The organism is Streptomyces coacervatus (genome assembly GCF_029223485.1).
Taxonomy (GTDB): domain Bacteria; phylum Actinomycetota; class Actinomycetes; order Streptomycetales; family Streptomycetaceae; genus Streptomyces; species Streptomyces coacervatus.
On record NZ_JARHTP010000009.1, the window covers coordinates 55674 to 111308 of the forward strand.

Annotated in this window: 52 protein-coding genes and 2 pseudogenes (1 of these 54 cut by a window edge); 28 read left to right on the forward strand and 26 right to left on the reverse strand. The window is 70.4% G+C overall.

Going from position 1 to position 55635, the window contains the following annotated elements; all coding sequences use genetic code 11:
• Positions 1-100: 100 nt before the first annotated feature.
• On the reverse strand, positions 101-976 hold the full coding sequence (locus P2Q00_RS22710) for a helix-turn-helix transcriptional regulator (protein ID WP_275774487.1): 876 nt from the start codon (positions 974-976) through the stop codon (positions 101-103).
• 66 nt (positions 977-1042) lie between these two features.
• Entirely contained in the window at positions 1043-1936 is an 894-nt protein-coding gene (locus tag P2Q00_RS22715) for a helix-turn-helix transcriptional regulator (protein ID WP_275774488.1), read from the reverse strand.
• 186 nt (positions 1937-2122) lie between these two features.
• Between P2Q00_RS22715 and P2Q00_RS22720 the strand changes: the two genes are divergently transcribed.
• The 4 genes from P2Q00_RS22720 to P2Q00_RS22735 all read left to right on the forward strand — a co-directional run bounded on the left by P2Q00_RS22720 (position 2123) and on the right by P2Q00_RS22735 (position 5444).
• A complete protein-coding gene (locus tag P2Q00_RS22720; RefSeq protein WP_275774489.1) occupies positions 2123-2962 on the forward strand; it encodes an SDR family oxidoreductase in 840 nt (279 codons plus the stop codon).
• 44 nt (positions 2963-3006) lie between these two features.
• Positions 3007-3786, forward strand: coding sequence for an SDR family oxidoreductase (locus P2Q00_RS22725; RefSeq protein ID WP_275774490.1), 780 nt, complete (start codon positions 3007-3009; stop codon positions 3784-3786).
• A 149-nt stretch (positions 3787-3935) separates the two neighbouring features.
• Positions 3936-4352: a (R)-mandelonitrile lyase gene (locus tag P2Q00_RS22730; protein WP_275774491.1), complete on the forward strand. Its 417-nt coding sequence runs from the start codon at positions 3936-3938 to the stop codon at positions 4350-4352.
• Between the two features lie 57 nt (positions 4353-4409).
• A complete protein-coding gene (locus tag P2Q00_RS22735) occupies positions 4410-5444 on the forward strand; it encodes a zinc-binding dehydrogenase (RefSeq protein WP_275774492.1) in 1035 nt (344 codons plus the stop codon).
• A gap of 14 nt (positions 5445-5458) precedes the next feature.
• On the opposite strand, the gene P2Q00_RS22740 is transcribed toward P2Q00_RS22735, so the two are convergent.
• Positions 5459-6367: a helix-turn-helix domain-containing protein gene (locus P2Q00_RS22740; protein WP_275774493.1), complete on the reverse strand. Its 909-nt coding sequence runs from the start codon at positions 6365-6367 to the stop codon at positions 5459-5461.
• Positions 6368-6527: 160 nt separating this feature from the next.
• Between P2Q00_RS22740 and P2Q00_RS22745 the strand changes: the two genes are divergently transcribed.
• Genes P2Q00_RS22745 through P2Q00_RS22755 form a run of 3 tightly spaced genes read left to right on the forward strand, consistent with a single transcriptional unit; the run spans position 6528 to position 8975 of the window.
• Complete coding sequence (locus P2Q00_RS22745; RefSeq protein WP_275774494.1) at positions 6528-7502, forward strand: aldo/keto reductase; 975 nt, start codon at positions 6528-6530, stop codon at positions 7500-7502.
• An 8-nt stretch (positions 7503-7510) separates the two neighbouring features.
• The gene (locus P2Q00_RS22750) at positions 7511-7891 is read left to right on the forward strand and encodes a nuclear transport factor 2 family protein (protein WP_275774495.1); all 381 of its coding nucleotides are present in this window, start codon (positions 7511-7513) and stop codon (positions 7889-7891) included.
• Between the two features lie 22 nt (positions 7892-7913).
• Positions 7914-8975 carry an NAD(+)/NADH kinase gene (locus tag P2Q00_RS22755; protein WP_275774496.1) on the forward strand — a complete coding sequence of 354 codons (1062 nt, stop codon included), beginning with the start codon at positions 7914-7916 and terminating at the stop codon, positions 8973-8975.
• Between the two features lie 65 nt (positions 8976-9040).
• Here the strand turns inward: P2Q00_RS22755 and P2Q00_RS22760 are convergent, their stop codons facing one another.
• The 7 genes from P2Q00_RS22760 to P2Q00_RS22790 all read right to left on the reverse strand — a co-directional run bounded on the left by P2Q00_RS22760 (position 9041) and on the right by P2Q00_RS22790 (position 17067).
• Positions 9041-9916 carry an MFS transporter gene (locus tag P2Q00_RS22760; RefSeq protein WP_369293687.1) on the reverse strand — a complete coding sequence of 292 codons (876 nt, stop codon included), beginning with the start codon at positions 9914-9916 and terminating at the stop codon, positions 9041-9043.
• Positions 9917-9929: 13 nt separating this feature from the next.
• Positions 9930-10241, reverse strand: a complete 312-nt coding sequence (locus P2Q00_RS22765; RefSeq protein WP_275774808.1) for an MFS transporter — start codon at positions 10239-10241, stop codon at positions 9930-9932.
• A gap of 456 nt (positions 10242-10697) precedes the next feature.
• The gene (locus P2Q00_RS22770) at positions 10698-11480 is read right to left on the reverse strand and encodes an NPP1 family protein (protein WP_275774498.1); all 783 of its coding nucleotides are present in this window, start codon (positions 11478-11480) and stop codon (positions 10698-10700) included.
• Positions 11481-11488: 8 nt separating this feature from the next.
• Positions 11489-13669 carry an RICIN domain-containing protein gene (locus tag P2Q00_RS22775; protein ID WP_275774499.1) on the reverse strand — a complete coding sequence of 727 codons (2181 nt, stop codon included), beginning with the start codon at positions 13667-13669 and terminating at the stop codon, positions 11489-11491.
• Positions 13670-13708: 39 nt separating this feature from the next.
• A complete protein-coding gene (locus tag P2Q00_RS22780; protein WP_275774500.1) occupies positions 13709-15079 on the reverse strand; it encodes a lectin in 1371 nt (456 codons plus the stop codon).
• Positions 15080-15257: 178 nt separating this feature from the next.
• The gene (locus P2Q00_RS22785; RefSeq protein ID WP_275774501.1) at positions 15258-16544 is read right to left on the reverse strand and encodes a low temperature requirement protein A; all 1287 of its coding nucleotides are present in this window, start codon (positions 16542-16544) and stop codon (positions 15258-15260) included.
• A 55-nt stretch (positions 16545-16599) separates the two neighbouring features.
• Positions 16600-17067, reverse strand: a complete 468-nt coding sequence (locus P2Q00_RS22790; RefSeq protein WP_275774502.1) for a nuclear transport factor 2 family protein — start codon at positions 17065-17067, stop codon at positions 16600-16602.
• An 86-nt stretch (positions 17068-17153) separates the two neighbouring features.
• On the opposite strand from P2Q00_RS22790, the gene P2Q00_RS22795 reads away from it, so the two are divergent.
• Complete coding sequence (locus P2Q00_RS22795; protein ID WP_275774503.1) at positions 17154-17750, forward strand: TetR/AcrR family transcriptional regulator; 597 nt, start codon at positions 17154-17156, stop codon at positions 17748-17750.
• A gap of 175 nt (positions 17751-17925) precedes the next feature.
• A pseudogene (locus P2Q00_RS22800) lies at positions 17926-18593 on the forward strand (alpha/beta fold hydrolase).
• Positions 18594-18597: 4 nt separating this feature from the next.
• Here P2Q00_RS22800 and P2Q00_RS22805 read toward each other — a convergent pair.
• Positions 18598-19197 (reverse strand): class I SAM-dependent methyltransferase, encoded by a 600-nt coding sequence (locus P2Q00_RS22805; protein WP_275774504.1) that lies wholly within the window; start codon positions 19195-19197, stop codon positions 18598-18600.
• Positions 19198-19349: 152 nt separating this feature from the next.
• Here P2Q00_RS22805 and P2Q00_RS22810 point away from each other — a divergent pair, with 152 nt between their 5' ends.
• From P2Q00_RS22810 to P2Q00_RS22830, 5 genes are all read left to right on the forward strand, one after another.
• Positions 19350-20126: an MHYT domain-containing protein gene (locus P2Q00_RS22810; RefSeq protein ID WP_275774505.1), complete on the forward strand. Its 777-nt coding sequence runs from the start codon at positions 19350-19352 to the stop codon at positions 20124-20126.
• Between the two features lie 44 nt (positions 20127-20170).
• A complete protein-coding gene (locus P2Q00_RS22815; RefSeq protein WP_275774506.1) occupies positions 20171-22693 on the forward strand; it encodes a sensor histidine kinase in 2523 nt (840 codons plus the stop codon).
• A complete protein-coding gene (locus tag P2Q00_RS22820) occupies positions 22690-23127 on the forward strand; it encodes a roadblock/LC7 domain-containing protein (RefSeq protein ID WP_275774507.1) in 438 nt (145 codons plus the stop codon). The genes P2Q00_RS22815 and P2Q00_RS22820 overlap by 4 nt, the downstream gene beginning before the upstream one ends.
• A gap of 22 nt (positions 23128-23149) precedes the next feature.
• On the forward strand, positions 23150-23563 hold the full coding sequence (locus tag P2Q00_RS22825; protein WP_275774508.1) for a DUF742 domain-containing protein: 414 nt from the start codon (positions 23150-23152) through the stop codon (positions 23561-23563).
• 96 nt (positions 23564-23659) lie between these two features.
• Entirely contained in the window at positions 23660-24265 is a 606-nt protein-coding gene (locus tag P2Q00_RS22830; RefSeq protein ID WP_275774509.1) for a GTP-binding protein, read from the forward strand.
• A gap of 25 nt (positions 24266-24290) precedes the next feature.
• Here the strand turns inward: P2Q00_RS22830 and P2Q00_RS22835 are convergent, their stop codons facing one another.
• Positions 24291-24719 carry a PPOX class F420-dependent oxidoreductase gene (locus P2Q00_RS22835; protein WP_275774510.1) on the reverse strand — a complete coding sequence of 143 codons (429 nt, stop codon included), beginning with the start codon at positions 24717-24719 and terminating at the stop codon, positions 24291-24293.
• A gap of 93 nt (positions 24720-24812) precedes the next feature.
• On the opposite strand from P2Q00_RS22835, the gene P2Q00_RS22840 reads away from it, so the two are divergent.
• Both P2Q00_RS22840 and P2Q00_RS22845 read left to right on the forward strand, forming a co-directional pair.
• The gene (locus P2Q00_RS22840) at positions 24813-25226 is read left to right on the forward strand and encodes a roadblock/LC7 domain-containing protein (protein WP_275774511.1); all 414 of its coding nucleotides are present in this window, start codon (positions 24813-24815) and stop codon (positions 25224-25226) included.
• Positions 25227-25352: 126 nt separating this feature from the next.
• Positions 25353-26309 carry a DUF6397 family protein gene (locus P2Q00_RS22845; RefSeq protein ID WP_275774512.1) on the forward strand — a complete coding sequence of 319 codons (957 nt, stop codon included), beginning with the start codon at positions 25353-25355 and terminating at the stop codon, positions 26307-26309.
• 1 nt (position 26310) lies between these two features.
• Here P2Q00_RS22845 and P2Q00_RS22850 read toward each other — a convergent pair whose 3' ends face one another.
• Complete coding sequence (locus tag P2Q00_RS22850; RefSeq protein ID WP_275774513.1) at positions 26311-27177, reverse strand: acyl-CoA thioesterase; 867 nt, start codon at positions 27175-27177, stop codon at positions 26311-26313.
• Between the two features lie 37 nt (positions 27178-27214).
• Positions 27215-29728 carry a DEAD/DEAH box helicase gene (locus P2Q00_RS22855; protein ID WP_275774514.1) on the reverse strand — a complete coding sequence of 838 codons (2514 nt, stop codon included), beginning with the start codon at positions 29726-29728 and terminating at the stop codon, positions 27215-27217.
• A gap of 145 nt (positions 29729-29873) precedes the next feature.
• On the opposite strand from P2Q00_RS22855, the gene P2Q00_RS22860 reads away from it, so the two are divergent.
• The 3 genes from P2Q00_RS22860 to P2Q00_RS22870 all read left to right on the forward strand — a co-directional run bounded on the left by P2Q00_RS22860 (position 29874) and on the right by P2Q00_RS22870 (position 33755).
• Complete coding sequence (locus P2Q00_RS22860; protein WP_275774515.1) at positions 29874-30668, forward strand: metal-dependent hydrolase; 795 nt, start codon at positions 29874-29876, stop codon at positions 30666-30668.
• Between the two features lie 658 nt (positions 30669-31326).
• Entirely contained in the window at positions 31327-31776 is a 450-nt protein-coding gene (locus P2Q00_RS22865) for a hypothetical protein (protein WP_275774516.1), read from the forward strand.
• 71 nt (positions 31777-31847) lie between these two features.
• A complete protein-coding gene (locus P2Q00_RS22870; protein WP_275774517.1) occupies positions 31848-33755 on the forward strand; it encodes a YncE family protein in 1908 nt (635 codons plus the stop codon).
• Positions 33756-33929: 174 nt separating this feature from the next.
• Here the strand turns inward: P2Q00_RS22870 and P2Q00_RS22875 are convergent, their stop codons facing one another.
• From P2Q00_RS22875 to P2Q00_RS22890, 4 genes are all read right to left on the reverse strand, one after another.
• Entirely contained in the window at positions 33930-34184 is a 255-nt protein-coding gene (locus P2Q00_RS22875) for a type B 50S ribosomal protein L31 (protein WP_275774518.1), read from the reverse strand.
• Positions 34185-34212: 28 nt separating this feature from the next.
• The gene (locus tag P2Q00_RS22880; protein ID WP_275774519.1) at positions 34213-34683 is read right to left on the reverse strand and encodes a DUF5709 domain-containing protein; all 471 of its coding nucleotides are present in this window, start codon (positions 34681-34683) and stop codon (positions 34213-34215) included.
• Positions 34684-34879: 196 nt separating this feature from the next.
• Positions 34880-35527 (reverse strand): anti-sigma factor, encoded by a 648-nt coding sequence (locus P2Q00_RS22885; protein WP_275774520.1) that lies wholly within the window; start codon positions 35525-35527, stop codon positions 34880-34882.
• Positions 35511-36119, reverse strand: a complete 609-nt coding sequence (locus P2Q00_RS22890; RefSeq protein ID WP_275774521.1) for an RNA polymerase sigma factor — start codon at positions 36117-36119, stop codon at positions 35511-35513. The genes P2Q00_RS22885 and P2Q00_RS22890 overlap by 17 nt, the downstream gene beginning before the upstream one ends.
• 115 nt (positions 36120-36234) lie before the next feature.
• Between P2Q00_RS22890 and P2Q00_RS22895 the strand changes: the two genes are divergently transcribed.
• Complete coding sequence (locus P2Q00_RS22895) at positions 36235-36738, forward strand: COG4315 family predicted lipoprotein (RefSeq protein ID WP_275774522.1); 504 nt, start codon at positions 36235-36237, stop codon at positions 36736-36738.
• Between the two features lie 48 nt (positions 36739-36786).
• Here P2Q00_RS22895 and P2Q00_RS22900 read toward each other — a convergent pair whose 3' ends face one another.
• Together P2Q00_RS22900 and P2Q00_RS22905 are read right to left on the reverse strand one after the other, a co-directional pair.
• Entirely contained in the window at positions 36787-38568 is a 1782-nt protein-coding gene (locus P2Q00_RS22900) for an ABC transporter ATP-binding protein (protein WP_275774523.1), read from the reverse strand.
• Complete coding sequence (locus P2Q00_RS22905; protein ID WP_275774524.1) at positions 38565-40496, reverse strand: ABC transporter transmembrane domain-containing protein; 1932 nt, start codon at positions 40494-40496, stop codon at positions 38565-38567. The genes P2Q00_RS22900 and P2Q00_RS22905 overlap by 4 nt, the downstream gene beginning before the upstream one ends.
• Before the next feature lie 135 nt (positions 40497-40631).
• Here P2Q00_RS22905 and P2Q00_RS22910 point away from each other — a divergent pair, with 135 nt between their 5' ends.
• The 3 genes from P2Q00_RS22910 to P2Q00_RS22920 all read left to right on the forward strand — a co-directional run bounded on the left by P2Q00_RS22910 (position 40632) and on the right by P2Q00_RS22920 (position 44528).
• Complete coding sequence (locus tag P2Q00_RS22910; protein ID WP_275774525.1) at positions 40632-41357, forward strand: L,D-transpeptidase family protein; 726 nt, start codon at positions 40632-40634, stop codon at positions 41355-41357.
• A 57-nt stretch (positions 41358-41414) separates the two neighbouring features.
• Positions 41415-43010, forward strand: coding sequence for a peptide-N4-asparagine amidase (locus P2Q00_RS22915; RefSeq protein ID WP_275774526.1), 1596 nt, complete (start codon positions 41415-41417; stop codon positions 43008-43010).
• 171 nt (positions 43011-43181) lie between these two features.
• The gene (locus P2Q00_RS22920; RefSeq protein ID WP_275774527.1) at positions 43182-44528 is read left to right on the forward strand and encodes a cation:dicarboxylate symporter family transporter; all 1347 of its coding nucleotides are present in this window, start codon (positions 43182-43184) and stop codon (positions 44526-44528) included.
• A 138-nt stretch (positions 44529-44666) separates the two neighbouring features.
• On the opposite strand, the gene P2Q00_RS22925 is transcribed toward P2Q00_RS22920, so the two are convergent.
• Positions 44667-45119, reverse strand: coding sequence for a MarR family winged helix-turn-helix transcriptional regulator (locus P2Q00_RS22925; RefSeq protein ID WP_275774528.1), 453 nt, complete (start codon positions 45117-45119; stop codon positions 44667-44669).
• Positions 45120-45212: 93 nt separating this feature from the next.
• Here P2Q00_RS22925 and P2Q00_RS22930 point away from each other — a divergent pair, with 93 nt between their 5' ends.
• Both P2Q00_RS22930 and mltG read left to right on the forward strand, forming a co-directional pair.
• A complete protein-coding gene (locus P2Q00_RS22930; RefSeq protein ID WP_275774529.1) occupies positions 45213-47015 on the forward strand; it encodes an ABC transporter ATP-binding protein in 1803 nt (600 codons plus the stop codon).
• 61 nt (positions 47016-47076) lie between these two features.
• Positions 47077-47925: pseudogene (gene mltG / locus P2Q00_RS22935) on the forward strand (endolytic transglycosylase MltG); the annotation flags it as partial.
• Between the two features lie 201 nt (positions 47926-48126).
• Here mltG and P2Q00_RS22940 read toward each other — a convergent pair.
• From P2Q00_RS22940 to P2Q00_RS50960, 5 genes are all read right to left on the reverse strand, one after another.
• On the reverse strand, positions 48127-49212 hold the full coding sequence (locus tag P2Q00_RS22940; protein WP_275774530.1) for an NAD(P)-binding domain-containing protein: 1086 nt from the start codon (positions 49210-49212) through the stop codon (positions 48127-48129).
• A gap of 57 nt (positions 49213-49269) precedes the next feature.
• Positions 49270-50292, reverse strand: a complete 1023-nt coding sequence (locus P2Q00_RS22945; RefSeq protein ID WP_275774531.1) for an ABC transporter substrate-binding protein — start codon at positions 50290-50292, stop codon at positions 49270-49272.
• 61 nt (positions 50293-50353) lie between these two features.
• On the reverse strand, positions 50354-51094 hold the full coding sequence (locus P2Q00_RS22950; protein ID WP_275774532.1) for an ABC transporter ATP-binding protein: 741 nt from the start codon (positions 51092-51094) through the stop codon (positions 50354-50356).
• A complete protein-coding gene (locus P2Q00_RS22955; protein ID WP_275774533.1) occupies positions 51067-51969 on the reverse strand; it encodes an ABC transporter permease in 903 nt (300 codons plus the stop codon). Before P2Q00_RS22955 ends, P2Q00_RS22950 begins: the two co-directional genes overlap by 28 nt.
• 125 nt (positions 51970-52094) lie before the next feature.
• Positions 52095-52241: a putative leader peptide gene (locus P2Q00_RS50960; RefSeq protein ID WP_369293688.1), complete on the reverse strand. Its 147-nt coding sequence runs from the start codon at positions 52239-52241 to the stop codon at positions 52095-52097.
• A 59-nt stretch (positions 52242-52300) separates the two neighbouring features.
• On the opposite strand from P2Q00_RS50960, the gene P2Q00_RS22960 reads away from it, so the two are divergent.
• The 3 genes from P2Q00_RS22960 to P2Q00_RS22970 form a co-directional block, all read left to right on the forward strand.
• The gene (locus P2Q00_RS22960; RefSeq protein WP_275774534.1) at positions 52301-52729 is read left to right on the forward strand and encodes a secondary thiamine-phosphate synthase enzyme YjbQ; all 429 of its coding nucleotides are present in this window, start codon (positions 52301-52303) and stop codon (positions 52727-52729) included.
• A 299-nt stretch (positions 52730-53028) separates the two neighbouring features.
• Positions 53029-53997, forward strand: a complete 969-nt coding sequence (locus P2Q00_RS22965; protein ID WP_275774535.1) for a cyclase family protein — start codon at positions 53029-53031, stop codon at positions 53995-53997.
• Positions 53998-54127: 130 nt separating this feature from the next.
• A protein-coding gene (locus P2Q00_RS22970; RefSeq protein ID WP_275774536.1) for a SpoIIE family protein phosphatase crosses the window boundary here: on the forward strand, positions 54128-55635 show its 5' portion. 1369 nt of this gene lie beyond the right edge of the window; 1508 of the gene's 2877 nt are visible here — the first part of the coding sequence; it begins with the start codon at positions 54128-54130; its stop codon lies beyond the right edge, outside the window.

The following is a 55635-nucleotide window of genomic DNA, read 5'->3' on the forward strand; positions in this document are numbered from 1 at the left end:
GCAGTAGTCAGTCTGGCAGCGGAAAATCAGGGAGGCTATGCGGCAGGGGGGCCGTGTCACTGCCAGGAACCCTGTTCCCGGGCTCGACGCGCCCCCCTCATCACGTCTTCCGTTCGGCCCCCGCCATGTCCAGGAGTACCAGCTTGTCGTGGTCGGGGGTGCCGGGCTCGGCGTAGTAGACGACAAGCCGTTGTGTGCGGGTGCCCTCGATCTGCATCTTCTGGTAGCCGGGGGTGAGGTCGCCGACGTCGGGGTGGTGGAAGGTCTTGCTGCCGTGGGTGTGCAACCGCACGTCGTAACGCTCCCACAGGTCGGTGAACTCCGGGCTGGCACCCAGCAGTTCGTCGATGAGCGGAGCCAGGCCGGGGGCGTCGGGCTCCAGGCTGTGCAGAGAGCGCAGACGGCCGACGGCGGCGCGGATCTGGTCGTGCCAGTCGTCGAACAGCTTGGGCGCGGCCGGGTGCAGGAAGACGTAGCGGACCACGTTGCGCTTTCCCACCGGCCAGTCCGCCAGCCCGTAGAACAGCCGCAGTCCGGACGGGGTGCATGCGAGGACGTCCAAGGTGCGGGTGAGGACGTAGGCCGGGAACGGCCTCAGCTTCTCCAGCAGCAGCTCGGTCCCTGGTAGAGCGGTCTCTACGCAGGAAGACGGTGAGCCCGGCGCGGAGGCGCCCGCGGCCCGCGCGACGAGGACTCGAAGGTGCTCGTGTTCGGCCGGGTCCAGCCGGAGCGCGCGGGCGAGCGCGTCGACGACGGAGGGGCTCGGGTTGGTCTCCTTGCCGCGCTCAAGGCGGACGTAATAGTCCACACTGACGCCGGCGAGCGTGGCCAGCTCCTCGCGGCGCAGCCCGGGAGTGCGCCGGACCCCCGGCCCGGTCGGCAGTCCGACCTCTGCCGGAGTCACCCTGGCGCGATGGGCCCGTAGAAACGTTCCCAGCTCCGTGCCGCCGTTGCCGTCGCGCCGCTCACGTGCCATACGCACAGTGTGACAGGTCGACCGGATCATGGGCATGACCTGCGGAAAGGCTGGTGAATGGCTCTGTCACGCGTGGGATCGGGCCGGGTGGGCCGGAGACGGCTGGGAGCCGAGCATGTCCAGCAGGACCAGGGCGTCGTACTCCGGCGTGTCCGGGTCGGCGAAGTAGGCGATGAGGCGATGACCGGGCGTGCCTTCGAGTTCCATGGACTGGTAGCCGAGGGTGAGGTCGCCGACCTCGGGGTGGTGGAAGATCTTGCGGCCGTGCGCATGGGCCTTGACGTCGTAGCGCTTCCACAAGCGGGCGAAGTCCGGGCTCCTGACGAGGAGTTCACCGGCCAGGCGAGTGAGGTCGGGGGCGTCGGGGTCGGTGCCGGCGAGGGTGCGGAGGCGGGCGACGCAGCTGCGGACCTGGTTGCTCCAGTCGTCGAACAGGTCGTGGGCGGCGGGGTGGAGGAAGACGTAGCGGGCGATGTTGCGGTCCTTGACCGGCCATTGCTCCAGGCCGGCCAGCAGGCGCAGTCCGCCCGGGTTGTGTGCGAGCACGTCGGTGGTGCGGCTGACGATGTGTGCGGGGTAGGGGCGCAAGCTCTGCAGCAGTAGCTTCACGCCCGGCCGCACCATCCGTGACGGAGCAGTCCTGGGCTCGGGCCCGCTGCGGGCCGCCCTGCTCGCGAGGTTGCGCAGGTGCTCGTGCTCGTCGTCGTCCAGTTGCAGGGCGCGGGCGAGGGAGTCGACGACGGACGGGCTGGGGCGGGTCCCCTTGCCGCGTTCGAGACGGGTGCAAAGGCCAATGCTGATTCCGGCGAGCGTGGCCAGCTCTTCGCGGCGCAGCCCGGGCGTGCGCCGGGGCCCGGAGCCTGCCGCGAGCCCGGCCTCGGCGGGCGTCAGCCGAGTGCGGCAGGCGCGCAGGAAGCGCCCCAGCTCGGTGCCGCCGTCGACGGAGTGCTCACGTGTCATGTCCTCCAGTGTCAGCGCGCCGTGACCCGCGCGGGAGGCAACTGGGGGGCCCTGTCGCTCCCCGGCACGGCACGGCCTGCCACTCCGCGTGCCCCTCCCGCAGGCTGGATCGCGACAGCGCAGAGCGAAGGGTCTGAACGGCTTGAACGGCTTGAACGGCTTGAACGGCTTGAAGGGGTTGGAGACATGAGCAAGGACGCGAAGGAAGTCGTCGTCGTCATCGGTTCCGGAAGCATCGGTCTCGCCATCGCACGCCGCGTCGGTGCCGGCCGCACCGTGCTGCTCGCCGACCACAGCGACAAGGCGGCCGAGGCCGCCGCCGAACGTCTGCGGGGCGAGGGACACGACGTGACCACCCGCGTCACCGACGTCTCCGACCGCGACGCGGTGGAGGCTCTGGCCACCGCGGCCGCCGCTCTGGGGCCGGTCACCCAGGTGGTGCACACCGCCGGCGTCTCCCCCACCCAGGCGAGCATCGAGCGGATCCTGCACGTCGACCTGGTCGGCACCGCGATGGTGCTGGACGCGTTCGCCCGCGTCGTCGCCCCCGACGGGGCCGGCATCGTGATCGCCAGCATGGCCGGGCACCGGGAGAGCCCCTACGCACCCGAGATCGAGCACGCGCTCGCCACCACCGACACCGCGAGCCTGCTTCGGCTGCCGTTCCTCCAGCCCGACCAGGTCGGATCCACCGTTCACGCCTACGCGCTCTCCAAGCGGGCCAACTCGCTGCGGGTGCAGACCGCCGCTGTCGCCTGGGGCAGGCGCGGCGCCCGTATCAACGCCGTCAGCCCCGGGGTCATCATCACGCCGCTGGCACTGGACGAGCTGTCCGGGCCCCGGCAGGAGTGGTTCGAGCAGGTGCGCAAGGTGTCGGCGGCCGGACGCTTCGGCACCCCCGACGAGGTCGCCGACGCGGCCGCGTTCCTCCTCGGCCGCCAGGCCGGCTTCATCACCGGCGCCGACCTCCTCATGGACGGCGGCGTGACCGCGGCCCTGCGCACCGGGGAACTGACGATCCCCTGACCGGCCGAGCACCCGCATCCCCACCCCTGGCACAAGGAAAGACCATGACAACTGCTCCCATGACCGTGCTGGTGGTCGGCGCGACAGGCAGCATCGGACGCCTCGTCGTCGCCGAGTCCGTCGCGCAGGGACACACCACCCGCGCCCTGGTACGCGACGCCGGCAAAGCCCGGCGCCTGCTCCCCGCCGAGACGCAGCTCGCCGTAGGCGACGTCACGCAGCCCGACACGCTGCCCGGGGCCGTGGCCGACGTCGACGCCATCGTGCTGACACACGGCTCCATGTCCTCGCCGGAGACGGTCGACTACGGCGGTGTGCGGAACGTCCTGGCGGCTGTGCACGAGCAGAAGCCTCGCATCGTGCTGATGACCGCCATCGGCGTCACCGCCCGCAGCAGCGCGTACAACCATCTGCTCGAGTGGAAGCGCCGCTCCGAGCGCCTGGTCCGCGTCAGCGGCCTGCCTTACACGATCGTGCGTCCGGGCTGGTTCGACATGAACTGCCCCGACGAGCAGCGCCCCGTTTTCCTGCAGGGCGATACCCGGCGCTCCGGCAGCCCCGCCGACGGTGCCGTCTCGCGCCGCCGGATCGCCCAGGTGCTGGTGGCGGCCGTCACCGCTCCGGAGGCGGCGCGCCGTACCTTCGAGCTGATCGCAGAACACGGCCCCGCGCCCGGCGACTTGACCCAGCTCTTCGCCGCGCTGGACGAGGACGCGCCCGGCGCCCTGGACGCGGTCCGGGACGAAGCCAACATGCCGCCGGCGCAGGAGCCCCAGCGAGTCCGCGACGACCTGGATGCCCTCAGGACGCCGGCCGGCCCTTGACGGCCACAACGTCCGCTCCGCGGTCCGATCTACGCCGGATGGCCCAGCGCCATGAGCGCGGTCAGCCGGCTCAAGGCCATCGTCGAGAAGCCGGGCCCGGCCGGGCGGACGCCCCGCATCCCGGACTGAGAACCCTCGGAAAGAAGACCATGGAACTCCTCAAGCACCAGCCCACCACCAAGGCACCCGCCGACTGGTTCACCGGCGACGTCTGGTTCGACGTCATCCACGCAGGCGAAGAACCCTCCCGGATACGCGCCAACATGGTGCGCTTCTCCCCGTGCGCCCGCACCGACTGGCACTCCCACGCCAGGGGCCAGACCCTGCACATCGTCTCGGGCGTCGCACTCATCGGCACCCGGGACGGCACCGTCATCGAGGCGCACCCCGGCGACACGATCCACACCCCGCCGGGTGAGGAGCACTGGCACGGCGCCACCTCCGACCGCTTCATGACCCACCTCGCGCTGTGGGAGGGCACCGGCCCGGACGGCGGACCGGAGACCACCTGGCTGGAGAAGGTCGACGACGCGGAGTACGGCGCGCCGCGCAGCCGCACCCGCTGACGCCCCCTCCGACGACTCCAAGACGACCCCAAGACGGCCCGAAACGGGAAAGCGAACATGCGAGCAACACTCATGTACGGCGCCGGTGACGTCCGCGTCGAGAACGTCCCGGACCCGAAGATCCAGCAGCCGACCGACGCGATCGTGCGCGTGCTGCGGTCCTGCGTCTGCGGCAGCGACCTGTGGCCCTACGCGTCGATGCCCGCGGCCGAGCACGGCGAGCGCATGGGCCACGAGTTCCTCGGCGTCGTCGAGGAGACCGGCTCGGACGTCTCTGCGCTGCAGGCGGGCGACCTGGTGCTCGCGCCGTTCGTCTGGTCCGACAACACCTGTGAGTTCTGCCGCGAGGGCCTGCACACCTCCTGTCTGCACGGCGGGCTGTGGGCGCGGGACGGCCTCGACGGTGGCCAGGGCGAGGCGGCGCGTGTCCCGCAGGCCCAGGGCACGCTGGTGAAGCTGCCGGTCGGTGAGGACTCCGCCCTGCTGACGTCCCTGCTGACCCTGTCCGACGTCTTCTGCACCGGCCACCACTGCGCGGTCACCGCCGGGGTCGGCCCCCGCTCGACCGTGACGGTCGTCGGTGACGGTGCGGTCGGCCTGTCCGCCGTCCTCGCGGCCAGGCGGCTCGGCGCCGAGCGGGTCATCCTCATGGGCCGGCACAAGGACCGTACCGACCTGGGCCGGGACTTCGGTGCCACCGACGTCGTGCCCGAGCGTGGCGACGAAGGCATCGTGCGCGTTCGCGAACTGACCGGCGGCCATGGCACGCACACCGTCCTGGAATGCGTCGGCACCCTGCCCGCCCTGCACATGTCGATCGGCGCGGTCCGCCCGGGCGGCACCATCAGCCGGGTCGGCGCCCCGCAGTACCCCGAAGTTCCCCTGGGATTCCCGGAGTTCATGAACAACATCACCCTCACCGGCGGTGTCGCCCCGGCCCGCGCCTACATCGAGGAGCTGCTGCCGGACATCCTGGAGGGCCGTATCGAACCGGGCCGGGTCTTCGACCGCACCGTCGGCCTCGACGAGGTCCCCGACGGCTACCGGGCCATGGCCGACCGCGAGGCGCTGAAGGTCCTCGTCAAGCCGTAGGACCAGGAACCAGGTCAGTGACGCCGGGGCACCCGCGTGGTGGCATCCGTGAGCACCGGCTCCCGGTCCAGCCGGAGCATCACGTCGTACTCCGGTGTCCCGGGGGCGGCGTGGTACGCGACCAGCCGCTGGCCGAAGCACCCGTCCGGCTGCAGCGAGTGGTAGCCGAAGGCGAAGGTACCGGCCTCGGGGTGGTGGAAGGTCTTGGTGCCGTGGCTGTGGCCCTTGACGTCGTAGCGCTCCCACAGGCGGACGAAGTCCGGGCTCTTGGTGAGGAGTTCGTCGACGAGGCCGGTGAGGTCGGGGGCGTCCGGTTCGACGCCGGCGAGGGCGCGCAGCCGGGCGACGCAGCCGCGGATCTGGTTCTCCCAGTCGTCGAAGAGGACGCGGGCGGTGGGGTGGAGGAAGACGTAGCGCACGATGTTGCGCTGTCCCTCCGGCCAGTCCTCCAGACCGGCCAGCAGCCGCAGCCCGCCGGGGTTGGTCGCGAGCAGGTCCATGGTGCGGCTGACGATGTGTGCGGGACAGGGCCGCATGGCTTCCAGCAGCTGGTGCAGGCCCGTGTCCACGGTCTGTGCGGCCGCCGCGGCCGGGCGCTCCGTCGCCGCTCCGCCGCGGGCGGCACACGCGGCGAGTTCCCGCAGATGCAGCAGCTCGGCCTCCTCCAGCAGCAGGGCGGAGGCGAGGGCGGCGACGACCGACGGGCTGGGGTTGGTCTCCCGGCCGCGCTCCAGCCGCGTGTAGTAGTCGATGCTCACCCCGGCGAGGGTGGCCAGCTCCTCCCGGCGCAGGCCCGGCGTCCGGCGCAGCCCCGCACCTTCGGGGAGACCCACGTCGGCGGGGGTGACCCGGGCCCGGCGGGCCCGCAGATAGTTCCCCAGCTCACTGCCACCGTTTCTGCCGCTGCGCTGCTCACGTGCCATGCGATCCAGTCTGGCAGCCGTGTGACCAGGGTGAAGGTCGCCAGAGGGGCCCTGTCACACCCTGGAACGCCGCTCCCCGGCACCGCGCGGTCTGCCAGGCGGCGCGGATCAGCAGCAGGCTGACGCACGGCCCGGCAATCCGAAGGACAAGGAGCGGACGATGAAGTACATCAAGCTGGGAGACCTGGAGGTCTCCCGTATCGGTCTGGGCGCGATGTCGATGTCCGCCGCCTACACCGGGGCCGGCACCGATGACGCGGAGTCGATCCGTACGATCCACCGGGCACTCGACCTGGGTGTCACGTTGATCGACACCGCCGAGGTCTACGGGCCCTACGCCAATGAGGAACTCGTGGGCCGTGCGCTGAAGAGGCGACGCGAAGGCGTCGTGCTCGCCACGAAGTTCGGCTTCATGTCGCACACAGGGCGCGAAGGCGGCATCGACAGCAGCCCGGCCAACATCCGCATCGCCGTCGAAGGCTCCCTCAGGCGCCTCGACACGGACTGCATCGACCTCTACTACCAGCACCGAGTCGACCCGGACACGCCGATCGAGGACACCGTCGCGGCCCTGGCGGAACTGGTCGCCGAGGGCAAGATCCGCCACATCGGGCTGTCCGAGGCCGGCGCGGAGACCATCCGCCGTGCCCACGCCGTCCACCCGGTGGCGGCCCTGCAGTCGGAGTACTCCCTGTGGACCCGTGATCCGGAGCCGGGGGTGCTGCCGCTGCTGCGGGAGCTGGGAATCGGCTTCGTGCCCTACTCGCCGCTGGGGCACGGCTTCCTCACCGGGCAGATCCGCTCGACCGACGACTTCGACGACACCGACTGGCGAAAGAACAACCCCCGATTCACCGGGGAGAACTTCCAGCACAACCTGCGCCTGGCCGATGAGGTCAGGGCCGTCGCCGATGAAGTCGGCGGAACGCCCGCGCAGGTGGCCCTGGCCTGGCTGCTCGCCCAGGGCGACGACATCGCCCCCATCCCCGGCACCAAGCGCGTGGAGCGGGTCGAGGAGAACATCGCCGCCGACGGCATCGTCCTGACCGCCGAGCAGATCGAGAAGCTCGACCAGCTGCCCGCGGCCGCCGGTGACCACCACGACGAGGCGGGCATGCGCCTGCTCGGCCGGTGAGAGACGCCATGCATGTCCCGACCCGGAGCGCCCGCGAGGAGATCCTCGACGCTCACCGCGTCTGCCTGGACGCCATGCACGAGGGCGACACCTCGGCACTGGACGACCTGCTCGACGACGGCTTCGCCCTCACCCACATGACCGGATACATGCAGCCGAAGGCAGAATGGCTGGCACAGATGAGACAAGGCCGGTTCGTCCACCACACCATCGACGAGAAGAGCACGGCCCTCGAGATCGACGGCGACACGGCCCGCCTGGTCGTCCGGACCGCCACTGACGCGACCGTGTACGGCACCCGGGCGAACTGGCCGCTGCAACTGGCCACCGACTACGCCCGCAAGGGTGACACCTGGGTCGCGCTGCGCACCGAGGCCACCACCTGGTGACCGAAATCGTCCGGAGGCGGATGTGACAGTGAACCGGCTGGGCCTGGTCGTGCACGGCGGACGCCCGGAGGCCGTGGCGGCGGCCGCCCTGGTCCGTGCGTGGTGCGCGGAACACGCCGTGCGGTGCACCGACATCGACGTGTGGCACGACGGCGGGCGGCGCAGCGCCCGGGCGGAGGTCGAGGCCGCGGGCGACCCCGACCTCGTGGTGACCCTGGGCGGCGACGGCACCTTCCTGCGCGGCGCCCGGCTGGCCGCCGCGAACGACGCCCTGGTCCTGGGCGTCGACCTGGGCCGGGTGGGCTTCCTGACGGAGGTGTCGGCCTCCGCGGTCCGTGCGGCCCTGGACGCGGTGCGCGAGGACCGCTTCGACATCGACAGCCGCATGCTGCTCGCCCTGCGCGCCTCGCGCCGGCTGGAGGTGCCCTCGGGCATGGAATCCCTCATCGAGTACGGCCGAGGGCCGCTCCTGCCGCCTCCGCAGGTGCGGCCGGACTGCGAGGTCGACAAGGACTGGGGCATCCCGCTGGACGTCACCGCGCTCAACGACATCGTGCTGGAGAAGCTCGTCCGGGACCGGCAGGTGTCGGTCGGTGTCTACGTCTCCGGCAGACTCCTCGCCTCCTACTCGGCCGACGCGCTGCTCGTCGCCACGCCGACCGGCTCGACGGCCTACAGCTTCGCCGCCGGCGGACCCGTCGTCTCACCGCGCGCGGAGGCCCTCGTCTTCACGCCGGTCGCCCCGCACATGGCCTTCGACCGCTCGGTCGTCACAGCCCCCGACGAGCCCGTCGGCCTGCGCCTCCTGGAACGTTCGGGACCGGCCGCTGTCAGCATCGACGGCCAACTGCGGGGCGTGCTCGACCCGGGGGACTGGATCGGCGTATACGCCGCCCCGCGCCGCCTGCGGGCCGTCCGGCTGGGCCCGATGGACTTCTACGGCCGCCTGCGCGAGCGCATGAACCTGACCGACGCCCCGGCCGCGGTCGCCGACGGTTCCCCCGCCCCACTGTGGTCGGTCACGACACCACCACCCGGGGACCTCGCCCATCTGACCCTGCTGACGGCGCCGGACGGCTCCTGACCGGCTGTACGTGCTCGCCATGTGGAGCGCCGGTCAGGAGCCGTACGGCGCTGTCCAGTGGGTGGTCACTGCCGTGGGGCGGGCCTGAGCAGCAGGCCCGCCGCGGTGGTGAGGAGGACCAGGCCGGCGGCGGTCAGGCGGCGGGTGCGCAGGCTGTGGAAGAAGGTCGCGTGCCGGGCCACCAGGGCGCCGAACCCGGCCACGGCGAGGGCACCGCCGACCTGGCGGGCGCTGTTCAGGACGCCACTGGCCGTGCCCGCGCGCTCGGCCGGAACGCGGTCGAGGAGCAGGGAGGTCACCGCCGGGACCGCGAGACCACCGCCCGTGCCGACCGGGATCATCAGCAGCACCATCAGCCACGTGGGCGCCGAAGCCCGCGGGATGCACAGCAGCATGAGTCCCGTGGCCATGGCGAGCTGCCCGGTGATGACGGGCATGCGCGGGCCGAACTTCCGGGCGGACCAGGCGGCGGTGGGACTGACAAAGGCGGTCAGCAGGGTCATCGGCAGAAAGGCGAGCCCGGTGGCCAGCGGTGACAGCCCGTGCTCCTGCTGCAGGTCAAGGCTGAGCAGGAAGATCATGCCGTAGAAGCCGACGTTGAGGGCGAAGCCGATCGACGCCGAGATCGCCATGGTGCGTTCGCGGAGCAGCGGCAGCGGCACCATCGGGTTCCGGCCATGGGCCTGCGCGATGAGGAAGCCCGCGCCCGCGACAACAGCGACCAGCAGCGCCACCAGGACCCGGGGCGCGGTCAGCCCGACCGCTCCGGCCTCGATCGCGGCGTACGTCAGGCCGCCCATCGCTGCCACCGCGGTGAGCTGGCCGGTCCAGTCGAATGGAGTGTCCGCGCGTCGCGGGGAACGGCGGGTGCGGGTCAGCAGGAACAGAGCCAGCAGGAACAGAGCCAGCAGGCCCACCAGCAGATTGACGAAGAAGATCATCCGCCAGTTGATCTCACTCAGTACGCCGCCCAGCACCGGGCCGGCCGCGCCGCCCGCCGAACCCGCCCATCGCCCATACGGAGATCGCCCGCGCCCGCTGGGCCGAGTCCGGGAACGCCTCGCGGATGAGGGCCAGCGAGGCCGGCACGATCACCGCGGCGCCCGCGCCCTGCACCAGCCGTGCCACGACCAGCACCACCAGGTCCGGGGCGAAGCCGCAGGCCGCCGAGGCGGCGGTGAACACGACGAGCCCCGCCCCGAACGCCTGCCGGGCGCCGACGCGGTCGGTCAGGGATCCCGCCGACAGGAGCAGTGCGGCGAACATCAACGCGTAACCGTCGACCACCCTCCCCCAGAGGGGGTACCCCCAGCAGCTCCGTGATGGTGCTGTCGAAGTCGCGGCCGATCCCGGGCAGGGCGACGTTGACGATCAGTGCGTCGAGCGTCATCACGAAGAAGCCGAGCAGTGCGGCCGCCAGCGCCCACCGGGCCCCGGCACCGCTTGCGCGGCCCGGGTCCGTGCGGGGTGATCGTAGAGTGGACGCGACGGGACTGGACACGGGTTTCTCCTGCGCGAGGTGGCCTTCCGGGACGGTGTCCAGCGTCCTCGTCAGGCGCGTCGGGCGGCAGGCCGTGCTGTGCCGGGGAGCGGTGTTCCGGGGTGTGGCAGGGCCTCCCAGCTCGGGTGGCGGGTACCGCCGTTGATGCCAGGGGCGTCCGCCCTCGTGGAGCGCAGCCGCCCACTGTGGCCGAACTGCTGGGCGGCGTCAGGCAGGTGGCGTCAGGCGTTCGGGTCGAAGGGGATGCCCGACGGCATGGAATGGGCGAGGGCGTATGCGAAGTCACCGTCCTTGATCTTGATCGTGGCAGCGCCGAAGTCCGCGCTCAGAAGCTTGTCGCGATAGCCGGCCGGATAGCCGTTCCAGCCGACCAGCCGCGGGTAGAACCAGCCGCCCGTGGCGTTCTCGGGCGGCTCGTCGTTGGTGTTGGCGAAGCGGAAGTCGTGGGTCGAGACGCCGTCCTTGTGGTAGACGATCTTCGGGTGGGTGCCGTCGAAGCGGACGGCCGAGGCGGCCGCCACCTGATAGCTGCTGTGCTGCGACACGGACACGTACTGCACCTGGTTGTTGCTGATCCACACGACCACGTGCTCCCAGTCGTGCCGGTGCCCGATGGCCGCAGGACCGAGCGTGGCCTGGTCCTTCTCGAAGTAGCTGGCGTACATCACGGCGCACCAGCCGTTGTTGCACTTCTCGCGGGAGTAGGTGTTGGCGTTGGCCAGTTGGGCGTAGTCGTGGCAGTGGCCGTTGACGTCGCCGCCCAGCTTCAGGCCGGGGTTGATGGTGCCGTCGGCGCCGATGGCGGCGGTGGCGTAGCAGCCGTCGCCGTCGTAGTCGTAGGCGGGGGAGAAGGTCTGCTCCAGGCCGTCGGCGTTCTGGGGCAGCAGTGTCAGCACATCGGCGTTGGCCTGGGCCGGGAGGGCCACGACCAGAGCCAGTGCGCCGAGGACGGCGGCAAGTGCCGTCCTGCGGGTTCGTCTTGCCGGAGGCAGTGGATTGCGCACGTCAACTCCTACGGATAGCTGGTCAGGTTGGCCACGTTGGTGGAGGAGTTGGACGGCCCTCCGGTGTTGTTGATGACGTGGCTGATCGTGCCGGTGCCGCCGAGGGACACCGTCACCATGCTGGTGAAGCGGACGCCCGAGTTGTTCGGCGCCTCGATGGCGTGCGCGGCGACGACACCGGGGTTGACGTTGAAGTAGCAGTAGCTGCCGAGGCCGTAGGCCTGGTGGCTGGTGACCGAGTCGGCGACCTTGTAGGCGGCGTAGCCCTGGGTGGAGCCGTTCATCCAGGCGGACTGGTTCGGTGGGTCGTACGGCATCTCGTTCTGGAAGAAGTAGGTGCGGCCGCCGTTGCCGTTCCAGACGGTCTGGTACTTCTGGAAGTGCTCCACGAACAGGCCGTACATGGTGACGTCGTCGCCGTTGACGATCATTCCGGTGTCCGCGGTGTTGCTGGTCCAGCCCACGCCGCTGCCGTGGTCGGCGCGCCAGATCCACATGTGGTCGCCGATGACGTTGTCGCTGTTGACGACGAGGCTCGTGGTCGCCTTGCCGACGCCCGCGCCGCCGATGCGGAAGTAGACGTCGTGGAGGGAGGTCGGGTCGGCCGTGTGGGAGGCGGCGGAGCCGTTCGGCCCGACCTCCAGCAGTGACGGCGAGTTGGTGGTGCCGGCGTCGAACAGCAGGCCCGCGATCTTCACACCGTCGACGTCGGCGACCTTCATCGCGGTGACGCCGTTGTCCGGCACGAAGGTGGCCAGGCCCAGGCCGAGGACGACCGTGTCCGCGCGATTGACCTGAAGCGTCTGGTCGAGGTGGTAGACACCTGGGGTGACCAGGAGGTTCTTGCCCGCGGCGAGCGCGGAGTTGATCTGGGAGGCGGTCGCGCCCGGCTTGACGACGTAGAACGAGTCGAGCGAGAGCGAGCTGCCCGATGTGCCGTTCGCCCAGCTGGTTCCCGAGGAGTTGGACCGCACGGACGGCACGAACACCTGGTAGGCGCCATTGCCGTCGACGTACAGGAACGGCTTCTCACGGGAGACCGGGCTCTGGGCGACCGTGGTGTACGGCGGGCTCGGGAAGCTGGTGGCGGGGACGCCCGTGCTGCCGGTGAAGACCATGTTCCAGTTGGAGCCGGTCCAGCTGCCGAGCTGGGAGTTGCGGGTCAACCACTGTTGCTGCGAACCGGAGTTGACCTGGCCGTCGATCCTGCTGTCGGCGATGAGACCACCGCTGGACCAGCCGCCGTCGTCCAGAGCGAGGTTGCCGCGCAGATGCATCCGGCGATACGGCGCCGCCTGCGAGACCGCCCAACGGTCGCTGCCGCCGGTCGGGTTGACCGACAGGTTCTCCGCGCCGCGCCAGAAGTTCTGGGTGGCATTGCCCTGGAACCAGTCGGCCTCGGCATGCACCGCGCCGTTGATGGTGACGGCGTCGGGCGACTGGCCGAGCCCCAACACCTGTGTGTAGAAACCGACGTTGACGTCCGCGCTGTAGGCGCCGGGCTTGAACAGCACGGCGTAGCGCTGGGAGCCGAACTGGTTGGTCTCCTGCTGCTGGAAGATGGTGTTGAGCTTGCTCTGGATCGTCGACGAGGACATCGAGGGGTCGAAGACGACCACGTTCGGACCGAGGTCGGGGTCCGCGGCCGACTGGGTCACGGGGATCACCTGGAAGCGCTGGGCGGCGGTGCCGTTGCAGGTGTACTGCACGAACTGCACGCTGTCCGCGATCGATGCGCCGGGGTCGTCCAGGCACTTGCCGCTGTTGCGGTTGACGAAGTGATAGGCACCGCCGCCGTCGTCCACAGGCAGCCACTGCTGGTTGGCGCCGCCGCCGTAACCCCACAGGTGGACCTGCGCGTTGTCGGCGGTGGAGACGTCGGCGACGTCCACGACCTGATTGGTGTCGTTGCCGTTGTTGATCCGGACGTATCCGTCACTGGTGGCGGTGAAGCTCCACTGCTGGGCAGCGGTGCCGTTGCAGCTGTACTGCTGCACGACGGTGCCGTTGGCGGTGGCGGCCGCCTTGGCGTCGAGGCATCGGCCGCTCGCGGCGTTCATGACGGTCGCAAAGCCCGTCGGCAGAGCGGAGGTTGCGGCTCGTGCGGGGGCGCCGGTGAGCAGGGACGCGGCCGTTACGGCCACCAGTGCGGCCGCGGCGGATCTGCCGCGGCGGGGTAGGGAAGGCATGGGTTCTCCTTGCCGGGGGCGGGGGGTGGGCCGGCGGGATCAGCCGGTGTAGGCGGCGAAGACGCGGGTGTAGTCCCAGTCGGACTGGCTGACGCCGGAGCAGCTGTCGGCGGGGCCGCCGGTGCAGGGCCGGTCGCGGTTGGCGGACCAGAAGGTCAGGCGCGCCAGGTGGTGTTGCTGGGCGTAGCCGAGGATGGTCCGGAAGTCGGCGACGGTGACGGTCTCGTTGTTGTCGGTGATCCCGTTCATCGACGAGATGCCCATGTCCCGGTAGGCCTGGTCGTCGCCGTAGCCGTAGGCGCTCTTGAGTGCCGACTTGAGTCCCTCGGCGGCCTGCACGGTGAGGTTGCCCATGTTCTGGCCTGCGCCGCCGAAGTCGAACGGCATGATCGCCCAGGCGTCCACGGTCAGCCCGGAGGACGCAGCCCGGTTGATGAGGCTCGTGTCCGGCCCGCTCTGCCCGGTGCCGATGGTGATGTACACCTTCAGACCTGCGTTGTTGGCCTTCACCGTCTTCAGCGCGTCCACCGTCCGCTGCTGCACGGTCGGATTGCTGTAGGCGTCGGCCTCGATGTCGATGTCGATCGCTTTGAGCCCGTAGGCGTCGATGACCTTCTGGTACGCCGCCGCCAGCTCGCCCGCACTGGAGCAGGAGCTCTCCAGCTTGTTGCCGCTGTAGCCGCCGAAGGACGGGATGATGTCACCGCCGCCTGCCCGCACCGTGTTGACGGTCTGCTGGTCGACGCCGCCGGTCAGGGCCCGGCCGCCGTCCCACTGCGGGTTGCAGTAGCCGTTGCTGAGCACGAAGGCGAGGGTGAACCACTTCACGCCGGTCGCGTTGGTGATGGTGGTGGGGTTCGGCGGGCTGCCCCAGCCGTTGTAGAGGTACGGCGCCACGGCCATCGGCGCGGACGGGGTGGTGCCGCCGTCGGCGGCAGGCGCGGTCCACTTCTGATTGGCCGCGCCGGTGCAGCTCCAGATCTGGGCGCGGGCGCCGTTGGCCGAGGAGTTGTCGGTGACGTCCAGGCACTTGTTCGCCTGCGGGTTGACTATGTCGTGAGCGGCGGTGACCGTCCACTTCTGGTTCGCACCGCCGCTACAGCTCCACAGCTGGACCTTGGCGCCGTCGGCGGTCGAATTGCCGGTCACGTCAAGGCACTTGCCGAGGGCGCGGACGGTGCCGTCGCTGCCGACGGTCCACTGCTGGGCGGCGGTGCCGTTGCAGTCGTAGAGCTGTACGGCCGTGCCGTCGGCGGAGTTGGCGCCGGCGACGTCGAGGCATTTGCCGGCCAGGCCGGTGATGGTGCCGGTGGCGGCCTGCGCCGGGGAGGCGGTGAGCAGGCCGGTGGACAGGGTGAGGACGGTGACCGCCACAACGGCGGATGCGGGGAGGGGACTCGGTCTGGCCATGACGGGGCGGCCTTTCGCGGGGGGTGGGGTCGCCCGGTGAAACTATTGGTACGGACCACTTCCGTCAAGACATGAAGTAAGAGTTGAGGGAAGGGAGTTGTGGCACCTCGCGCGCAGTCACTCCTCGTACACGGCATCCGGCTTTGCCTCGCACTGTCGCCTTTTCCGGTGCGATTTCCTAGTGCGATGCTCGGCTCGCCTTGTCGTCGTGGGGCAGACCGTCCTGGCGGAGGCGATGCGCCACGGCGAGACCCCAGGGGATGCCGAACAGTGCCACCAGAGCGAGGCCGAGTACGAGTGGTGCCGGGCGTGCGGCGCCCAGGGCGAGGCAGGCCACGGCTGTTGCGGCGCAGGTGCGGGCGAGCGGGCGGTACAGGGTGCCGGCCTCGCGCCAGGCGCGCAGACTCGCGGCCGCGACCATCGTGCTGGTCAGCACGGCGGCCGCCCCACCGCAGAGCACCCAGGAGGTGGCGGCGGGCGTGCGCGCGGCGTGGGCGTGTTCGACGAGGCCGACCATCGCCGCGCCCATCGCGGCCACCGCCGCGGTCAGCGGCAGATGGGCGAGCATCCACTGCGCGGTGGCCGCAGGAGTAGGTCTGGGGGCCCGGTGGCCGGCGAAGTCGAAGTAGGTCCACCAGGCGCCGAAGCCGACCACGACCGCGACCAGGGCGACGGCGAGGGTGCGTGCGTCGATCGGCTCGGCCGCCAGCCCGGCGACAACACCGGTCACCGTCTCGCCCAGCACGATGATGATGAGCAGCCCGAACCGTTCGATGAGTGCGCCGGTGATCGTGAGCGTGGCGGACACAGCCGGGACGGCGGAGACGATCACCGCGGCGAAGCCGCCCAGATAGGCGGCATCGAGCAAGCCCCACGTCCACACCCGGGCATCGGCGGGAAGCAGCGCACTCGCCCCCAGGACGAGGGCGCAGGAGACGGTGCCGGCGACGAACAGCCTGCTGGAGCGGCGGTATTCGGGGCTGTCCCCGCGTGAGGCCAGCAGCCACAGCACCGCCAGCACCGCGAACAGGACCCCGGCCGTGACGGCGAACGCACGCCCATGGTCGCCGCCCGCCCCGGGGACGAAGGCCCCCAGCGGGACGAGGACCAGGATCTGCAGCAGGAAGGTGCTGCGGCCGCGCGCGTCCTCGTGGCCGTGCAGCTCGTGGTGGAGGCTCCCGTTGGCCCAGGCGATCCAGACCAGTGCGAACACCACGCTGTACTCGCCGAGGCCGCGCCAGGTGAGGTGTTCCGCCAGATGGTGTGCGGCCTGCGCGACCAGGACCACCACGACCAGGTCGTAGAAGAGTTCCAGCGGGCCGACCACGCGCTCCTGCGGCTGTTCGCCATGGGCGCGCGGCGGCTGCCACAGCTGACGGCGCAGCCGCTGCAGGAGCGTTGCATCGCCGCTTGTGGCAGGGGTGCCGGGTAGGGACGGGGTCGGCTCCTGGCCCTGGTTCCTCATCGTGTCGGCTCCCTGGCTGCGGTTCGTGCGGCCGGGGCGGCGGGGGACCGGCCGGTCAGGGCGAGCAGGGGCGGGTCTCGGTCCAGTCGACCATCAGCCGCCGCTCGGCGAAGAACCACTCGCCGCCCTGCTTGACGAACTCGTCGAGGTACCGGATGGACGCGATCATGATCGTGCGCCGGTCGTCCGCGCCGGCCGAGATGTGGTGGGCCAGGCAGTAGCTCTCGCCGGTGGCCCGGTCGCCGTCGAGGGACACGGTGCTCTGGCCGTTGAAGTGGGTGGTGGCCCGGTAGGTGTTCAGGTTGTCGAAGACGGGGGCGAGGGCCTCGCGCCCGCGCAGCTCCTGGGTCGGCTCGGCGGCGGTGGCGTCCATGTACACCAGGAACCGGGTGTCCTCGGTGAACAGCGCCATCTGCCCCTTCGCGTCGCGCCGGTCCGCGCAGTGGGCGTAGGCGTCGATCAGCTCACGGATCGCGAGCCGGTCGGCGGCTTCCTGGGCCGGGATCGAGGTGTGGGATGACATGGCGACTCCCATCATGAAACTATTTGACACATGTATAAGAGCACTGAATCCGCCGCTCGGCAACCACTTGCAGCGAGGCCGGCGCAGTGACCGGCCGGACCGATCCACGTATCACCCGGACCGTCGCCGCCCTGCGGAGCGCGGTGGTGGAGCTCGCCTCGCAGCGGCCCGTCTCCCGGATCACCGTCGCCGAACTGGCCGAGCGGGCCGGGGTCACCCGGGCGACGTTCTACAACCGCTACGGCACCCCGCTGGACCCGCTCATCGAGGTCCTCTACGCCGACCTCGAGGCGGGGCACCGCATGGAGGACAGGCGACGGGCCGAGGGCCACCCGGGCCCGGAGCTGCTGCGTCTGGCCACGGCGGAGGTCGCCGACCACGTGGAGCGGTTCGCGGACGTCTACCGGCAGGCCCTCGACGATCCCGCGGACCGCGGCGTCTACGAGGCCCTGGTGCGCCACTTCAACGACTACGCCCTCACCTTCCTGGCACGCGCCGCAGGCGGCGGTCCGCCCCGCATCAGCCACCAGGTGGTCGCGCAGTTCCTGGCCCACGGCTTCGCCGGCGCGATCCGGGCCTGGCTCGGCGACCCGACGATCACCAAGGACGAACTGGTCGACGCCGCGGTGGCTTGCGCACCCGCCTGGTGGGCGCCTACTGCCGCTCGGCCAACCGAGTCCTGAAGAAGGCGGTCGGCCTCGCGAGGAAGGCGAGCACCGTGAACCAGCGGTTCTCGTCCGTCATGCCGCGCCGGTCGGGTCGGCGAGCCGTCGGCGCAGTGTGCGTCTGCCCGCCCTCGGCGAGCGTCAGAACGTGGGCTCGGGCGGGGGTTACCGCGCTGCCGTGAGGGAGAACGCAATGAACCAGGCCGAGTTCGACGGAAAGGGGAGCTGCATCCGCCGGACGGAGGCGCCCGGCGAGGAACCCGCGCGTGTACGTGCACGGACTGGGCTCGGTCTCGGCCGTGTACCACGCGCCCATCGCCGCGCGTCCCGAACTCGCGGGCCGGCGCAGCCTGTTCGTCGATCTGCCCGGGCACGGCATCAGCGACCGCCCCGAACACTTCGGCCACACGCTCCGGGAGCACGCCGACGCACTGGCCGCCGCCCTGGACTCGGCGGGCCTGACGGGCTCCGAGCTGGTGGCGCACAGCATGGGCGGCGCCGTCGCCATCGTGCTCGCCCACCGGCGGCCCGGCCTGGTCTCCCGGCTGGTCCTCACGGAGGCCAACCTCGACGCCTTCCCGCCGCCCACCGCGGGCAGCAGCCGCATCGCCTCCTATGAGGAGGGCGAGTTCGTCGACGGCGCCCACGCGCGCGTGCTGGAGAACGTCGGCCCCTTGTGGGCGGCGACCATGCGGCCGGCCGACCCGCGCGCACTGCACCGCTCGGCCGTCGGTTTGAGGCGCGGCTCGGAGCCCGTCATGCGCAGCATGTGTGCGCGTGGTGACGGTGGCCGGTGCGGGCCACAACGTCATGTTCGACGACCCCGACGCCTTTGCGGCGGCGGTCGCGGGCCGCTGGTGAGCCGTCAGCCCTCCCGTACGGCCAGTGCCAGGAAACGGGCGTCCTCGTCGACGTACGAGGTCATCCGCCAGCCAGAACCGGCCAGCAGTGGGCGGAGGTTGGGCTCCGCGCGCAGGTCCTCCGGGGTGATCCGGCGACCCTGGCGTGCCGCCAGCGCCGCCCGGCCGATGGGGTGGAACAGCGCCAGCGTGCCGCCGGGGCGGACCACGCGGGCCAACTCCCGTAGATTCTCGGCCGGTTGGGACAGATGCGCGATGAGACCGGCGGCGAACACCGAGTCGAGGGACTGCGACCGCAGTGGCAGCGCCGCGACGTCGGCGAGCAGCAGCTGCCCGTCGCGGCCCCTTCCGGCCCGTACGGCGGCCTGGAGCATCGCCGGAGTCAGATCGGCGCCGACGACCACTCCAGAGGGCCCCACGGCGGCACGCAGCGGTGTCAGGGCCCGCCCGGTGCCGCAGCCCGCGTCGAGCACCCGGTCGCCCTCGCGCAGCCCGAGATCGGCGACCGCGGCGGCGTAGGCGGGCCCGTCGTCGGGGAACCGGCTGTCCCAGTCGGCGGCCCGGGCACCGAAGAACTCCTGGACATGTGTGTGGTCGTCGCTCATGTTCCGCATGATCCCTCACCGACACGGATGACGCTGTTGCGCACACGTTCGAGCGAGGCGCGATCGTTCAAGTACCTCTCTGCGTCATATTCCAACAGCTTTCGAAATGCGCGCCCTTTGTGCGCCCCTATCCGGACTAGCGTCCCGGAGCCATGGGACACCTGGACCACGCCACCTTCGGCTGGCTGACCCCCGTGCTGTCGTACGTGATGGCCTGCATAGGCTCCGCGCTGGGACTGCGCTGCACGGTCCGCGCGCTCGGTGCCACCGGACGCTCGCGCCGCAACTGGCTCATCACCGCGGCCTCCGCGATCGGCACCGGCATCTGGACCATGCACTTCGTGGCCATGCTCGGCTTCGGCGTCAGCGGCACCGACATCCGCTACGACGTGCCGCTCACCATCGTGAGCCTGCTCGTCGCCATGATCGTCGTCTGTGCCGGCATCTTCGCGGTCGGCTACAGCCGTGACCGCACCCGCGCGCTGTTCCTCGGCGGACTCACCACCGGGCTCGGCGTCGCGAGCATGCACTACCTGGGCATGGCGGCGGTCCGGCTGCACGGCCACGTCGGCTACGACCCGGCGCTCGTCGCACTCTCCGTCCTGATCGCCGTCGTCGCGGCGACGGCGGCCCTGTGGGCGGGGCTCAACATCAAGTCGCCCATCGCCGTCACCATCGCCTCGCTGATCATGGGGGCCGCGGTGAGCAGCATGCACTACACCGCCATGTTCGCGGTGAGCGTCCGTGTCACACCCTCCGGCCAGGCGCTGCCCGGGGCCACGGCGATGCAGTTCATCTTCCCCCTCGCCGTCGGCCTCGGCTCCTACCTGTTCCTGACCTCCGCGTTTGTCGCGCTGTCGCCGACGACCGGGGAGCGCGAGGCATCCGCCTCGGCCCAGCGGCCTGTCGAGAGCGCGGTCGCCCCCTAGTGACGGCCCGGCCCGCCCCCGAACCACTCCCGAGCGAGGAGGCCATGCGTACACCCCGTAGGACCCCCAGCCCCGGCGCCGAGCCGCCGCCCCCGCCTCCCGCCCGCGGCCGCCGCGCCCACGCGGGACAGCCCGCCGACGAGGCACCGGACGAGCCCGCCGGAGCGGTACCGGCCGATGCACCCGCGCCCGGGGGCCGCTGGCGGATCCGCCCGCGCACCGTCCGCGCCAAGATCGTCTGCCTGCTGATGGTCCCGGTCGTCTCGCTGCTGGCTCTGTGGGCGTACGCCACCGTCAGCACCGCCCAGGACGTCTCCCGGCTACGGCAGTTGCAGCGCGTCGACTCCCAGATCCGCACCCCTGTCGCCACGGCCGTCGCGGCGCTGCAGGCCGAGCGCACGGCCGCGGTGCGCTATGCGACCGACCCGTCGGCCGGGCAGAGCGGCGACTACAAGAGGCTCGCGGAACGCACCGACCAGGCGGTGGCGGAGCTGCGGCTCGGGGACGACCGCACCGTCGCCGACAGTGAGGAACTGCCCGCCGGAGTGGCCCAGCGGCTCGAGACCTTCGTGGCCGGTGCCGAGCAACTGCACTCCCTGCGCACCGCGGTGCTCGACCGTGGCGCGGACTGGGACATGACGTACGGGCAGTACACCAAGACCATCGACACCGCCTTCGCGGTGGGCGGCGCGCTCACCGGCATCCAGGACGCCGAACTCGGCTCCGACGCGCGCGTGCTGCTCGAATTCTCCCGCGCGGGCGAGGCACTGGCCCAGGAGGACACGGTGCTGGCCGGCGCCCGCCCGACCGGTGGCCTCAGCGGCGAGCGGCTGCGGCTGTTCACCGGCGCCGTCGACACCCGCCGCACCCTCACCGAGGCCGCCGTCGCCGACCTGAGCGGCCCCGAGCGCACCGCCTGGCACAACCTCGCCGACGGCAGCGCCTACGCGACCCTGGGCAGTACTGAGAACCGGATCCTCGCCGCCACCCCGGGCGGGCGGGCGATCGCCGCGGCGCCGGAAGCGACCTGGAACACGACGCACACGCGCGTGCAGGACGGCATGCGGACGATCGCGCAGGACGCCGGGCGCGGCGTCGCACACCGCGCCGACCCGTTCACGCGCGGCCTGCTCACCCCGGCCGGCGCCGCAGTGCTCCTCGGCCTCGCCGCGGTCGCCGCATCGCTCGTCATCTCGGTGCGCATCGGACGCGGCCTCGTCGTCGAGCTGGTGAACCTGCGCAACAGCGCCCTGGAGATCGCCCGCCGCAACCTCCCCGAGGCCATGCGGAAGCTGCGCGCCGGCGAGGAGATCGACATCCAGGCCGAGGCCCCGCCCGGACCGCCCGCCGAGGACGAGGCCGGACAGGTCGCCGAGGCCCTGGGCACCGTCCACCGCGCCGCCCTGCGGGCCGCCGTCGAGCGCGCCGAACTCGCCAGCGGCATCTCCGGGGTTTTCGTCAACCTCGCCCGCCGCAGCCAGGTCCTCGTCCACCGCCAACTCAGCCTCCTCGACAGCATGGAACGCCGCTCCGACGACCCGAACGAGCTCAGTGACCTCTTCCGGCTCGACCACCTCACCACCCGAATGCGGCGCCACGCCGAGAGCCTGATCATCCTCTCCGGAGCGGCACCCGGCCGGGCCTGGCGCATGCCGGTCTCGCTGACCAACGTGGTGCGCGCGGCCGTGTCCGAAGTCGAGGACTACGCGCGCGTGGAGGTACGACAGCTCCCCGGGGCCTCCGTCATCGGCTCGGCCGTCGCCGACCTCACGCACCTCTTGGCCGAGATCGTCGAGAATGCGGCCCAGTTCTCGCCGCCCCACACGCGCGTGCGCATCACCGGCGAACCCGTCGGCAACGGCTACGTCGTCGAGGTCGAGGACCGGGGCCTGGGCATGGGCACGGAGACCCTCGCCGAGGCCAACCGCCGCATCGAACAGTCCGAGGCGCTCGACCTCTTCGACAGCGACCGGCTCGGCCTCTTCGTGGTCAGCCGACTCGCGGCCCGCCACGGAATCAAGGTGCACCTGCGCACCTCCCCCTACGGAGGCACCACCGCTGTCGTCCTGCTGCCCACGGCCCTGTTGCACGGCGGCGCGGCGGAACGTTCCCCCAGCGAGACGGCGGAGTTGCGGCGGCCGACGGAACGCGAGTACGCGCGCGTGCCCGGCGCCACCCCGCAGCAGGAGTCCGTCCCGGCGACGACCGAGCGGCCCGCGCTGGTGGCCCACGCACCGGCCGCGGTGGAGACGACGCCCGACACCCCACCCCCCGGAGTGACCACCTTGCGCCTGCACCGTCCCCCGGAGGACACCGAAGAGACCGACGACCTGCCCCGCCGCGTACGCCAGGCAAGTCTCGCCCCCCAACTGCGCGAACGGCGCGCCGAGGAGCCGGACCGGACACCGGCCTCCCCCCACGACGACCGGCGCACCCCCGAGACCGTGCGGGACCGCATGGCGGCCTACCGCGACGGCTGGACGCGCGGCGGCGGCAGGCAACCCGGCCGCGGCGCGGGACCGGATCCCACACCGCGCACCGACAGCAGCGAAGGAGACCGCGCATGATCCAGGACCCGAGCATGAGGGCCGACCGGCGATCCGGCGAACTCGACTGGCTGCTGGACGACTTGGTGCTGCGCGTGAGCGAGGTACGGCACGCCGTGGTGCTCTCCAACGACGGACTCGCCGTGGGCGCGTCGACCGACCTGCGGCGCGAGGACGCGGAACACCTCGCCGCCGTGGCCTCCGGGTTTCACAGCCTGGCCAAGGGCGCGGGCCGGCACTTCGGCGCCGGCGGTGTCCGCCAGACCATGGTGGAGATGGACGACGGCTTCCTGTTCGTGGCCGCCGCGGGCGAGGGCTCCTGCCTCGCCCTGCTCACCGCCGTGACCGCCGACATCGGCCTGGTGGCCTACGAGATGGCACGACTGGTCAAACGCGTCGGCGAGCACCTGTACACACCGGCGCGCGTCGCCGCGCGGCCGCCGGCCGTCCGGTGAGGCGAGAGTGTGGCGCACGCAGATGAACGCGGACAGGACCGGCGCCCCGCTCGAGCCGGGCAGCCAGTGGTACGACGGCGAGGCCGGGCCCCTGGTCCGCCCGTACGCCATGACGGGCGGACGCACCAGGCCCGGCCCCGCCGGGGTCCGCTTCGACCTGATCGCCCTGGTCACCCTGGACGCGGCCGCGCCCGGCGTCGACGACGACACGGGGCTCGGGCCGGAGCACCGGGCGCTGATCGACCTGTGCCGCACCGAGACCCAGTCGGTCGCGGAGCTCGCCGCAGGAGCCGACCTGCCCGTGGGCGTGGTCCGGGTGCTCCTCGGCGATCTGCTGGAACTCGGCTGCGTCACCGTCAGCCGTCCGGTACCGCCCGCACAGCTTCCTGACGAACGGATTCTGCGCGAGGTGATCGAGGGGCTGCGGGCGCTGTAGATGAACCTTCACCAGCACCCGGTCCCGTACGGCCCCGACCCGTGCACCCATCCGGACATCACAAGCGAACACCGGCACTCCCGAGAGAAGTGATCGATGGTCTCCGAGCACTCCGATGCGCAGGACGGCGAGACGGCCGCACTGGCGTTGAAGATTCTGGTCGCCGGCGGATTCGGCGTGGGCAAGACCACCCTGGTGGGCGCGGTCAGCGAGATCAGGCCGCTGCGCACCGAGGAACTGCTCAGCGAGGCCGGCCAGTCGGTGGACGACACGGACGGCGTGGACCAGAAGGTCACCACGACCGTCGCCATGGACTTCGGACGCATCACCATCAGGTCGGGCCTGTCCCTCTACCTCTTCGGCACCCCGGGCCAGGACCGCTTCTGGTTCCTGTGGGACGAGCTGTCCCAAGGGGCTCTCGGCGCCGTGGTCCTCGCCGACACCCGGCGGCTGGAGGACTGCTTCCCCGCGGTGGACTACTTCGAGCACCGGCGCATCCCGTTCGTGGTGGCCGTCAACTGCTTCACGGGCGCCCGCACCTACGGGGCCCAGGACGTCTCACGCGCCCTCGACCTCGACCGGGGAACACCGGTGGTGCTGTGCGACGCCCGTGACCGCGACTCGGGGAAGGAGGTGCTGATCCGGCTCGTCGAGTACGCCGGGCGGATGCACACCGCCCGGCTCCTCGACTCGGTCGGCTGACGGGCGCTCCGGACGGGCGCCCCGCTCAGCTCGCGACAGCCTTCTCCGCCAGCACCTTGTCGATCGTGACACGGACGAGGAGTTCCCCCGGCACGCCGTTACGGGCCCCGAATTCCTCGGCACGCTCCTCGCCCATGTAGCGCGCCCCGATGCGGGCGGCCCACCGTCTGAGCTCGTCCAGGTCCTCCGAAATGCGGGCACGGCCCTGCAGGACCACATAGTCGAAGGGCGGCCGGTCGTCGTCCACGCACAGGGCGACCCGGCCGTCACGGGTGACATTCCGCCCCTTCACGCTGGTGCTCGCGGTGTTGAACACCACGTCGTCCCCGTCGAGCACGAACCAGATCGGGGTCACATGCGGACTTCCGTCGGCTCGGACGGTCGCCAGCTTTCCGGTGCGGGTGCCGTGCGAGACGAAGTCCCGCCATTCCTTGTCGGTCATCTTCTGCGCCATGCCCACATCCTCCTTGCCCGTGCCACGGTCGTGGTGAAGGCTGGCGTGGAGATCCTCCTTCCAGGGGGAGTCGTCACGCGGGGAGACCGGATCATGGCGCAGAACCAGGGACTTGGCTGGCTGTTGGACGACCTGACCGAGCGCGTCGAACATGTGCGGCACGCGCTGGTCCTGTCCAACGACGGCCTGGTGACGGGAGCGAGCACGGGACTGCGGCGCGAGGACGCCGAGCACCTTGCCGCCGTCTCGTCCGGACTGCACAGCCTGGCCAAGGGCTCGGGACGCCACTTCGGCGCGGGCAGAGTGCGCCAGACAATGGTCGAGTTCGACGACGCGGTTCTGTTCGTCACCGCCGCAGGCGCCAGCAGCTGTCTGTGTGTGCTCAGTGGTGCGGAGGCCGACATCGGCCAGATCGCCTACGAGATGACCCTGCTCGTCAACCGAGTCGGCGAACACCTCGGCGTGGAGGCCCGGCAGCCCGAGCGAACCCCGACCACAGAGATCTGACCTGCACGTTTACCCTCTCCCGCGGAGTTATCCACAGGCTCGCCACGAGATCCGCCCAAGCGGCTACGGTTTTTTCCGAGGCCGCGCGAACGGCGCGAGCCACATACTCCACGGGGGAGACCGGCCATGTCAGGCAACACCGTCACACAACTGCACAACGCCTCCTGCACACCGAGCCGAGCCGCACGCGAACTGGGGCTCAGGCGAGGGGAGTTCGACCTGGCCGTGGACCTCGGACGCATCCGCACCGTGCCCGACGAAGGGGGCGGGGGCCGGCGGGTCACCCGCACCGAGATCGACCGGCTGCACACTGAGGACGGCTTTCCCGAGGCCCTGAAGAAGCGCGTCGAGACCGTGGGCACGAAGGAGGCCGCGGGCCTTCTGCAGGTGACGCCCGGCAGGTTCACGCGGCTGGCCCGGCTCGGCGTGGTCACGCCCGTCAAGTTCTATCTCAACCGGTACAGGGCCGTTGTCTGGCTCTATCTGGCCGAAGAACTACGGCAGTTCGCGGCCGACGAGAACAACACGCCGCTGCTGAGCGGCCGTACGCCCACCGGTCCGCGGGAACAGTTGGCGGCGGGGCTGGATCTGCGCCCCCGCAACTGGCGGTCGCGGCACCTCGGATTCCTGCTGCGGCGGGCCGACAGGCATCCGTGGGCGTGCGCGGCGGCCGTGGCCTCTCTGCTCGACGCCGTCCAGGTCGCGGAAATCGTGCAGGATCCCTACGAGCGCGTCCACTTGAACCGGTTCCGGCCCAGGCCGCAGATGCACGGCGCACCCGGCTCCCTCGCCGCGCACCTGGCCGAGAGCCTCGCCCTGGCGCAGGACCCGGACGAGATCGACTGGCTGCGAGCCGATCTCGCACAGTCGGTGAACGCGGCACGCGCAGTCGAGCCCGCGCCACGCCCGACTCCCGGGCCGGGGCCGTCGGAAGTACGGGAACAGCAACACCCCACACCGCCGAGGGATGTTGAGGAAAACCCACGTGCGCTGTCAACGGCCACGGAACAGAACCCGCCCGTGCCCGAGGAACCGGGACGCCCACGCGGTCTGCTGGGCTGGCTGCGCCGCAGAACTCCGTGAGCTACAGCGCCCGGAACAGACCCTCCTGGACCACGGACACGAGCAGCCGGCCCTCGACGTCGTAGATCCGCCCGCGGGCCAGGCCCCGGCCGCCCGTCGCGATCGGCGACTCCTGGTCGTAGAGGAACCACTCGTCCGCGCGAAACGGCCGGTGGAACCACATGGCGTGATCCAGCGACGCGATGTCGAAGCTCCGCGGGCCCCACAGGGGTTGGACCGGGATGCGGACGGCGTCCAGGAGGGTCATGTCGCTGGCGTAGGTCAGCGCGCAGGTGTGCACCACCGGGTCGTCGCCGAGCGGCCCGACCGCGCGCATCCACACGGCGCTGCGCGGCTCGGCGTCCTTGACCTCCTCCGGGGTCCAGCGCAGCCGGTCCACGTAGCGGATGTCGAAGGGCTGGCGGCGGGCCATCCGCTCCAACTGCTCCGGCAGTGCGCCGTGATGCTCCCGGATCTCCTCGGTGACCGTCGGCAGGGACTCCGGGTCCGGGACCTTGCGGGCGGGCGGCAGCTGGTGCTCGAAGGGGCCTTCCTCAGGCTTGTGAAAGGAGGCGGTGAGATTGAAGATCGTGCGGCCCTGCTGCACGGCGGTGACCCGGCGGGTCGTGAACGACCTGCCGTCCCGCACCCGTTCGACCTGGTACACGATGGGCACGCCCGGCCGGCCCGGGCGCAGGAAGTACGCGTGCAGCGAGTGCACCGGACGCTCGCCGTCCGTGGTGCGGGCGGCGGCGACCAGCGCCTGGCCCGCGACCTGCCCGCCGAAGACCCGCTGCAGGGACTCGTGCGGACTGCGGCCACGGAAGATGTTGACCTCGATCTGCTCCAGGTCGAGCAGGTCGACGAGTCTCTCGGCCGGGTTCGTCATGCGTGGGATTCTCCTTGGCTCACGGCCGGCCGACCGCTCACAGCTGACCGACGTCGGTGACACGGACGACCGCACGACCCTCGGCGTCGGAGGCCTTGAGGTCGATCTCCGCGCTGATGCCCCAGTCGTGGTCGTCGTTCGGGTCGTCGAAGATCTGCCGGACGCGCCAGACGCCCTCCTTGGGCGCCTCCTCGATCACGAGCAGCTTGGGGCCGCGCGCGTCGGGGCCGGTGCCCAGGTCCTCGTACTCGTCCCAGTACTTGTCCATCGCCTCGCCCCATGCGTCGGCGTCCCAGCCGGAGTCGGTGTCCAACTCGCCCAGCTCCTCGACCTGGTCGAGGGCGGCGAGCTCGACGCGGCGGAACATGGCATTGCGGACCAGCACCCGGAAGGCGCGGGCGTTGGAGGTGACCGGCTTGACCTCGTCGGCCTTCTCCTGGGCCTCCTCGGCGGTCATCTCCTCCGGGTTGGCGAGCTGCTCCCACTCGTCCAGCAGGCTGGAGTCGACCTGGCGCACCATCTCGCCGAGCCACTCGATGAGGTCCTGCAAGTCCTCGGACTTGAGGTCGTCCGGGATGTTGTGGTCGAGGGCCTTGTAGGCGCTGGCGAGGTATCGCAGCACGATGCCCTCGGTGCGGGCCAGCTCGTAGAAGGACACCAACTCCGTGAAGGACATCGCCCGTTCGTACATGTCACGGATGACGGACTTCGGCGACAGCGGATGGTCGCCCACCCACGGGTGGCTCTTGCGGTACGTGTTGTACGCGTGGAAGAGCAGCTCCTCCAGGGGCTTCGGGTAGCTGATGTCCTGGAGGCGCTCCATGCGCTCCTCGTACTCGACGCCGTCCGCCTTCATGGCGGCCACCGCCTCGCCCTTGGCCTTGTTGAGCTGGGCGACGAGGATCTGCCGCGGGTCGTCCAGCGTCGACTCGACGACCGACACCATGTCCAGGGCGTAGGACGGCGAGTCCGGGTCGAGGAGCTCGAACGCGGCCAGCGCGAACGTGGACAGCGGCTGGTTGAGCGCGAAGTCCTGCTGCAGATCCACGGTGAGGCGGACGATGCGGCCCGTGGCGTCCGGCTCGTCGAGCTTCTCGACGATGCCGCCGTCCAGCAGCGAGCGGTAGATGGCGATCGCCCGCCGGATGTGCCGCAGCTGCTGCTTGCGCGGCTCGTGGTTGTCCTCCAGCAGATGTCGCATCGCCTCGAAGGCGTTGCCCGGGCGGGCGATCACCGACAGCAGCATCGTGTGCGTCACCCGGAAGCGGGAGGTCAACGGCTCCGGATCGGAGCCGATGAGCTTCTCGAAGGTGCTGTCCGTCCACCCGACGAAGCCCTCCGGAGCCTTCTTGCGGACGACCTTGCGGCGCTTCTTCGGGTCGTCGCCCGCCTTGGCGAGCGCCTTCTCGTTCTCGACGACATGCTCGGGGGCCTGGGCGACGACAAAGCCCGCCGTGTCGAAGCCGGCCCGCCCGGCCCGCCCCGCGATCTGGTGGAACTCACGGGCGCGCAGCGTACGCACCCGGCTGCCGTCGTACTTGGTCAGGGCCGTGAACAGCACCGTGCGGATGGGCACGTTGACGCCCACGCCGAGCGTGTCCGTGCCGCAGATGACCTTCAGCAGGCCGGCCTGCGCGAGCTTCTCCACCAGGCGCCGGTACTTGGGCAGCATGCCGGCGTGGTGGACGCCGATGCCGTGCCGCACGTACCGGGAGAGGTTGCGGCCGAACTTGGTGGTGAAGCGGAAGTTGCCGATGAGCTCGGCGATCTGCTCCTTCTCCTCGCGCGAGCACATGTTGATGCTCATCAGTGCCTGCGCCCGCTCCACGGCCTGCGCCTGCGTGAAGTGCACGATGTAGACCGGGGCCTGCCTGGTGTCCAGCAGCTCGGTCAGCGTCTCCGTGAGCGGGGTGAGCCGGTATTCGTAGGAGAGCGGGACCGGGCGGGTCGCGGAGCGGACCACCGACGTGGGGCGGCCGGTGCGCCGGGTGAGGTCCTTCTCGAACATCGAGACGTCGCCGAGCGTGGCGGACATCAGGACGAACTGTGCCTGGGGCAGCTCCAGGATCGGGATCTGCCAGGCCCAGCCGCGGTCCCCCTCCGCGTAGAAGTGGAACTCGTCCATGACCACCTGGCCGACGTCCGCGTCCTTGCCGTCGCGCAGTGCGATCGAGGCGAGCACCTCGGCGGTGCAGCAGATGACGGGCGCGTCCGAGTTGACGGACGCGTCGCCGGTCAGCATGCCCACGTTCTCGGTGCCGAAGATCTTGCACAGTTCGAAGAACTTCTCCGAGACCAGCGCCTTGATCGGAGCGGTGTAGAAGGTGACCTCGTCCCGGGCCAGGGCGGCGAAGTGGGCGCCCGCCGCGATCATGCTCTTGCCGGAGCCGGTGGGCGTCGACACGATCACGTTCGCACCGGAGACCACCTCGATCAGCGCCTCCTCCTGGTGGGGGTAGAGGGTGAGACCTCGCTCCTGGGCCCACGACTCGAAGGCTTCGTAGAGGGCGTCGGGGTCGGCGGTCGGCGGCAGCTGATCGATGAGGGTCACGCACCCATCTTGCCTGGCGTCCTCCCTCATAGGGGAATCGGTTGCCGGTACGAAGATCACGACCAGTACGCTGTGTCGCCGACGGAGTGTCAGGGCACCCGGTCAACTGGACAGCGGCACAAGAGGAATGGGGCGGGCAACGGCCATGATGGGACCAGCACACTCACTGTCGGGGGCTGCCGCCTGGCTCGGCGTCGGTGCGGCGGCCGCGGCGGCCGGACACCCGATGCCCTGGCCGGTCATCCTGGTCGGCGCTCTGATCTGCGCCGGAGCCGCGCTCGCCCCGGACCTGGACCACCAGGCGGCCACCATCTCCAGGGCCTTCGGCCCCCTCTCACGCGGGCTGTGCGAGATCGTCGACAAGCTCTCCTACGCCGCCTACAAGGCGACGAGGAAGCAGGGCGACCCGCGCCGCTCCGGGGGCCACCGCACGCTCACCCACACCTGGCTGTGGGCGGTTCTGATCGGTGCGGGTACGTCGGCCGCCGCCATCACCGGTGGCCGCTGGGCGGTGCTCGCCATCCTCTTCGTCCACGTGGTGCTGGCCATCGAGGGCCTGCTGTGGCGGGCGACCCGTGGCTCCAGCGCCGACATCCTGGTGTGGCTGCTGGCCGCGACCAGCGCGTGGATCCTCGCCGGTGTCCTGGACAAGCCGGGCAACGGCGCGGACTGGCTGTTCACCCAGCCCGGCCAGGAGTACCTGTGGCTGGGGCTGCCGATCGTGCTGGGCGCGATAGTGCACGACATCGGGGACGCGCTGACGGTCTCCGGCTGCCCGATCCTGTGGCCGATCCCGGTGGGCCGCAAGCGCTGGTACCCGATCGGCCCGCCGAAGGCCATGCGGTTCCGCGCGGGCAGCTGGGTCGAGCTCAAGGTGCTGATGCCGGTGTTCATGCTGCTGGGCGGGGTGGGCTGCGCGGCGGCGCTGGGCTTCATCTGAGGAACCGGGCCGGCAGGAGCGGGGTCACGCATGGCGTGGCCCCGCTTCTCTATTGGAGCGCTCAACACAGGTCGGCTGGCCGCGGGCTGAGCCCCGGCGCCGGGTGAGGGACTGGGTACTCGGGCTGCTGTCGGATCTGCCCCGCGAGGACTGCTGCTTCACCTTCAGAAGGTTCACCGCTCGCGGCGGCACCCGCCTCGCTCCCCACCGGTCGACTGGGAGCATCACCGCGCGGCCGGCCATGCCGCAAGCCGCAGGCGTCACACGGCGGCGCATGTCTGCATCTTCGGCGCTCACACCCGAACAATAAACAGAAGGCTCACCAGTTTCGGCTCAATGTCGGGACCGCCGATTTGGCCAGGACTCAATGCAATCTGCAGTTCGATGACGTCCTGAAACGGCCCCCCAAAGCTGGTCGTTGCAGGTCGCAGGTGGGGCCATTTCAGGGCATCGTTCAAATGGAAACTGACCGGGGATCATTTCCGGCCGCCATGGTGTGCTAGGTAAACGTCACTGCTGGCCCGCGGCCAGGTGAATGGCGAGAAACCGCGGGGTCGAGCTGGATAGATCGATCACCGGAGGGGTAGGAAGGCGCACGAGGTCTTCGAATGCGAAGAACTTAGTCATATTAATCGGGCGAGAAAGCGGAGGGACGTTCATGTCTTTCAAGAACATCTTCGACAGTGGCGGAAGTGAAGCCAAGTCCGCCGAAGAGTCCGCTCAAAAGGTCTCTGAAAAAATCCCTGGCGCCCGGCCCGAGCGGGAAGGGGTCGATCCGGAGCTCTACGACGGTATTCCTGAAGCTGCGCGTGACCCGAAGATCATGCGCGAGACGTCGCCTGAGGCGCTCAGCATCATGAACAACTTCCTCGCCCCTCTGTTCAAGAACACCCAGACGGCAGCCGACAAGCAGCGGGAAGCCAGCGAAAACCCCGAATCGACATCCGGTATGGCGTCTTCAGCCAAGGATGAGGCATTCAAGAAGGTGAAGGTGGAGATCAAGGAAGAAGACCAGCCGAAGGCCGGCGATGAACAGCTGGATGAAGTCAGAGAGCAAAACCGCGAATCGGTCAAGAACGTCAAGAGGACCGACGGCGGGTCGGCCTAGGGGTGAGGGCCAGGATCCGGCCCCTGTGCTGACACATCGTTGAGTTCTACTACGTGAGGAGACCGAAGGGCATGGGCGGAGCCACCAGGAACAACGTGAGTACGGCCTATCTTGGCGAACGGTTTGTGCGTCACCCACTCACGGGGCGCAATCTGAAGGAGCTGAACATCGCCGACAAGGCCGATGCCATCCTGGAGCGGGACCGGGACAGACTGAAGAGGAAGGCCGAGAAGAAGTCGGCAGACGGAACGGACCGGTATGTATCCCCTGTCGGGTTTTCCTTGAACAAGGGGCGATTCGGCGAATTTCCCGTCGGGGAGGCTGCTGCGCACGAGCGCGGGTGGCGTGCCTATATGACGGTGGGGGTACCACTTGTCGAAGAGCGGGGCGACATTGTGCAGCCACCTCCTGACGTGATCTCCAAGCAGACGTACGTCAACCGAACCGACCCTGAACCCACCAAATGGTCACACACTGTCGAATTCTCGATTTCGAACACAATCAGCTGGTCGCTCCAGGGGCAGGTGCAGCTCACTTTCGGGGCGAAAGTCACCGCATCGCTGCAGCAGCAGTTACAGAAAAGCATGGCGATGAACCAGTCGGAGAAGGTCACCCTGAAGAACAGCAAAGACAATCAGGGTGCTGACGCCGAGTCTCAGTCGCAAACGACAAGTACCGCAACAGCCACCAGTACCGCCACGGGAACCGGGGAGTTGTCGGCGCAGCTGATGCTTGGGATCACTGCTTCCGTCAGTGGTTCGTTGACCACTTCGTTCAAGACGTCGTCCACGCTGAGCGGGGACGTTGCCAGCCGGGTGGATGTCCTGGCCACACAGCGACGTCAGGTGAGGCGGTTCGACTACGAATACCCCATCTCCTTCGGCGGGTGGGTCGCTCTGTATTACCCCGAGCCGGTAGAGGTCAAGGAAACCCGTCCGGACGGCCCGCAGGCCCGGGAACCGAAATACTCCAAGGTGATTGCCTGGAAGCTCGGCGAAACGGGCACGGCCACGGAGGCTTTCGACCTGACCGACGAAGGCAAGCCGTTCATGCAGAAAGGGGAAGCCGAGGTCGTATCCACCCTCGCCGGGGTGCACGAGATCTTCGAGCTTGAAACGCTCAACTTCGACAAGAAAAATCACCCTCTCCACAAGAGCGATAGCGCAGAGCAAGAGAGCCCGAGAAAGGCTCCCGTCGAGCTCACCACCGGGTTGGGGACGGCCGATGGCCTGGCGCTGGATTTGATGAATCAGAAGGCGTACGTCACCGACCGGTACAACGAGGGCAAGCTGTACAAGGTCGATCTCGCCGGCGGCGGCACGGACTGGGTCCTGGAGAAGCTGGGACAAGTCAACGACGTGGCGCTGGACCTGCCGGGCAACAAGGCCTACATCACCGACTACGGCGGCAAGCGCCTGTTCACGGTGAACCTGTCCGATCGCTCCGCCTCCCCGGTCACGGTCGCCGAGGGCATGTACGCCTACGGTGTCGCGCTGGACCTGCAGGGCAACAAGGCCTATGTCACCGACGTCGAGAACGGAAAGCTGATCGAGTTCGACCTGAACAGCGCCCCGGCGGCGAAGCAGCGCACCTGGGACGTGCCGAGGGCCGCCGGAGTAAGGCTGAACGGGGGCAAGGCGTACATCGGGCAGTACGACCTCGGCGGCCTGTACGAGGTCGACCTGAACGCGGACGGCGGCGCCCCGCGGACCGTGGCCACCAACCTCGGGAACAGCGTCCGTGTGGCGCTGGACGGCGCGGTCAACGCATACGTCTCCGACTCGGCCGGCGGCAGACTGCATGAGGTCGCCGTGGCCGACGGCGAGGCCAGGGGCCTAAGGCGCGTGGTGGCCGACGGTCTCGGCACGGTCTGCGGCGTCGCGCTCGACCGCGACCACGGCTGGATCTACGTCAGCAACCGGCAGGGCAAGCTGTTGCGGCTCTCCGGCGTGCTGCCGGGCGCCTCGGCGAAGTCGTAGCCCGGGACGTTCTTTCGCGGTGGGCGGGCGGGTATGGATGCCTCGATCATGTGGGCTGCCGTGGCTCACGCCGTGGGCCTTGGGGTTCCTCAGGTCACGGAAGACCTCGGCTGCGTCCGTGCGATCACGAAGGGCGGATGTGACCGCCCGGGGTCATGGATCTCCGTGCGGGCTTCAGGCGTCCTTCCCGCCCCCGTAGCGCCGCTCGAACTGGGCGATACGGCCCTCCGTGTCCACCGTCCGTGCCTTGCCGGTGTAGAACGGGTGGCTCTCGGAGGAGATCTCCACGTCCACCACCGGGTAGGTCTCGCCGTCGTCCCACTCGATGGTCTGGTCGCTGCTCGCGGTCGACCGGGTCAGGAAGGCGTAGCCTGCGGCGCGGTCGCGGAAGACGACCTGGTGGTAGTCGGGATGCTTGTCCTGCTGCATGGGTGCTCCTTGACTGGTCGGCGGCTGGTCAGCCGGACAGGGCGTCCTCGTCGACGATGTGCATCGCCGCCTCCTCGGCGGAGGCCGCCGCGCCGTCGATGCCCACGTCCCTGGCGACCAGCGCGCTCTCCTCGTCCTCGTGCGCGCCCTCGTCCGGCGCCACGAGACGGCCCGAGCGGACGGCGCCGACCTCGTTGTCCAGGAGTTCGCCGTCGGTGCCGTCGCAGTCGCCGATGTCGTCGCCGTCGGGCATCACGAGGTCCGGCAGTTCTTCGGCGAGCCGCTGGTCCAGGGTCTCCCCGTGCTGCCGCTCCGCGGCCGTCACATCGGCGCGTTCCACCGCCCAAGGTCTGTCCGGAGGGGACCAGCCCCGGTCGAGGGGGTCGTCGACACCGTCATCGACGAGGGTGTCCTCCGCGTCGAGCAGACCGGAGTCCTCCTGGATCTCGGATCCGTCGGGCTGGTAGACGTCGTCTCCCCATCCGTCGGCGCTGTTCACGGGTACCTCCAGGTGGTGGGGACGGGCCCGTTTCTCACCGCGCGCGACGTCGGGCCGCCGCAACGCGGAGCACAGGCTGCGCCCGGGAGGAACCGTCGGTCCCAGGGTGCTCCCCGAGCCGGTGCCGATATCCAGCCTTCCACCCCTTTTCGGGACTGCGCAACGGCACGGCACAAGGAGGTACGCGCAAGGGTGGTCAGCTGCCCAGAACGGCCGACGACCAGACGTGGCCGTCGTCCGTCACCAGATCGACGCGGTCGACGGCGCCGGCCGACCCGTACGCGATCCAGGTGGCCCGGCCGGACGGCGGCATCCACCACTGGCCGGCGTCGCGGGTGGAGCCGTCCTTGAGCAGGAGCCGGCAGGTGTAGTGGGTGCCGGGCCGGCCCGCCGTGATCTGCATGACCATGACCTGGTCGTTGCCGGCGCGGCTCGGTTCAACGCTGCCGACCCTCGCCCCCGAGTCCGTGCGCAGCAGGGCTCCGTGGTCGCTCGCGGTCACCTGGACCGGGGCCGACTCGTGGTGCAGGAGTGCGGTGCCGACCGTGCCCAGGCCCAGTCCGGCCGCGGCGGCCGCGGCGACCAGCAGCGGGGTCCGGTGGCGTCGGCGGGCGGGGGAGGGGCGGCGCAGTTCCAGGCGGTCGAGGACCCGTGCGTCGAAGCCGGGCGGGGCCGCGACCGCAGGGGCCGCGGGCAGCACGGCGTCGACGGCCGCCGACAGGTGGTCGTACGCCGTGCGGCAGGCCGCGCAGGCGGTGAGGTGGCGCAGCAGCTGCGTCGGTTCGCCGGGGAGGGTGCCGAGGGCCAGGGCGGTCAGTTCGTCCTCGTCAGGGTGGCGTTCCATCGCGGCTTCCCTCCTTCAGCGCGTCGCGCAGCCTGCGCAGGCCGGTGCGGATGCGGGTCTTGGCGGTGCCCAGGGGAATGTTCTCGTGCCGGCCCACCTCGGCGGCGGTGCAGCCGCCGAGCACGGCGAGCGCGACCGCCCGGGCCTGCTCGACGGGCAGGTCCCGCAACCGGGCGAGGGCACGCTCGCTCTCCAGGGCGGCGAGGGCCTGCCGTTCCGTGCCGGCGGAGTCGTTCTCGGCCCGCAGGGTCACGTCCAGGAGCCGCTCCATGGTCTCGGCCAGGACGGGAGTGGAGCGCCGAGCACGCACCGCGTCGATCGCCGCGTTGCGGGTGATGGTCAGCAGCCAGGTGAGTGCCGAGGCCCGCCGGGGGTCGTAGCTCCCCGCGGCCCGCCAGGCCCGTACGAACACCTCCTGGCTCACGTCCTCGGCCAGGACCGGATCGCGGGTCACCGACAGCGCCAGCCCGTACACCGCGTCCTGGAAGCGGCGGACGAAGGCGACCGCCGCCTGCTCGTCGCCCAGCGCGAACCCGGCGACGAGCGAGGCATCGTCGACCCGGTCGGCACGCGGGAACAGCTCCACGTTCATGTATACGCACGGAAGCACCGAAAAGATTGACCGCAATTCACCCCAAAACCTGATTCACCCCAATCCGCCCGCATCGCTCGCCCGTAGAACCTCCGTCAGAAGGGACGGAGAGACGATGAGGCGAAGCAGGATCACCGTGGCCGGGTTCGCCCTCGCGGCACTGGCGCTCGCCGGCTGCGGCGGCGGGAGCGGGAGCAGCGGCAGCCCGGCAGCGGCAACCATGGACACCTCGGCCATCAGGACGAGCCACTCGCCGGTGGGTGACATCCTCGTCGACGGCGGCGGGCGCACCCTGTACCTGTTCACCGAGGACGGCAACAACACCAACTCGATGAACTGCAACGCCGCATGCGTCAAGCTGTGGCCGCACATGGTGGGCAAGCCGCACGCGGGCGCAGGCGTCGACGCCGGCCTCGTCGGCAGCACGAAGGGATCGGGAACGGCCCAGGTCACCTACGCCGGACACCCGCTGTACTACTACGCCAAGGACCGGGCGGCAGGCGATCTGAAAGGGCAGGGCATCGACAAGATCTGGTACGTCCTGAACGCCAAGGGCGCGCCGATCAAGAAGGCCGTCCCTGCGTCGAGCAGCAGCGGCGGCGGTGGTTATGGGTACTGACCCGGTCGGGGACCTCCCTACGGCAGCCCCCGACCGGGCTCGGAACGCTCACCCGTGCCATGAGCGCCACAGCGCCGCATACGCCCCCTGCGCCGCGACCAGCTCGTCGTGACTGCCGAGCTCACTGATGCGGCCGTTCTCGACGACGGCGATCACGTCCGCGTCGTGGGCGGTGTGCAGCCGGTGGGCGATGGCGACCACCGTGCGGCCGTCGAGGACGCGGGCGAGGGAACGCTCCAAGTGGCGTGCCGCACGGGGGTCCAGCAGCGAGGTCGCCTCGTCCAGGACCAGCGTGTGCGGGTCCGCCAGCACCAGGCGGGCCAGCGCGATCTGCTGGGCCTGCGCCGGGGTGAGCGCCACCCCGCCCGAGCCGACCTCCGTGTCCAGGCCGTCGTCCAGCACACGCGCCCACCCGTCGGCGTCGACCGCGCCCAGTGCCGCCCACAGCTCGGCGTCCACGGCGTCCGTTCGGGCGAGCAGGAGGTTGTCGCGCAGGGAGCCCACGAAGACGTGGTGCTCCTGGTTGACCAGGGCCACATGGGAGCGGACCCGTTCGGCGGGCATCCGGGACAGCTCGGCGCCGCCGAGAGTGATACGGCCCTCCCGCGGCGCGTAGATGCCGGCCAGCAGCCTGCCCAGCGTGGACTTGCCCGCCCCCGAGGGGCCGACCAGCGCCAACCGCGTGCCGGGAGCCACCTCCAGGGACACCTTGCGCAGTACGTCCACGCCCTCGCGGTAGCCGAAGTGCACCCGGTCCGCGTGGACGTCGCGTCCGTCGGGGGCCAGGGATTCCTCTCCGGGCTCCGGCTCGATGTCCCGCACGCCGACCAGCCGGGCCAGCGACACCTGGGCGACCTGCAGCTCGTCGTACCAGCGCAGGATCAGGTTCACCGGGTCGACGAGCATCTGCGCGATCAGCGCGCCCGTCGTCAGCTGGCCCACCCCGATCCAGCCCTGCAGGACGAACCAGCCGCCGATCATCAACACCGAGGCGAGCACGGTCACATGGGTGAGGTTGATGACGGGGAAGAGCACCGTGCGCAGCCACAGCGTGTAGTTCTCCCACGCCGTCCACTCCCGTACCCGCCGGTCCGACAGTTCGATACGGCGGTCGCCCAGGCGGTGGGCCTCGACGGTGCGCCCGGCGTCGACCGTCTCCGCCAGAGCGGCGGCCACGGCGGCGTACCCGGCGGCCTCCGAGCGGTAGCCGGACGGCGCCCGCCTGTAGTACCAGCGGCAGCCGGCCACCAGCAGCGGCACGGCCACCAGCACGGCGGGCGCCAGCGGTGGCACCGTCACGACGAGACCGCCGAGCAGCAGCACCGCCCACACCACACCGATCGCCAGCTGCGGCACCGCCTCGCGCATCGCGTTGGCGAGCCGGTCGATGTCCGTGGTGATCCGGGACAGCAGGTCGCCCGTGCCGGCCCGCTCCAGGACACCCGGGGGCAGCCCGACCGACCGTACGAGGAAGTCCTCGCGCAGGTCGGCCAGCATCCGCTCGCCGAGCATCGCCCCGCGCAGCCGCACCTCCCGTACGAACACGGCTTGGACGAGCAGGGCGAGCACGAACAGTGAGACGGTGAGCGGCAGATGAAGCTCCCGTGCACCGTCCGACACCCGCTCGACGAGGTCGCCCAGCAGCCACGGGCCCGCCATCGAGGCGACCACGGACACCGTGTTGACGGTGATCAGCACCAGGAAGGCACGCCGGTGCCGGCGGAACAGCTCGGCCACATAGGCGCGTACGGTCGCGGGGGCGCCGACGGGCAGGGTGTGCGCCGTCGTCGGGGCCGCCGGGTCGTACGCCGGTGGCGCCACGCCGATCATGCTGTCTCCTCGATCTCTTCCAGCTCTTCGAGTACGTCTTTGTCCAGTACGCCGTCTTCTGCGAGTGCGCCGCCGAGGGCGGCCTCTTCCTCGGTCTCCCGGGTCACCACGGCCCGGTAGCGGGGTTCGGTGCGCACCAGTTCGCGGTGTACGCCGACCGCCGCGACCTCGCCCTCGTGCACCAGCACGACCCGGTCCGCGCGGTCCAGGAGCAGCGGCGAGGAGGTGAACACCACCGTCGTGCGCCCCTCCCGCAGCCCGTGCACCCCCTCGGCGATCCGTGCTTCGGTGTGCGAGTCGACGGCCGAGGTCGGCTCGTCCAGGACGAGCACCTCCGGGTCGGTGATCAGCGAGCGGGCCAGGGCGAGCCGCTGCCGCTGCCCGCCGGACAGCGACCGCCCGCGCTCGGTGATCCGGGCGTCCATCGGGTCCTCGGCGTCCAACGACCCCTGGGCCAGCGCCTCCAGGACGTCCCCGCACTGGGCGGCCCCCAGGGCCTCCTGCGCTGCGACGTCACCCGACGCGGGCACGTCGAGCAGCTCGCGCAGCGAACCGGACAGCAGCACCGGGTCCTTGTCCTGGACGAGCACCGCCTCGCGGGCCGTGTCCAGCGGCAGCTCGTCGAGGGGCACGCCGCCCAGCAGGACGGAGGTGCCCGGCTCGGCCGGGTGCCCGCCGAGCCGTTCGGCGAGCAGACCCGCCGCGTCCGGATCGCCGCACACCACGGCGGTCAGCCGGCCCGCGGGCGCGAGCAGACCGGTCGCCGGGTCGTACAGGTCCCCGGTCGGCAGGTCGCCCTCCCGGACCCCGTCGGTGTCCGTGGCCCGCTCCAAGGACAGCACGCGTGCCGCCCGCTTGGCGGAGGGCCGCGAGAAGGAGTACGCCATCGCGATCTCCTCGAAGTGGCGGAGCGGATACGTCAGGACCATCACCGAGCTGTACACGGTGACCAGTTCGCCGACGGTGACGCGGCCCTGGCGGGCCAGCTGGACGCCGTACCAGACGACCACGACCATCAGCACGCCCGGCAGCAGCACCTGGATCGCGGAGATCAGGGACCACATGCGGGCGCTGCGCACGGCCGCGTGGCGAACCTCCTGGGAGGCGCGGCGGTAGCGGTCGAGGAACAGCTCCTCGCCGCCGATGCCGCGCAGCACGCGCAGTCCGGCGACGGTGTCCGAGGCCAGTTCGGTGGCCCGCCCCGCCTTCTCGCGCTGGAAGTCGGCCCGTCGGGTGGCCCGCGGCAGCAGCGGCAGCACGGCGATCGCCAGGACGGGCAGGCCCGCGGCGACGACCACGCCGAGCGCCGGCTGGTAGACGAGCAGAGCGACGCAGACCAGCACGACGGTGAGGGCCGCCGCGGTGAACCGGGAGACGCCCTCCACGAACCAGCCGATCTTCTCGACGTCGCCGGTGGAGACCATCGTGATTCCCGCTACGCTAAGTGACTTGTCCTTGGTTTCGCCGGTGTTCGAGCGATTTTGCCTGGCGTTCGTAGGGTTATCGTGTTGGTCAACCACCCCCGTGGAGACGGCCACGACCTCGCCGGCCGCGACGCGCCGCGTCAGCGCCGAGCCCAGCACCGCGGCCTTGCGGGCGAGCAGCTGCTGGACGCGGGCGGCGGCCGTGATCCAGTTGGTGACCGCGGTGCGGTGCAGGAACGTGTCGCCGAGTGCGATGCCGAAGCCGGCCAGCGCCAACAGCCCGCCCGTGAGAGCGAGTCGGCTGCCCGAGCGGTCGACCACGGCCTGGATGGCCGCGCCGACACAGAACGGCAGCGCGGAGACCGACGTGAAGTGCAGCAGGCCCCAGGCCAACGACTTGAACTGGCCGCCCAGTTGATTACGGTGCAGCCACCACAGGAATCGGGGACCCGAGCGGGCGTCCGGGACACCCGGGTCGGGATACGGAAGGTCTTTGATCTGCATGACGACTGACGTCCCAGTGGCTCGTGTCAGGGAGGTGGGGGGAGCCGCGAAACGGCGGCAGCAAACCGTGACAGGTTCGCGTCGCAGCGTGGTCCGAGGCAAACGGTTTTCCGTGGCGGCGTACAGAATGGCGCGATGCGAAAGATCGGTGTCCATCGGACGGTGGTCGCGATGGCGGCCCTGGGGACCCTTGTGGCGACGTCGGCCGCCTGCGGCGGTGTGCGGCACAGCGATGCCGGAGAGGCCGGGGCGGCGGGCAGGACGTCCGCTCCGGACGCACGTACCCGGGTCCCCGGGATCGGCGAGCGCCTGCAGCAGCGCATCCCGGCCGGCGCCCGCCAGGTCGTGGCGGTCTACGGCGACGGCAAGGCCTCGCCCGACTCCACGGTCGTGCTGTACACGAAGCGCGGCTCGGCCTGGGAGCGGACCCGCAGCTGGCCGGCGCACAACGGCAAGAAGGGCTGGACCGCCGACCATCACGAGGGCGACCGGCGCAGCCCCGTCGGCGTGTTCACCCTCACCGACGCGGGCGGCGTACTGCCCGACCCCGGTGCCCGGCTCCCGTACACCCGCGACGCGTCCTTCGCGGCCCCTCGCTGGTGGGCCGCGTCGCACTGGCACGACTTCGACTACGTCATCGCCATCGACTACAACCGCGTCAAGGGCACCGCGCCCAACGACCCGGCCCGCCCGGAGGGCGACGCGAAGGGCGGCGGCATCTGGCTGCACATGGACCACGGCAGCGGTACGTCGGCCTGTGTCAGCCTGTCCCGGGCGGCGATGGAGTACCTGCTGCGCACGCTCGACCCGGACCGGCATCCCGTGGTGGTGATGGGGGACAGGGCCGACCTGATGGCCTAGTACTCACGGCGGAGGCCTCATTGCCACGAGGGGCCAACTCCCCGTAGAACACCGGCCATGAAGAGACGGATCGTCATGTCCATGCTCGCCGGAGCGACCCTCCTGGCGAGCACCCTCCTCGGGGCGGCTCCGGCCCGGTCCGCCGATGTGCCCGCCGAGTTCGGCACCGACTGGCACGACCCGGTGACCGCGGCTCCGCCCCTCGACAGACCGGCCGGGAGGTCCTGCCGAGTCACCCTCGCCGAGGCCCAGTTCCGGGACTTCACCCCGTACAAGGGCACCTACACCCCGCCCGCCGGCTGCGGCGAGCGCTGGAGCAAGGTGGTGCTGCGGCTCGACGGCAAGGTCAAGGGGCGGCAGTTCGACCGACTCGGCTATCTGCATGTCGGCGGGGTCGAGATCCTGCGTACCTCCACCCCCGAGCCCTCGCCCGACGGCATCGGGTGGTCCGTGGAGAAGGACGTCACGCGCTACAGCGACACCTTCCGCGCCGGCCAGGACGTCGAGATGCTCATCGGGAACGTCGTCGACGACACCTACACGGGCGTGATCGACGTCAAGGCCACGCTCACCTTCTACCCGGGCAGGCCGGCCGCTGCGCCCGCCGACAAGGTCCTCACCCTCGGCGAGGGCAACACCCTCACCGCCCCGCGCAACAGCGAACGCATCCTCGCCGAGGTGTACGCCACCGGATCGGGCGGCGGCTGCGAGGAGTTCTGGTATCTGGCGGTGCCCGACAAGGCCCCCTACTCCTGCCAGGCCGACGGCGGACCGTACCGCGAGGTGCAGATCAAGGTCGACGGCCAACTGGCCGGAATCGCCGCGCCGTTCCCGCACGTGTGGACCGGGGGATGGTCCAACCCGTTTCTCTGGTACGTCGTTCCGGGACCGCGCGCCTTCGACGTCAAGCCGATCGAATACGATCTGACACCCTTCGCGGGGCTCCTCAACGACGGCCGCCCGCACAAGGTCGACGTCTCGGTCGTGGGCGTCCCCGAGGGGCAGACCGGCTGGAGCGCGCCCGTGAACGTGCTGGTGTGGCAGGACGCCGGGCGGACGCAGGTGTCCGGGAGGCTCACCGCGCACCGGGCGGGCGACCTCGCCAACTCCTTGACGTATACGGCCGGTTCGCCGCAGCGCGTAGATACCGCGGCCGGTCACCGGATGACCGTCTCCGGGTACGTCGACACCTCGCACGGGCGCGTGACCACCACGGTCAGCCGTACGCTCGCCAACACCTCCGCCCACTCGTGGACCGACGGCGAGAACGTCGACGGCCTCGACGCCACCTGGAGCGACGACGAGGCGGTCACTGTCGACGGACGCGGACCGGCCCGCACGACGCTCACCCACCGCACGTACACGATGAACGGCACCACCACGATCGGCGGCGACGCCCGGCTGCGCACCGTGCTGACCCTCGGCGACCGTGCCGCCGTCGTCGAGTCGCGCGGCGGCCGGCGGACGGGCTGGACGCGGCTGGACGACACGGTTACCGGCGACGCCACGTACACGACGGGCGTCCCGCGCGACCAGCGGCATGCGGTCGGCACGACGAGCGAGCGGTACCGGCTGTACGGCTCGGCGGGCTGCTACGACCGCTCCCTGGCCACCGTGCAGGGGGTGCTCACGGAGCAACACGACCGCTGCTGAGGCCAGTTGTGTGCGATGCGTCACACGGGGCGTGATTTACGTGTGCTTAACACGGAGGTCTCCGGCGGGATCAAGAAAACCCCGAAAGTGATCGTCACGGAAGCCGCTTTCCGTATCGCAGAAGTCCCATCCCCGGCTTCTGCGCGTTCACGTCCCCCCAAGGAGTGCCCCGTGCCGCCGACTGCACCGTCCCTGCCGCGACGCGTCGCACGCATACTGCGTACCTCTCTCTTCGCGCAGGTCCTCTGCGCGCTCGTGCTCGGAATCGCCGTCGGGAAGCTGTGGCCCGGCTTCGCCGCGGATCTCCAGCCTCTCGGCGACGGTTTCACCCGGCTCATCAAGACGATCATCTCGCCGCTGGTGTTCTGCGTGGTCGTCGTCGGCATCGCCAAGGCCGGTGACCTCAAGGCCTTCGGCCGGATCGGGCTCAAGGCCCTGATCTGGTTCGAGGTCGCGAGCACCGCGGCGCTGATCATCGGTCTCGTCGCCGCCAACGTTGTCCAGCCGGGCTCGGGGATGCACGTCGACCCGTCCACGCTGAGCACCAAGGCGGTCGACGCGAAGACGGCCGGCGGTTCCCTGCCCTCGACGACTGAGTTCATCGTCAACGCGCTGCCCACCAGCTTCATCGGCGCCTTCGCGGAGAACTCCCTGCTCCAGGTGCTCATCCTGGCCTGTCTGGTGGGTGCCGCGCTGCTGCACCTCGGCCACACCAAGGTGCCGCAGGTGCTGCCCGCCATCGAGCAGGCCCAGGAGATCATCTTCGCGATCGTCGGCTTCGTCATGCGCCTTGCCCCGATCGCCGTGTTCGGCGCGATGGCCGTCCTGATCGGCCAGTACGGGCTCGGCGTGATCGAGACCTACGCCAAGCTGATCATCCTGTGCTACGTCGCCGCCGCGCTGTTCATCGCGCTGCTGTCCGTCGCCCTGCGCATCGTCACCGGCCTCAGCCTCTGGAAGTTCCTGCGCTACATCCGCGAGGAGATGCTGCTCGCGCTCGGTACCGCGTCCACCGAGTCGGTCATGCCGCGCGTGATGCAGAAGCTGCGCAAGGCCGGCGCCCGCGACGACGCCGTGGGCCTGGTGCTGCCCACCGGCTACTCCTTCAACCTCGACGGCGCCTCGCTCTACCTCTCCATCGGCACCCTGTTCATCGCCCAGGCCGTCGGCGTCGACCTCAGCCTGAGCCAGCAGATCACCGTCGTCCTGGTGCTGATGCTGACCAGCAAGGGCATGGCGGGCATCCCCGGTTCCGCCTTCCTCGCCCTGTCCGCGACCGCCTCCTCGCTGGGGGCCATCCCTGCCGGGGCGGTGGCGCTGCTGCTGGGAGTGGACCGGATCATGGACTCGATGCGGGTGGTGACGAACCTGCTCGGCAACTGCGTCGCCGTGTTCGCCGTCTCCCGCTGGGAGGGGGCGTTGGACCTGGAGCGGGCCAAGAAGGTTCTGGACCGTGAGGCCGACGCCGACGAGTCGGAGTCTTCGGTGCCCGATGTGGCGGAGCCTGTCGCCCAGTAGCTCGGGGTGTCCTGTTTCGCGGGCGGCTGCGGGTGGTTCGTGGTTGATCGCGCAGTTCCCCGCGCCCCTTCAGGGGCGCGCGGAACTGCGCGACAAGCCCCCACTCACCCGCAGCCGCCCGCGAACCGTTAAGGCCCCCTAGCCGCAGCGCCGCTCCGGCACCCCGTCAACCAGCGTGTCCAGCAACCCGCCCAGCACCTCGCGCTGTTCGTCCGTCAGCGGCGCGAGGATCTCCGAGGCGGCGGACCGGCGCGCCCCGCGGAGTTCGCTCAGTGCCTTGCGGCCGTCGTCCGTGAGCTCGATCCGGATCACCCGGCGATTGGTCGGATCCGGCACCCGCCGCACCTTTCCGCTCGCCTCCAGCCCGTCGACCAGTGTCGTCACGGCCCGGGGGACCACCTCGAGGCGCTCGGCGAGGTCGGCCATGCGCGGCGGTGAGCTCCAGTGCGCCAGCGTGCGCAGCAGCCGCGACTGGGCCGGGGTGATGCCCAGGCCGCACTGCTCGATGTGCCGCTTCTGGATGCGGTGCACACGGCGAGTGAACCGCAGCAGCTGCTCGGCGAGCAGGCTGTCGGAATCGGGGGTGGCCATGCGGGAACAATATCAGGACCTAATTCATTGTGAGCATAGGTAACAATGAGCTAGGCTCCCGCAGTCTTCGTCACCTCACTCCCTAGGAGTCCATTGCACCCCGATCGAGAACCCCGCTGGACACCGCCGGCCGATGCCAAGGAGCAGCCCCGGCAGGTGCGCCGCATCCTGAAACTCTTCCGTCCCTATCGCGCCCGCCTCGGCGTCGTCGGCCTGCTGGTCGGCGCCGCATCGCTGGTCTCCGTCGCCACGCCCTTCCTGCTGAAGGCGACCCTCGACACCGCGATCCCCCAGGGCCGCACCGGCCTGCTCAGCCTGCTGGCGCTCGGCATGATCCTCAGCGCCGTGCTCACCAGCGTCTTCGGCGTGCTGCAGACCCTGATCTCCACGACGGTCGGCCAGCGCGTCATGCACGACCTGCGCACCGCGGTCTACGGCCGCCTGCAGCGCATGTCGCTCGCGTTCTTCACGCGCACCCGTACCGGCGAGGTCCAGTCCCGCATAGCCAACGACATCGGCGGCATGCAGGCCACCGTCACCTCCACCGCCACCTCCCTGGTCTCCAACCTGACCAGCGTGGTCGCCACGATCGTCGCGATGATCGCCCTCGACTGGCGCCTGACCGTCGTCTCGCTGCTGCTGCTCCCGGTCTTCGTGTGGATCAGCCGCCGGGTCGGCAACGAACGCAAGAAGATCACCACCCAGCGCCAGAAGCAGATGGCCGCGATGGCCGCGACCGTCACCGAGTCGCTCTCCGTCAGCGGCATCCTGCTCGGCCGCACCATGGGCCGCTCCGACTCGCTGACGAAGTCCTTCGCCGAGGAGTCCGAGGACCTGGTCGACCTCGAAGTGAAGTCGAACATGTCAGGCCGCTGGCGCATGGCCGTCATCACGATCGTCATGGCCGCCATGCCGGCGGTCATCTACTGGACCGCGGGCATCGCCCTCCAGGCGGGCGGACCCGACATCTCCATCGGCACGATCGTCGCCTTCGTCTCGCTCCAGCAGGGCCTGTTCCGCCCGGCGGTCAGCCTGCTGTCGACCGGTGTCCAGATCCAGAGTTCGCTCGCGCTGTTCCAGCGCATCTTCGAATACCTCGACCTGCCGATCGACATCACCGAGCGGGAGAACCCGGTCCACCTCGACCAGATCAAGGGCGAAGTCCGCTTCGAGGACGTCGAGTTCCGATACGACGAGAAGAGCGATCCCACCCTCGACGGCATCGACGTCACCGTCCCCGCGGGCAGCAGCCTTGCGGTCGTCGGCCCCACCGGCGCCGGCAAGTCGACGCTCGGCTATCTCGTCCCACGGCTGTACGACGTCACCGGCGGCCGTGTCACCCTCGACGGGGTCGACGTGCGCGACCTCGACTTCGACACCCTTGCGCGCGCGGTCGGCGTCGTCTCCCAGGAGACGTACCTCTTCCACGCCTCGGTCGCCGAGAACCTGCGCTTCGCCAAGCCGGACGCCACCGACGAGGAGCTGCACGCGGCGGCCCGGGCGGCCCAGATCCACGACCACATCGCGTCGCTGCCCGACGGGTACGACACGGTGGTCGGCGAGCGCGGCCACCGCTTCTCCGGTGGCGAGAAACAGCGCCTCGCGATTGCCCGCACCATCTTGCGCGACCCCCCGGTGCTGATCCTCGACGAGGCGACCAGCGCCCTGGACAACCGCACCGAGGCGGCCGTCCAGGAGGCCATCGACGCGCTGTCGGCCAACCGCACCACGCTCACCATCGCGCACCGGCTGTCCACCGTTCGCGGCGCCGACCAGATCGTGGTCCTGGACTCCGGGACCGTCGCCGAACGGGGCACGCACGAAGAACTGCTGGAGCAGGACGGGCGGTACGCGGCCCTCGTACGCCGGGATGCCCAGCTGGAACCGACCGGCTGACCGGAGCCGACAGGCTGAGGATCTGTCGGGTTTGTGGTGATATGCGGGTTACCGTGCCCGCATGGAGAAGAACATTCCGCCACGGAGCACGATTCGACTGACCCGCCGGGGTTGGCTCGTCCTCATCGCGACCGGAGCCGTGGCCGTCGTGGCCGGCACCGCCGTGGTGGTGCCGCTGCTGGCCCAGCGCAGCGGCGGGGAGGAGGCGAAGCCCGCGTCCCTGGTGATCCCGGAGGGCTGGCGCGCGAGCCAGGTCTACGACGCCGTCGACAAGGCCCTCACCCTGTCCGCCGGCAGCACCAAGAAGGCACTGGCGAAGGCAGGCCTGAAGCTGCCGAACGACGCGCAGGGCAACCCGGAGGGCTACCTCTTCCCGGCGACATATCCCATCGGGAAGAAGACCACGCCCGAATCGCTGCTGTCGTTCATGGTCAACACCGCCAACAAGAAGTTCAACGGCGCCCCGATCGCGGCCGGCGCGCAGCACAACGCGATGAACGTCTACCAGGCGGTCACCATCGCGAGCATCGTTCAGGCCGAGGCCGCCTCGACGGCAGACATGGGCAAGGTGGCGCGGGTCGTTTTCAACCGGCTCGAGCGCGGGATGCCATTGCAGATGGACTCCACCCTCAACTACGCCCTGGACCGCGCCACGCTGAAGACCAGCGCCGACGACACGAAGCTCGTCAGCCCGTACAACTCCTACCAGCGCATGGGCCTGCCGCCGACGCCGATCGACAACCCGGGCGAGGAGGCGATGCGCGCCGCGATCAACCCGCCCGCCGGTGACTGGCTGTACTTCGTCACGGTCAAGCCGGGCGACACCCGTTTCACCGCCGACTTCCAGGAACACCAGCGCAACGTCGCCGAGTTCAACGCCCAGCAGAAGAGCCCTGGTCCGCAGAGCTCCGGGCCGCAGAGCCCTCGTCCACAGAGCCCTGGTCCACAGAGCTCCGGTCCCCAGAGCTCCGGTCCGCTGAGCCCTGGGTCACAGGGCCCTGGGTCACAGAGCCCCGGTCCGCAGAGCCCCGGTCCGCAGAGCCTCGCTCCGCAGAGCGCCGGTCCGCAGAGCCCCGGTCCGCAGGCCACGAAGTAGCCCGCGCACCGGGCATCAGGCGGCGACGGGCTCGCCCGGCCGCCCCGCCAGCAGCCGCCGGATGTCCCGTACGGCCGCCCGGCCCGCCCGGTTGGCTCCGATGGTGCTGGCCGACGGTCCGTAGCCGAGGAGATGGACCCGCGGATCGGCGACCGCGCGCGTGCCCTCCACACGGATCCCGCCGCCCGGCTCACGCAGCCGCAGCGGCCGCAGATGGTCGATCGCCGCCCGGAACCCGGTGGCCCACAGGATGACATCGGCGCGCACGAGCCGCCCGTCGTTCCACTCCACCCCCTCCGGCGTGATCCGGTCGAACATGGGCCTGCGGTCGAGAACCCCGTCCTCGATGCCCCGCCGTATGGCGTCATTGAGCGGCAGCCCGGTGACCGAGACGACACTCTTCGGCGGCAGCCCCTGCCGCACCCGCTCCTCGACGAGCGCGACGGCCGCCCGCCCCACGTCCTCGGTGAAGGGGCCCGCACGGAAGACCGGGGCCCGCCTGGTCACCCACGTGGTGGCAGCCGCGTACGGAGCGATCTCCAGCAGATGCTGGGTACCCGAGGCACCCCCGCCCACCACGACCACCCGCTGCCCGGCGAACGCCTCGGGCCCGGGATACTGCGCCGTGTGCAACTGCCGCCCCCGGAAGCTCTCCTGACCGGGATAGCGCGGCCAGAACGGCCGGTCCCAGGTGCCGGTCGCGTTGATCAGCGCCCGCGTCGACCAGTCGCCGTCCGAGGTCTCGACGAGCAGCCGCCCGCCCACGCCCTCGCGCACGGCATGCACCTCGACGGGCCGTCGTACCCGCAGGTCGAAGGTGCGCTCGTACGAGGCGAAGTACTCGGCGATCACCTCCGAGGAGGCCCGCTCGGGATCGGCGTCCGTGAGCTCCATGCCCGGCAGCGCATGCATGCCGTGCACCTTGCCGTACGTCAGCGACGGCCACCGGAACTGCCAGGCGCCGCCCGGACCGGGGGAGTGATCGAGCACCACGAAATCGCGCTCCGGCTCGAAACCGGTGCGCCGCAGGTGGTAGGCGCCGGCCAGACCCGCCTGCCCGGCGCCCACCACGACCACCTCGACCTCACGCGTGTTGTTCACGCTTCCACCAACCGCGCAGCGGCCGTGGATCTTCCCGCCGACCGTTCGGCGGGTTGCTCAGCCCTGGGACGCCCGGGCGGGCGTGGTCGACGCCGGCAGCTTGCCGTTGTAGCGGGTGTCCACGAAGTCGGCGAAGTCGACCTTCTTCGGGATGAGCTTCAGCTCGGTGAAGGCATCGGCGATCTGCTGCTCGGAGGCGATGAGCGGCTTGTCCACGGCGACCGAGATCCGGGTGGCGTTGGTGCGCTTCACCGAGGCCAGCGCCACCTCGTACGGCAGCCCGGTGTCCTTCGCCCAGACCTTCGCCCACTCGTCCTGGTGGCCGTAGACCCACGCCGTGGCCCGCCGCAGCCGCTCCAGATAGTCCTTGACGGCGGCGGCCTTCTTCTTGTCCTGCAGCGCACTCGGCGCCGCCACCTGGAAGCTGAGTCCGTTGGTGACGCCCTCGCCGGTGGTGAGGATGCGGCCCTGCTTGGCCTGCAGGATCTGCGAGGTGTACGGGTCCCACACCGCCCATGCGTCCACCTTGCCGGAGGTGAACGCGGCCAGCGCGTCGGCCGGCTGGAGGTACTTGACCTTCACGTCGCTCAGGCTCAGCCCGGCCGCCTTGAGGGAGGCGACCAGCTGGTAGTTGGCGGAGGAGCCCTGTGCCACGGCAATCGACTTGCCCTTGAGCTGCTGGGGCTTCGACAGCTTCGAGCTGTTCGGTACGAGGATGGCGTCACCCTTGGAGGTGCCGTGGAAGGCGGCCACGACCGTGATCTTCGAACCGGCGCCCGCCGCGAAGACCGGAGGGGTGTTGCCGACACCGCCGATGTCGACGGCCTTGGCGTTGACGGCCTCCAGGAGCGGCGGGCCGGAGGTGAAGGTGGACCACTTGATCTTGTAGTCGAGGTTCTTGAGCTCCCCGGCCGCCCGCAGAATGGCCTCCGAACCACCCTTCTGGTCACCGACGTCGAGGGTGAGGGAGCCCTTGCCGTCGACCGTGCCGCCCGCCTCCGCCGACGAGTTGCCGCCGCAGGCGGTGAGGAGGAGGGCGAAGGGGAGGAGCAGCGCGGCGGGGACGGGACGTCGTCGCATGGGTGGATCCGTTCTGTGCAACTGGGCTGGGAATACCGGGAGTCAGGGAAGTCAGGGGAGTTCAGGCGGCTTCGGCGGCGGTGTCGACGCCGAGCCGTTCCAGCAGCCCGGCGCGCAGCTCGGCGAACCGGGGGTCGGTGATGTCGCGGGGCCGGTCGAGATCGATCTCCTGCTCGTGCGCGATGACGCCGTCGTCCATCACCAGCACACGGTCGGCGAGCAGGACGGCCTCCTCGACGTCATGCGTGACCAGCAGCACCGCGCAGCCCCGGCGCTGCCACAACTCGCCCACCAGGCGCTGCGCCTTGATGCGGGTGAGCGCGTCGAGTGCGCCGAACGGCTCGTCGAGCAGCAGCAGATCGGGCTCGCGCACCAACGCCCGTGCGAGGGAGGCGCGTTGTGCCTCGCCGCCGGAGAGGGTCTTGGGCCAGGCGTCGGAGCGATGGCTGAGGCCGACCTCGTCCAGAGCCAGTTCCGCCACGGTGCGTTCGGGCCTGCCGGGCAGGCCGAGCAGTACGTTGCGCCACACCTTCTTCCACGGCATCAGCCGGGGCGCCTGGAAGGCGACGGCCTTGCGGCGCGGCACCAGGACGGTGCCCTCGATGTCGCGGTCGAGGCCCGCCAGGATGCGCAGCAGGGTGGACTTGCCGCAGCCGCTGCGGCCCAGCAGGGCCACGAACTCGCCCGGCCGCACGTCGAGTTGGAGGTTGTCGATGACGGCTCGGTCGTCGAAGGAGCGGGTCAGTCCCTCGACGCGTACCGCCGTCTGCGGGGTCACCGGCCGGTGAACGTCGGTCGCCATTGCAGCAGCAGCCTTTCGAGGGAGCGGACGACGAAGTCGGCCAGCAGGCCGAGGAAGGCGTAGACGATCAGGCAGACCACGATCACGTCGGTCCGCAGGAAGTCCCGTGCCTGCACCATCAGGAAACCGATGCCGGAGTCGGCATTGACCTGCTCGGCGAAGACCAGCGCCAGCCAGGCGATGCCGAGGGAGTAGCGCAGCCCGGTCAGCGCGCCGGGCAGCGCTCCCGGCAGCACGACATGCCGCACCAGCCCCCACCGCGAGAGGCCGAGGGATTCCCCGGCCTCGATCAACTGGGCGTCCACACCGCGGATTCCGGCGTACACATTGAGGTAGAGCGGGAAGGTCACACCGAGCGTGATGATGGCGACCTTCGGGGCCTCGCCGATGCCGAACCAGATGATGAACAGCGGGATGAGACCCACGAACGGCACGGTCCGCAGCATCTGCACGGGCGCGTCCACCAGGTCCTCGCCGATCCTGAACAGGCCCGAGACCAGGGCGAGTCCGGTCCCGATGACGGTGCCCAGCAGCAGCCCGAACGCCACGCGCTGCAGCGAGGTACCCATCGCAGAGGCCAGTGAACCGTCACCGATCATGTCCCCGGCGACCCGGGCGATCCGACTGGGAGGGGCGAGTACGTCCGATGTCAACACACCGGTGGAGCTGAGGAGTTGCCACAGGGCGAGCAGCAGGAGGGGGCCGGAGGTGCGGCGCAGCCAGCGCGGGACGCGGGTGCGGCGGGAGGAGGCGGGGACGATGGGGGTGAGGTCGAGGGAGGCCGGGTCCCGGGAGTCGACCTCGGCACCCTTGGATGTGGATATGGAGGAAATATCGGGTTCGGAGGAGCCGGGTGGGGCATGGCTGATGCTCATGGGTGCTCCACGGGGAGGAGAGCGGCCGGTGGTGGAGGGGGTACGCGTCAGCGCCGCCACGTCACGGCCGGGCGTGCGGGTACGGCGGAGTGCAGGCGAAGGAGGAAATCAGAAAGAGAAGGGCGTCAGCAGCCGCGGCGACACGCGGCGGAGGCCACCCGCAGCAGGTCGATGTGACCGCGCGTGGTGAGCATGGCTGAACGCAACATGCGGCGAAAGTAGCCAGTTCGTCGGTGCACGGTCAATGGCGTCTCGCGGAGTGGACCACTCATATCAACCGGCGAGCCGCCGCTTGACCTGCAGAACCCGGCGTATGGGTCAGGATGGGGGCATGTCAGATGCCTTCACCACCCGAGTGCTGAACGTCGCCACCGGCTCCACCGAGAGAGTCGTCGACCTGACCCGAGACTGCGAGGCCTTCCTGCGGGAGGCGGCCGCAGGCCGTGACGGCCTCCTCAATGTCTTCGTCCCCCACGCCACCGCCGGAATCGCCATCCTCGAAACCGGCTCCGGCAGCGACGACGACCTCCTCGCCACCCTCCACACCCTCCTCCCCGCCGACGACCGCTGGCAGCACCGCCACGGCAGCCCCGGCCACGGCCGCGACCACGTCCTCCCGGCGTTCGTACCGCCGCATGCGACGCTGCCGGTGGTGGGCGGGCGGCTGGAGTTGGGGACTTGGCAGTCGGTGTGTCTGGTGGATACGAACAGGGATAATGCGGAGCGGAAGGTGCGTTTCTCGTTTCTTGCGGGCTCCTGACTGCAACCTCGGTCTCTGGGCGACTCATTTCCTCCGTGGCGAGCGCACCTGCACCGGGGTGGACGTGCGCCGGGATGGGGGACCCGGCGCGGTGGCGGACGGAACCTGCACAACCCCTCCCTGCGGGCACACTTCTCCAAGAGCACCCGTGAATGTGCGAAGCTGGTTTTCCGATCACGAGGACGGTGCTTCTCCGTGTCACGGCGTCAGCCGGGCGCACACCCCGTAAGCCCGATCCGTGTCGCGTCCGGTGACGTCCTGCCGTCGGAGCCGTTCCAGCCTGGGAGCGGTGAGTACAGATGAGTCCGAGTTCCGCCGATGCCGCGAATCCCGCGCCGACCGGCGTCGGCAACGGGCCCGCCGTCTCCCGTCGGGAGTTCGACGCACTCTTCGAGGCGGTTCGCACGTGGGGTCGCTGGTCCCCGGCCGACCGCGGTGCCTGGAACCGGGTCACCGCGGACCATGTGCGGCGGGCCGCAGCGCGCGTGCGGACCGGGACGGTCGTCCCGCTGGCGCTGCCGTGGAACACCCGGCCCGGCCCCGGCAACCGCAAGCCTGCCCTGCACCACATGACCGACCTCGGTGACGTGGAGGCGCCGGAACCCTCCACCCACAAGGACTTCATCGCCGCCGACTATCACGGCAAGGGCATCACCCATCTCGACGCGCTGTGCCACATCGCCTATCGGGGGCAGCTCTACGACGGCCGCACGGCACACGAGGTCGTCGATGCCGCAGGCGCCCGCTTCGGCGCGGTGTCGACGCTCGGGCCCCTCGTCACGAGGGGAGTGCTCCTCGACCTGCCCGCCGTCCTCGGGATCCACTGGTTGGAGCCGGGGCGAGCGGTGCACGCGAGGGACATCGTCGTTGTGGAGAAGGCGCTCGATGTGACGATCGGCGATGGCGACGCGGTACTGCTGCGCTCCGGACACGTCCGGCGACGCGAGGAACTCGGCGCCTGGGACCCCGACACGGCCAGCGCGGGCTTTCATGTGGACGCCCTGCCGCTGCTGGCCGAGCGTGGCATCGCGCTGCTCGGCGCAGACGGCGACAGTGACGTACGGCCCTCACCCGTGGACGGCGTGCACTCGCCGGTCCACGCCCTGGCTGTGGCCGCGATGGGGATGCCACTGCTGGACAACCTCGACCTGGAAGCGCTGTCCGCCGCGACCGCGACGGCGGGGCGCTATGACTTCATGCTCGTCGTGGCGCCGCTGAACGTCCCGGGCGGGACGGGCTCGCCCGTCAACCCGGTCGCGGTCCTGTGACGCCGATCCGGTCCGGTCACCGTGTGTGAGGGGCCTGGTTCACGGTGACTCGCGCCTCCAATGCCCGTATCCTCGTCCATATCAGACATTTCGGAAGGGTTGACTGTCGAAGGCGCGAGTGAGGCGGAGCGTGGTTCGGGCCGGCGAAGATCCGATACCGGCGGGGCGTGCGCCAGGCGGCACGGGGCCCGCCAGTTTCCGTGAGCGGTTCCTGCAGGGTGAGCCGGTCGAGACGGGCGTGCGCACGTCGATCCTGGATTCCTGGCGGCGCTGCCGGACCCTGGGGCTGTCGCCGGACCAGTCCGACCTTCCCTTCCGGGAGGACTTCGAACCGGACGGACGGATCGTCCGCGCGGCCGTTCCGGTGCTCGACCGGCTGCAGACCACGTTCGCCGGCAGCGCGATGAACATCTCCGTCGCCGATGCGAGCGGGACGGTTCTCCTGCGCCGTTTCGGAGAAGCGTCGCTGGCCAGAGTTCTCCCGGCCATCCAGAGTGTCCCCGGGTTCGTGTTCGCCGAGAATCTCGCGGGTACCAACGGCATCGGTCTCGCCCTGGCCGAGCGCCAACCCATCCGGGTCTACGGTGCCGAGCACTTCGCCGAGCGCTCCCAGGGCAGTGCCTGCCGCGCGCTTCCCGTCCGCGACCCGCTCAGCGGCCGCATCGAGGGCGTCCTGTGCTTCGGCTATCCGCGCAGCGCCGAGGACCCGGCGCTGGACACCGTGATACGCAAGGCGGCCGAGACCATCGAGCGGCGGCTGCTGGGGCAGAGTTCCTCGCGTGAGCGCGCTCTGCTGCGGGCGTACCTGGACAGCGGAGCCGAGGCCGCCGCAGGTTTTCGGCACCGCATAGGGGTGCGGGAACTGGCCGTGGAGATGAGCCCCCGTGACCGGGCGATCCTCATGGAGAAGGCCGCCGAGCTGATCGCCTGCGCGCAGCGGGCCTGTGTCGACGTGCCCCTGTCCGACGGCCGTCGGGTCACGCTCGTGAGCCGGCCGATGACGAGTTCCTCCGGAGTGGAGGGCTTCGCCATCGAGGCCGTTGTCCCCGGTCCCTCACCGCGCGAGCCCCTCGCCTTCCCGCATCAGGTCCACGAGCCGCTGGGCCTCCCTGCCGAGCTTGCCGTCGCCACCTCCCTCACGTTCTCCGGGGCTGTTCCCGAGGTGGCGCCCGGGCAGCTCCACGTCACCCCGCCGGCGGAGCATCTTCCCGGCACGGAGCACGGCCCTGTCGCCGTGGGCGTCGAGCGCGTCACGGTCGGCGACGGCACGACGGACGAGCACTCCGACTCCCCGCCCCCGGCGAGAGGGCTCATGATGGTGGGGGAGCCGTACGTGGGGACCTACGCCCTGGCCGCGCGCCGCCGCCTGGAAATGTTGGCCGAGGCCGGCGTCCGCATAGGCACCACCCTGGATGTGCGCACTACCGCCCGGGAGCTCGCCGAGTCGGCGGTGCCGCAACTGGCCGACTTCGTCACCATCGACCTGCCGGAAGCCGTGCTCCGCGGCGAGGAGTCCGCCGATCCCCGCAGTGACCTACGCCGTACGGTGGTCCACGGCATCCATGACGACTGTCCCTTCCACCCGGCCGGCAAGCAGGTCGACTACGGTCCGACGATGCCGCAGTCGCGGTGTCTGAC

Bases quoted from the DNA above. Each gene is read 5' to 3' on its own strand.
- P2Q00_RS22710 (WP_275774487.1), bottom strand. From the start codon at position 976: ATGGCACGTGAGCGGCGCGACGGCAACGGCGGCACGGAGCTGGGAACG.
- P2Q00_RS22715 (WP_275774488.1), bottom strand. From the start codon at position 1,936: ATGACACGTGAGCACTCCGTCGACGGCGGCACCGAGCTGGGGCGCTTC.
- P2Q00_RS22720 (WP_275774489.1), top strand. From the start codon at position 2,123: ATGAGCAAGGACGCGAAGGAAGTCGTCGTCGTCATCGGTTCCGGAAGC.
- P2Q00_RS22725 (WP_275774490.1), top strand. From the start codon at position 3,007: ATGACAACTGCTCCCATGACCGTGCTGGTGGTCGGCGCGACAGGCAGC.
- P2Q00_RS22730 (WP_275774491.1), top strand. From the start codon at position 3,936: ATGGAACTCCTCAAGCACCAGCCCACCACCAAGGCACCCGCCGACTGG.
- P2Q00_RS22735 (WP_275774492.1), top strand. From the start codon at position 4,410: ATGCGAGCAACACTCATGTACGGCGCCGGTGACGTCCGCGTCGAGAAC.
- P2Q00_RS22740 (WP_275774493.1), bottom strand. From the start codon at position 6,367: ATGGCACGTGAGCAGCGCAGCGGCAGAAACGGTGGCAGTGAGCTGGGG.
- P2Q00_RS22745 (WP_275774494.1), top strand. From the start codon at position 6,528: ATGAAGTACATCAAGCTGGGAGACCTGGAGGTCTCCCGTATCGGTCTG.
- P2Q00_RS22750 (WP_275774495.1), top strand. From the start codon at position 7,511: ATGCATGTCCCGACCCGGAGCGCCCGCGAGGAGATCCTCGACGCTCAC.
- P2Q00_RS22760 (WP_369293687.1), bottom strand. From the start codon at position 9,916: ATGATCTTCTTCGTCAATCTGCTGGTGGGCCTGCTGGCTCTGTTCCTG.
- P2Q00_RS22765 (WP_275774808.1), bottom strand. From the start codon at position 10,241: ATGTTCGCCGCACTGCTCCTGTCGGCGGGATCCCTGACCGACCGCGTC.
- P2Q00_RS22775 (WP_275774499.1), bottom strand. From the start codon at position 13,669: ATGCCTTCCCTACCCCGCCGCGGCAGATCCGCCGCGGCCGCACTGGTG.
- P2Q00_RS22780 (WP_275774500.1), bottom strand. From the start codon at position 15,079: ATGGCCAGACCGAGTCCCCTCCCCGCATCCGCCGTTGTGGCGGTCACC.
- P2Q00_RS22785 (WP_275774501.1), bottom strand. From the start codon at position 16,544: ATGAGGAACCAGGGCCAGGAGCCGACCCCGTCCCTACCCGGCACCCCT.
- P2Q00_RS22790 (WP_275774502.1), bottom strand. From the start codon at position 17,067: ATGTCATCCCACACCTCGATCCCGGCCCAGGAAGCCGCCGACCGGCTC.
- P2Q00_RS22805 (WP_275774504.1), bottom strand. From the start codon at position 19,197: ATGAGCGACGACCACACACATGTCCAGGAGTTCTTCGGTGCCCGGGCC.
- P2Q00_RS22810 (WP_275774505.1), top strand. From the start codon at position 19,350: ATGGGACACCTGGACCACGCCACCTTCGGCTGGCTGACCCCCGTGCTG.
- P2Q00_RS22815 (WP_275774506.1), top strand. From the start codon at position 20,171: ATGCGTACACCCCGTAGGACCCCCAGCCCCGGCGCCGAGCCGCCGCCC.
- P2Q00_RS22820 (WP_275774507.1), top strand. From the start codon at position 22,690: ATGATCCAGGACCCGAGCATGAGGGCCGACCGGCGATCCGGCGAACTC.
- P2Q00_RS22825 (WP_275774508.1), top strand. From the start codon at position 23,150: ATGAACGCGGACAGGACCGGCGCCCCGCTCGAGCCGGGCAGCCAGTGG.
- P2Q00_RS22830 (WP_275774509.1), top strand. From the start codon at position 23,660: ATGGTCTCCGAGCACTCCGATGCGCAGGACGGCGAGACGGCCGCACTG.
- P2Q00_RS22835 (WP_275774510.1), bottom strand. From the start codon at position 24,719: ATGGCGCAGAAGATGACCGACAAGGAATGGCGGGACTTCGTCTCGCAC.
- P2Q00_RS22840 (WP_275774511.1), top strand. From the start codon at position 24,813: ATGGCGCAGAACCAGGGACTTGGCTGGCTGTTGGACGACCTGACCGAG.
- P2Q00_RS22845 (WP_275774512.1), top strand. From the start codon at position 25,353: ATGTCAGGCAACACCGTCACACAACTGCACAACGCCTCCTGCACACCG.
- P2Q00_RS22850 (WP_275774513.1), bottom strand. From the start codon at position 27,177: ATGACGAACCCGGCCGAGAGACTCGTCGACCTGCTCGACCTGGAGCAG.
- P2Q00_RS22860 (WP_275774515.1), top strand. From the start codon at position 29,874: ATGATGGGACCAGCACACTCACTGTCGGGGGCTGCCGCCTGGCTCGGC.
- P2Q00_RS22865 (WP_275774516.1), top strand. From the start codon at position 31,327: ATGTCTTTCAAGAACATCTTCGACAGTGGCGGAAGTGAAGCCAAGTCC.
- P2Q00_RS22870 (WP_275774517.1), top strand. From the start codon at position 31,848: ATGGGCGGAGCCACCAGGAACAACGTGAGTACGGCCTATCTTGGCGAA.
- P2Q00_RS22875 (WP_275774518.1), bottom strand. From the start codon at position 34,184: ATGCAGCAGGACAAGCATCCCGACTACCACCAGGTCGTCTTCCGCGAC.
- P2Q00_RS22885 (WP_275774520.1), bottom strand. From the start codon at position 35,527: ATGGAACGCCACCCTGACGAGGACGAACTGACCGCCCTGGCCCTCGGC.
- P2Q00_RS22890 (WP_275774521.1), bottom strand. From the start codon at position 36,119: ATGAACGTGGAGCTGTTCCCGCGTGCCGACCGGGTCGACGATGCCTCG.
- P2Q00_RS22895 (WP_275774522.1), top strand. From the start codon at position 36,235: ATGAGGCGAAGCAGGATCACCGTGGCCGGGTTCGCCCTCGCGGCACTG.
- P2Q00_RS22900 (WP_275774523.1), bottom strand. From the start codon at position 38,568: ATGATCGGCGTGGCGCCACCGGCGTACGACCCGGCGGCCCCGACGACG.
- P2Q00_RS22905 (WP_275774524.1), bottom strand. From the start codon at position 40,496: ATGCAGATCAAAGACCTTCCGTATCCCGACCCGGGTGTCCCGGACGCC.
- P2Q00_RS22910 (WP_275774525.1), top strand. From the start codon at position 40,632: ATGCGAAAGATCGGTGTCCATCGGACGGTGGTCGCGATGGCGGCCCTG.
- P2Q00_RS22915 (WP_275774526.1), top strand. From the start codon at position 41,415: ATGAAGAGACGGATCGTCATGTCCATGCTCGCCGGAGCGACCCTCCTG.
- P2Q00_RS22925 (WP_275774528.1), bottom strand. From the start codon at position 45,119: ATGGCCACCCCCGATTCCGACAGCCTGCTCGCCGAGCAGCTGCTGCGG.
- P2Q00_RS22945 (WP_275774531.1), bottom strand. From the start codon at position 50,292: ATGCGACGACGTCCCGTCCCCGCCGCGCTGCTCCTCCCCTTCGCCCTC.
- P2Q00_RS22950 (WP_275774532.1), bottom strand. From the start codon at position 51,094: ATGGCGACCGACGTTCACCGGCCGGTGACCCCGCAGACGGCGGTACGC.
- P2Q00_RS22955 (WP_275774533.1), bottom strand. From the start codon at position 51,969: ATGAGCATCAGCCATGCCCCACCCGGCTCCTCCGAACCCGATATTTCC.
- P2Q00_RS50960 (WP_369293688.1), bottom strand. From the start codon at position 52,241: ATGAGTGGTCCACTCCGCGAGACGCCATTGACCGTGCACCGACGAACT.
- P2Q00_RS22960 (WP_275774534.1), top strand. From the start codon at position 52,301: ATGTCAGATGCCTTCACCACCCGAGTGCTGAACGTCGCCACCGGCTCC.
- P2Q00_RS22965 (WP_275774535.1), top strand. From the start codon at position 53,029: ATGAGTCCGAGTTCCGCCGATGCCGCGAATCCCGCGCCGACCGGCGTC.